General features: G+C 41.0%; 57 protein-coding genes, 1 other RNA gene and 1 pseudogene (2 of these 59 cut by a window edge). 52 read left to right on the top strand and 7 right to left on the bottom strand.

Annotation, left to right across the window (positions count from 1 at the left end; genetic code table 11):
* The 21 genes from folE to FILTAD_RS10105 form a co-directional block, all read left to right on the top strand.
* On the top strand, positions 1–561 hold the 3' portion of the coding sequence (folE, locus tag FILTAD_RS10205; RefSeq protein ID WP_124070671.1) for a GTP cyclohydrolase I FolE. Its footprint begins 9 nt before the window's first position; only the last 561 of its 570 coding nucleotides appear in the window; its start codon lies beyond the left edge, outside the window; the stop codon is at positions 559–561.
* Positions 562–630: 69 nt separating this feature from the next.
* Positions 631–852, top strand: coding sequence for a trp RNA-binding attenuation protein MtrB (mtrB, locus tag FILTAD_RS10200; RefSeq protein ID WP_124070670.1), 222 nt, complete (start codon positions 631–633; stop codon positions 850–852).
* A 48-nt stretch (positions 853–900) separates the two neighbouring features.
* Positions 901–1,635 (top strand): heptaprenyl diphosphate synthase component 1, encoded by a 735-nt coding sequence (locus FILTAD_RS10195; protein ID WP_124070669.1) that lies wholly within the window; start codon positions 901–903, stop codon positions 1,633–1,635.
* A gap of 18 nt (positions 1,636–1,653) precedes the next feature.
* Positions 1,654–2,352, top strand: a complete 699-nt coding sequence (locus FILTAD_RS10190; protein ID WP_124070668.1) for a demethylmenaquinone methyltransferase — start codon at positions 1,654–1,656, stop codon at positions 2,350–2,352.
* Between the two features lie 24 nt (positions 2,353–2,376).
* Positions 2,377–3,351: a polyprenyl synthetase family protein gene (locus FILTAD_RS10185; RefSeq protein ID WP_124070667.1), complete on the top strand. Its 975-nt coding sequence runs from the start codon at positions 2,377–2,379 to the stop codon at positions 3,349–3,351.
* A gap of 83 nt (positions 3,352–3,434) precedes the next feature.
* Positions 3,435–3,881: a nucleoside-diphosphate kinase gene (gene ndk / locus FILTAD_RS10180; protein ID WP_124070666.1), complete on the top strand. Its 447-nt coding sequence runs from the start codon at positions 3,435–3,437 to the stop codon at positions 3,879–3,881.
* Between the two features lie 108 nt (positions 3,882–3,989).
* The gene (locus tag FILTAD_RS10175; RefSeq protein ID WP_124070665.1) at positions 3,990–4,760 is read left to right on the top strand and encodes a CheR family methyltransferase; all 771 of its coding nucleotides are present in this window, start codon (positions 3,990–3,992) and stop codon (positions 4,758–4,760) included.
* Positions 4,761–4,871: 111 nt separating this feature from the next.
* Positions 4,872–6,053, top strand: a complete 1,182-nt coding sequence (gene aroC, locus FILTAD_RS10170) for a chorismate synthase (protein ID WP_124070664.1) — start codon at positions 4,872–4,874, stop codon at positions 6,051–6,053.
* A gap of 1 nt (position 6,054) precedes the next feature.
* Complete coding sequence (gene aroB, locus FILTAD_RS10165) at positions 6,055–7,155, top strand: 3-dehydroquinate synthase (protein WP_124070663.1); 1,101 nt, start codon at positions 6,055–6,057, stop codon at positions 7,153–7,155.
* Positions 7,155–7,517: a chorismate mutase gene (gene aroH / locus FILTAD_RS10160; RefSeq protein ID WP_124070662.1), complete on the top strand. Its 363-nt coding sequence runs from the start codon at positions 7,155–7,157 to the stop codon at positions 7,515–7,517. Before aroB ends, aroH begins: the two co-directional genes overlap by 1 nt.
* Before the next feature lie 27 nt (positions 7,518–7,544).
* Positions 7,545–8,645 carry a histidinol-phosphate transaminase gene (hisC, locus tag FILTAD_RS10155; RefSeq protein ID WP_124070661.1) on the top strand — a complete coding sequence of 367 codons (1,101 nt, stop codon included), beginning with the start codon at positions 7,545–7,547 and terminating at the stop codon, positions 8,643–8,645.
* The gene (locus FILTAD_RS10150) at positions 8,642–9,736 is read left to right on the top strand and encodes a prephenate dehydrogenase (RefSeq protein ID WP_124070660.1); all 1,095 of its coding nucleotides are present in this window, start codon (positions 8,642–8,644) and stop codon (positions 9,734–9,736) included. Before hisC ends, FILTAD_RS10150 begins: the two co-directional genes overlap by 4 nt.
* 16 nt (positions 9,737–9,752) lie before the next feature.
* Positions 9,753–11,051, top strand: a complete 1,299-nt coding sequence (gene aroA, locus FILTAD_RS10145; protein ID WP_124070659.1) for a 3-phosphoshikimate 1-carboxyvinyltransferase — start codon at positions 9,753–9,755, stop codon at positions 11,049–11,051.
* 46 nt (positions 11,052–11,097) lie between these two features.
* Complete coding sequence (locus tag FILTAD_RS10140; RefSeq protein ID WP_124070658.1) at positions 11,098–12,363, top strand: tetratricopeptide repeat protein; 1,266 nt, start codon at positions 11,098–11,100, stop codon at positions 12,361–12,363.
* Between the two features lies 1 nt (position 12,364).
* Entirely contained in the window at positions 12,365–12,916 is a 552-nt protein-coding gene (locus FILTAD_RS10135) for a ReoY family proteolytic degradation factor (RefSeq protein ID WP_124070657.1), read from the top strand.
* 129 nt (positions 12,917–13,045) lie between these two features.
* Positions 13,046–13,492, top strand: a complete 447-nt coding sequence (locus FILTAD_RS10130; protein ID WP_238988222.1) for a DUF2487 family protein — start codon at positions 13,046–13,048, stop codon at positions 13,490–13,492.
* A gap of 147 nt (positions 13,493–13,639) precedes the next feature.
* Positions 13,640–14,146 carry a Rieske (2Fe-2S) protein gene (locus FILTAD_RS10125; RefSeq protein ID WP_124070656.1) on the top strand — a complete coding sequence of 169 codons (507 nt, stop codon included), beginning with the start codon at positions 13,640–13,642 and terminating at the stop codon, positions 14,144–14,146.
* Between the two features lie 23 nt (positions 14,147–14,169).
* On the top strand, positions 14,170–14,844 hold the full coding sequence (gene qcrB / locus FILTAD_RS10120) for a menaquinol-cytochrome c reductase cytochrome b subunit (RefSeq protein WP_124070655.1): 675 nt from the start codon (positions 14,170–14,172) through the stop codon (positions 14,842–14,844).
* 64 nt (positions 14,845–14,908) lie between these two features.
* Entirely contained in the window at positions 14,909–15,676 is a 768-nt protein-coding gene (locus FILTAD_RS10115) for a menaquinol-cytochrome c reductase cytochrome b/c subunit (protein ID WP_124070654.1), read from the top strand.
* A 98-nt stretch (positions 15,677–15,774) separates the two neighbouring features.
* A complete protein-coding gene (gene lhaT, locus FILTAD_RS10110) occupies positions 15,775–16,356 on the top strand; it encodes a lipoprotein heptaprenylglyceryl N-acetyltransferase LhaT (protein ID WP_415579212.1) in 582 nt (193 codons plus the stop codon).
* Positions 16,357–16,427: 71 nt separating this feature from the next.
* Positions 16,428–17,099, top strand: a complete 672-nt coding sequence (locus tag FILTAD_RS10105; protein WP_124070652.1) for a zinc metallopeptidase — start codon at positions 16,428–16,430, stop codon at positions 17,097–17,099.
* Positions 17,100–17,201: 102 nt separating this feature from the next.
* On the opposite strand, the gene FILTAD_RS10100 is transcribed toward FILTAD_RS10105, so the two are convergent.
* On the bottom strand, positions 17,202–18,074 hold the full coding sequence (locus FILTAD_RS10100) for a YitT family protein (protein ID WP_124071180.1): 873 nt from the start codon (positions 18,072–18,074) through the stop codon (positions 17,202–17,204).
* Between the two features lie 107 nt (positions 18,075–18,181).
* On the opposite strand from FILTAD_RS10100, the gene FILTAD_RS10095 reads away from it, so the two are divergent.
* The 15 genes from FILTAD_RS10095 (at position 18,182) to FILTAD_RS10025 (ending at position 32,993) form a co-directional block, all read left to right on the top strand.
* Positions 18,182–18,517 (top strand): nucleotide pyrophosphohydrolase, encoded by a 336-nt coding sequence (locus FILTAD_RS10095; protein WP_124070651.1) that lies wholly within the window; start codon positions 18,182–18,184, stop codon positions 18,515–18,517.
* On the top strand, positions 18,517–19,317 hold the full coding sequence (gene dapB, locus FILTAD_RS10090; protein WP_124070650.1) for a 4-hydroxy-tetrahydrodipicolinate reductase: 801 nt from the start codon (positions 18,517–18,519) through the stop codon (positions 19,315–19,317). The genes FILTAD_RS10095 and dapB overlap by 1 nt, the downstream gene beginning before the upstream one ends.
* A gap of 39 nt (positions 19,318–19,356) precedes the next feature.
* Positions 19,357–20,499 (top strand): N-acetyl-alpha-D-glucosaminyl L-malate synthase BshA, encoded by a 1,143-nt coding sequence (bshA, locus tag FILTAD_RS10085; RefSeq protein ID WP_124070649.1) that lies wholly within the window; start codon positions 19,357–19,359, stop codon positions 20,497–20,499.
* Entirely contained in the window at positions 20,496–21,686 is a 1,191-nt protein-coding gene (locus FILTAD_RS10080; protein ID WP_124070648.1) for a CCA tRNA nucleotidyltransferase, read from the top strand. The genes bshA and FILTAD_RS10080 overlap by 4 nt, the downstream gene beginning before the upstream one ends.
* Entirely contained in the window at positions 21,664–22,647 is a 984-nt protein-coding gene (locus tag FILTAD_RS10075) for a biotin--[acetyl-CoA-carboxylase] ligase (protein ID WP_124070647.1), read from the top strand. The genes FILTAD_RS10080 and FILTAD_RS10075 overlap by 23 nt, the downstream gene beginning before the upstream one ends.
* 233 nt (positions 22,648–22,880) lie before the next feature.
* On the top strand, positions 22,881–23,726 hold the full coding sequence (gene panB, locus FILTAD_RS10070; RefSeq protein ID WP_124070646.1) for a 3-methyl-2-oxobutanoate hydroxymethyltransferase: 846 nt from the start codon (positions 22,881–22,883) through the stop codon (positions 23,724–23,726).
* A 10-nt stretch (positions 23,727–23,736) separates the two neighbouring features.
* Positions 23,737–24,573, top strand: a complete 837-nt coding sequence (panC, locus tag FILTAD_RS10065; protein ID WP_124071178.1) for a pantoate--beta-alanine ligase — start codon at positions 23,737–23,739, stop codon at positions 24,571–24,573.
* Between the two features lie 16 nt (positions 24,574–24,589).
* On the top strand, positions 24,590–24,970 hold the full coding sequence (panD, locus tag FILTAD_RS10060) for an aspartate 1-decarboxylase (RefSeq protein WP_124070645.1): 381 nt from the start codon (positions 24,590–24,592) through the stop codon (positions 24,968–24,970).
* 303 nt (positions 24,971–25,273) lie between these two features.
* Entirely contained in the window at positions 25,274–28,063 is a 2,790-nt protein-coding gene (dinG, locus tag FILTAD_RS10055) for an ATP-dependent DNA helicase DinG (protein WP_124070644.1), read from the top strand.
* 58 nt (positions 28,064–28,121) lie between these two features.
* Positions 28,122–28,604: a cell wall elongation regulator TseB-like domain-containing protein gene (locus tag FILTAD_RS10050; RefSeq protein WP_124070642.1), complete on the top strand. Its 483-nt coding sequence runs from the start codon at positions 28,122–28,124 to the stop codon at positions 28,602–28,604.
* Positions 28,605–28,618: 14 nt separating this feature from the next.
* Complete coding sequence (locus FILTAD_RS10045; RefSeq protein ID WP_238988221.1) at positions 28,619–29,812, top strand: pyridoxal phosphate-dependent aminotransferase; 1,194 nt, start codon at positions 28,619–28,621, stop codon at positions 29,810–29,812.
* Positions 29,813–29,962: 150 nt separating this feature from the next.
* A complete protein-coding gene (gene asnS / locus FILTAD_RS10040; protein WP_124070640.1) occupies positions 29,963–31,258 on the top strand; it encodes an asparagine--tRNA ligase in 1,296 nt (431 codons plus the stop codon).
* A gap of 20 nt (positions 31,259–31,278) precedes the next feature.
* Positions 31,279–31,992, top strand: a complete 714-nt coding sequence (locus tag FILTAD_RS10035) for a DnaD domain-containing protein (protein WP_124070638.1) — start codon at positions 31,279–31,281, stop codon at positions 31,990–31,992.
* A gap of 10 nt (positions 31,993–32,002) precedes the next feature.
* Entirely contained in the window at positions 32,003–32,656 is a 654-nt protein-coding gene (gene nth, locus FILTAD_RS10030) for an endonuclease III (protein ID WP_124071175.1), read from the top strand.
* Positions 32,646–32,993: a YpoC family protein gene (locus FILTAD_RS10025; RefSeq protein WP_124070636.1), complete on the top strand. Its 348-nt coding sequence runs from the start codon at positions 32,646–32,648 to the stop codon at positions 32,991–32,993. Before nth ends, FILTAD_RS10025 begins: the two co-directional genes overlap by 11 nt.
* A gap of 104 nt (positions 32,994–33,097) precedes the next feature.
* Here FILTAD_RS10025 and FILTAD_RS10020 read toward each other — a convergent pair whose 3' ends face one another.
* Together FILTAD_RS10020 and recU are read right to left on the bottom strand one after the other, a co-directional pair.
* Complete coding sequence (locus FILTAD_RS10020; protein WP_124070634.1) at positions 33,098–35,779, bottom strand: PBP1A family penicillin-binding protein; 2,682 nt, start codon at positions 35,777–35,779, stop codon at positions 33,098–33,100.
* Positions 35,780–35,782: 3 nt separating this feature from the next.
* Positions 35,783–36,412, bottom strand: a complete 630-nt coding sequence (gene recU, locus FILTAD_RS10015; RefSeq protein WP_124070632.1) for a Holliday junction resolvase RecU — start codon at positions 36,410–36,412, stop codon at positions 35,783–35,785.
* Positions 36,413–36,587: 175 nt separating this feature from the next.
* Here recU and FILTAD_RS10010 point away from each other — a divergent pair, with 175 nt between their 5' ends.
* The 7 genes from FILTAD_RS10010 to FILTAD_RS09980 all read left to right on the top strand — a co-directional run bounded on the left by FILTAD_RS10010 (position 36,588) and on the right by FILTAD_RS09980 (position 44,800).
* On the top strand, positions 36,588–36,956 hold the full coding sequence (locus tag FILTAD_RS10010; protein ID WP_124070631.1) for a YppE family protein: 369 nt from the start codon (positions 36,588–36,590) through the stop codon (positions 36,954–36,956).
* Positions 36,953–39,238: a DEAD/DEAH box helicase gene (locus FILTAD_RS10005; RefSeq protein ID WP_124070629.1), complete on the top strand. Its 2,286-nt coding sequence runs from the start codon at positions 36,953–36,955 to the stop codon at positions 39,236–39,238. Before FILTAD_RS10010 ends, FILTAD_RS10005 begins: the two co-directional genes overlap by 4 nt.
* Positions 39,228–40,493 (top strand): ribonuclease H-like domain-containing protein, encoded by a 1,266-nt coding sequence (locus FILTAD_RS10000; protein ID WP_124070627.1) that lies wholly within the window; start codon positions 39,228–39,230, stop codon positions 40,491–40,493. The genes FILTAD_RS10005 and FILTAD_RS10000 overlap by 11 nt, the downstream gene beginning before the upstream one ends.
* A gap of 89 nt (positions 40,494–40,582) precedes the next feature.
* The gene (gpsB, locus tag FILTAD_RS09995; RefSeq protein WP_124070625.1) at positions 40,583–40,879 is read left to right on the top strand and encodes a cell division regulator GpsB; all 297 of its coding nucleotides are present in this window, start codon (positions 40,583–40,585) and stop codon (positions 40,877–40,879) included.
* Positions 40,880–40,944: 65 nt separating this feature from the next.
* An RNA gene (gene rnpB / locus FILTAD_RS09990) (RNase P RNA component class B) lies at positions 40,945–41,329 on the top strand.
* A gap of 292 nt (positions 41,330–41,621) precedes the next feature.
* Positions 41,622–42,749 carry a THUMP domain-containing class I SAM-dependent RNA methyltransferase gene (locus tag FILTAD_RS09985; protein WP_124070623.1) on the top strand — a complete coding sequence of 376 codons (1,128 nt, stop codon included), beginning with the start codon at positions 41,622–41,624 and terminating at the stop codon, positions 42,747–42,749.
* Positions 42,750–42,889: 140 nt separating this feature from the next.
* Positions 42,890–44,800 carry an ATP-dependent DNA helicase gene (locus FILTAD_RS09980; protein WP_124070621.1) on the top strand — a complete coding sequence of 637 codons (1,911 nt, stop codon included), beginning with the start codon at positions 42,890–42,892 and terminating at the stop codon, positions 44,798–44,800.
* Positions 44,801–44,840: 40 nt separating this feature from the next.
* Here the strand turns inward: FILTAD_RS09980 and FILTAD_RS09975 are convergent, their stop codons facing one another.
* A complete protein-coding gene (locus tag FILTAD_RS09975) occupies positions 44,841–45,299 on the bottom strand; it encodes a chemotaxis protein CheX (protein WP_124070620.1) in 459 nt (152 codons plus the stop codon).
* A 164-nt stretch (positions 45,300–45,463) separates the two neighbouring features.
* On the opposite strand from FILTAD_RS09975, the gene FILTAD_RS09970 reads away from it, so the two are divergent.
* The 3 genes from FILTAD_RS09970 (at position 45,464) to FILTAD_RS09960 (ending at position 50,619) form a co-directional block, all read left to right on the top strand.
* Complete coding sequence (locus FILTAD_RS09970) at positions 45,464–49,081, top strand: dynamin family protein (RefSeq protein WP_124070619.1); 3,618 nt, start codon at positions 45,464–45,466, stop codon at positions 49,079–49,081.
* Positions 49,082–49,903, top strand: a complete 822-nt coding sequence (locus tag FILTAD_RS09965; RefSeq protein WP_124070618.1) for a sulfurtransferase — start codon at positions 49,082–49,084, stop codon at positions 49,901–49,903.
* Between the two features lie 122 nt (positions 49,904–50,025).
* Positions 50,026–50,619 (top strand): metallophosphoesterase family protein, encoded by a 594-nt coding sequence (locus FILTAD_RS09960; protein WP_160117601.1) that lies wholly within the window; start codon positions 50,026–50,028, stop codon positions 50,617–50,619.
* A gap of 177 nt (positions 50,620–50,796) precedes the next feature.
* On the opposite strand, the gene FILTAD_RS09955 is transcribed toward FILTAD_RS09960, so the two are convergent.
* A complete protein-coding gene (locus FILTAD_RS09955; protein WP_124070616.1) occupies positions 50,797–51,189 on the bottom strand; it encodes a reverse transcriptase-like protein in 393 nt (130 codons plus the stop codon).
* A gap of 88 nt (positions 51,190–51,277) precedes the next feature.
* On the opposite strand from FILTAD_RS09955, the gene FILTAD_RS09950 reads away from it, so the two are divergent.
* Positions 51,278–51,466, top strand: a complete 189-nt coding sequence (locus FILTAD_RS09950; RefSeq protein WP_124070615.1) for a zinc-finger domain-containing protein — start codon at positions 51,278–51,280, stop codon at positions 51,464–51,466.
* A gap of 40 nt (positions 51,467–51,506) precedes the next feature.
* Here the strand turns inward: FILTAD_RS09950 and FILTAD_RS09945 are convergent, their stop codons facing one another.
* Positions 51,507–51,716 (bottom strand): cold-shock protein, encoded by a 210-nt coding sequence (locus tag FILTAD_RS09945; protein WP_124070614.1) that lies wholly within the window; start codon positions 51,714–51,716, stop codon positions 51,507–51,509.
* 149 nt (positions 51,717–51,865) lie between these two features.
* Between FILTAD_RS09945 and FILTAD_RS09940 the strand changes: the two genes are divergently transcribed.
* The 4 genes and pseudogenes from FILTAD_RS09940 to FILTAD_RS09925 all read left to right on the top strand — a co-directional run.
* On the top strand, positions 51,866–52,501 hold the full coding sequence (locus FILTAD_RS09940; protein WP_124070613.1) for an HD domain-containing protein: 636 nt from the start codon (positions 51,866–51,868) through the stop codon (positions 52,499–52,501).
* Positions 52,502–52,611: 110 nt separating this feature from the next.
* Positions 52,612–53,670 (top strand): mechanosensitive ion channel family protein, encoded by a 1,059-nt coding sequence (locus tag FILTAD_RS09935; RefSeq protein WP_124070612.1) that lies wholly within the window; start codon positions 52,612–52,614, stop codon positions 53,668–53,670.
* 123 nt (positions 53,671–53,793) lie between these two features.
* Positions 53,794–55,221: an amidase gene (locus FILTAD_RS09930; RefSeq protein WP_124070610.1), complete on the top strand. Its 1,428-nt coding sequence runs from the start codon at positions 53,794–53,796 to the stop codon at positions 55,219–55,221.
* An 81-nt stretch (positions 55,222–55,302) separates the two neighbouring features.
* A pseudogene (locus FILTAD_RS09925) lies at positions 55,303–55,389 on the top strand (adenylyl-sulfate kinase); the annotation flags it as partial.
* A gap of 39 nt (positions 55,390–55,428) precedes the next feature.
* Here FILTAD_RS09925 and FILTAD_RS09920 read toward each other — a convergent pair.
* Complete coding sequence (locus tag FILTAD_RS09920) at positions 55,429–55,974, bottom strand: transcription repressor NadR (RefSeq protein ID WP_203229704.1); 546 nt, start codon at positions 55,972–55,974, stop codon at positions 55,429–55,431.
* Positions 55,975–56,267: 293 nt separating this feature from the next.
* Between FILTAD_RS09920 and FILTAD_RS09915 the strand changes: the two genes are divergently transcribed.
* A protein-coding gene (locus FILTAD_RS09915; protein WP_124070606.1) for a methyl-accepting chemotaxis protein crosses the window boundary here: on the top strand, positions 56,268–57,671 show its 5' portion. It continues 297 nt past the right edge of the window; only the first 1,404 of its 1,701 coding nucleotides appear in the window; its start codon is at positions 56,268–56,270; its stop codon lies beyond the right edge, outside the window.

Raw genomic sequence — 57,671 nt, 5'->3', positions numbered from 1 at the left:
ATAGATTACGAAAAAATAGAGAAGGCCGTTACAATGATTCTTGAAGCAGTTGGAGAGGATCCAGACCGTGAAGGGCTAATTGAGACCCCCAAAAGGGTCGCAAAAATGTATGCGGAAATGTTTGAAGGCATTGGCAAGGACCCAAAGGATTACTTCAAAACAGTTTTTAATGAAAATCATGATGAAGTTGTGATAGTGAAAGATATCGCATTCCATTCGATGTGCGAGCATCACCTTGTACCGTTTTTCGGTCATGCCCATGTTGCTTACATACCGCGTGATGGAGTCGTGGCCGGTTTAAGTAAATTGGCAAGAGCTGTTGAAACAACTGCCAGAAGGCCTCAACTACAAGAGCGGATTACTTCAACGGTAGCTGATTCAATTATGGAAATGCTTAATCCGCTAGGTGTATATGTTATCATCGAGGCAGAGCATATGTGTATGACTATGCGTGGTATTAAAAAACCAGGTGCAAAAACTGTAACGGCAGTTGCCAGGGGAATATATGAGCACGATGATGTGAAGCGGTCGGAAATTCTGTCTCTCATTAAGATGTCCTGAAGCCTTTGCCGGCGACTGCTTTACTATGCTATGATTAGTACGTAAACGAACAGACAGGAGAGGTACAAAATGACACAAACCGATTATATCGTCATACAAGCGAAAGAGGACGGTGTGAACGTCATCGGGCTGACGAGAGGGAATGACACAAAATTCCATCACTCGGAAAAGCTCGATTGTGGCGAAGTCATGATTGCACAGTTCACAGATCACACGTCTGCAATGAAAATTCGCGGCAAAGCCGATGTTCATACCGCATATGGTGTTGTGTCAAGCGAGGGGAAAGACTGACCCTTGTGGCACACACTTCCGTAGACGTCTTTGAATGGAGATCCGACGATGGAAACAAAACAAATGAAAATGAATATCGAAAATTATATGAATGAAGTGAAATATGCACTTCGCGAACCTATTTTGGAAAGAGATGTTGGGGAACCGCCCATTGACGCTTTAAAATCTTTTTTCCTCTTATTACCACTGTTAAACGGGGAAAAGTGGACGGAACAGTTGAATACGACTGCTGTCGCTGTAGGAGCAGTCCATGCAGCTTTTGACGCACATGACATGATTGATTTAACCAAAGTCGATAATAAGCAACAGCAGCTGACTGTGCTTTCAGGGGATCATTATAGTGGCATCCACTATCGCCTTCTTGCATCTATACCGGATTTTGATTTTATTCGAACATTATCTCAAACGATCGGGCAAATTAACGAAGTGAAGACTATTTTTCATGAAGGTGCACCAGATAGCCCCGAAAAACTGATTAAAGCAATACGCAAAATCGAAGGGGGCTGTATTACAGAATTTCTGAATGTGTTTGACTTTTCTCGTTACACATCATTAGTCAATACAGCATTACCACTTCTTTGGTTACATTCAACAACCGAACTCAATAAGACGGGGCAGGTTGACGGTTTTCGAGCTAACTTAAAAGACGTCGATGCACAACAGGCTATCAGAATACTGTCAACAGAACTACAGGAGGCGGTTGAAGAGGCGTCTTTTCTAATGCCTTTTTTACAATCGGCAATACGCCAATTGACAATACCGCTTCTCGAAAATCCGATTTGAAGAAATGGGGTATGCCTTTTGGCTTTATCAAAAGAACAAAAAGTCCATCATGTATTTGAAAAAATTTCAGTGGACTACGATAAGATGAACTCTGTAATCAGTTTTAACCAGCATAAGAAATGGCGCGATGATATTATGATTCGCATGAATGTTCGTGAAGGCGCACACGCATTAGATGTGTGTTGCGGAACTGCGGATTGGACCATCGCGTTAGCTGAGTCTGCTGGTCCAAGTGGTAAGGTGACAGGACTTGATTTTAGCGAAGGTATGCTTGAAGCAGGACGTGAAAAAGTAGCCCATATTCCTAACTTGAATCTAATTCAAGGGAATGCAATGGAATTGCCGTTCCCTGACAATACATTCGACTATGTAACAATCGGTTTCGGTTTACGTAACGTGCCTGATTATGGGACAGTCTTGAAAGAGATGAATCGGGTTCTAAAACCAGGTGGTATGATTGCTTGCCTAGAAACATCCCAACCGGAGCTTCCAGGTTATAGACAATTATTTCGTTTTTACTTCAAGTTTATTATGCCTTTGTTCGGTAAACTTTTTGCGAAAAGTTACAAGGAATATTCATGGTTGCAGGAGTCTGCAGACAATTTCCCGGGAAGAAAGCAGCTTGCTCAGTTATTTACTGAAGCAGGGTTCGCTGCAGTATCATATAAATCATATAGCGGTGGTGCGGCGGCGGGCCACGTAGGGTTTAAACAATAAAGACCGCAGGGGAAGGGTTTCATTGTGGAGAAATTGAAATTAATGTCGATATACGCCGATTTCCGGAAGGACTTGGAATACATAGAAAAAGAACTTGAGCGATCTGTCGATTCATCATCCCCGATTATCCGACAGGCAGCGCTTCACCTTCTTCGGGCCGGCGGTAAAAGGATTCGTCCGATTTTTGTTATTCTTGCTTCTAAGTTTGGCCATTACGCACTGGAAGACGTAGCGAAAGTAGCCGTCTCATTGGAACTCGTCCATATGGCGTCACTAGTACATGATGATGTCATTGATGACTCAGATATGCGTCGCGGTTTTGAAACAGTGAAAGCCAAATGGGATAATCGAATCGCAATGTATACTGGCGATTTTATCTTTTCCCGTGCGCTTTCATCAATCGGTGAAATTGAAATTCCGGCGGTTCATCAATTACTTGCAGAAACTATGCTTGAAATCTGCAAAGGTGAAATTATACAGATTGAACATCAACGAAAAACTGATCAGACGGTACGGGATTATTTGAGGCGTATCAAACGAAAAACAGCGCTTTTATTGTCTTCCAGCTGTGAATTAGGTGCTCTTGGAGCAACAGCTAATCCATCTATCGTAAGAAAGTTACGTCGTTTTGGTTATTTCGCAGGTATGTCTTTCCAAATTGTAGATGATATACTCGATATCATATCGACAGACGAGGAACTTGGAAAACCGGCAGGAAGTGATCTATTAAACGGTCATTTGACATTGCCGATTCTATTCATAAAAGATGATGCGGAGTTCCGACCGTTTATGGAACATTCGTTTGCTGGAACGTTGAGTGAATCGACCCGTGATGAAATGCTGCTCTATATAAGAAATTCCGGAGCTATTCAAAAAGCGCAGGCTGTAAGCGATCTATATTTGCGCAAAGCATTGGGTGAAATTAAGACGTTGCCGGATGGAGATGCAAAAAGGGCGCTTACCCAAATTGTCGCCTTCATCAGCAAACGTAATTATTGAACTGTTTTTAGTTGAAAGAAAATGAAACTGATGGTACGATTATACAGGGATAATCCCGATACATACATGAAGGAGTGTTAATAATGGAAAGAACTTTTTTAATGGTCAAGCCTGACGGTGTCCAACGTAATCTAATTGGGGAAATCGTCAACCGCTTCGAAAGCAAAGGGTACCAACTTGTAGGCGGTAAGCTTATGAATATTACACAAGAACTTGCTGAACAACATTACGGTGAACATAAAGAACGTCCATTCTTCGGAGAACTTGTAGAATTCATTACATCAGGTCCTGTATTTGCAATGGTATGGGAAGGTGAAAACGTTATTCCTACTGCACGCCTTATGATGGGTGCAACAAACCCGAAAGAATCTGCACCTGGAACAATTCGTGGTGACTTCGCAGTTACTGTCGGAAAAAACATTATTCACGGGTCAGATTCTCAAGAATCGGCTGTTCGTGAAATTGGGCTCTTCTTCAATGAAAACGAACTTGTCTCTTATGACAAAACAATGAACAACTGGATTAACTGATTCGGAAGAAAGGCAGCCTAGCGTTATTCGCAGGGCTGTTTTTTGCTATATATATAAACACACCCATCCGCTATAATGGAAAGAACAAGTAAACGGGGAGTGCATCTATTGTCGGATTATGTCGCTTTTATCGAAAACATAAAGAAAAAAACAGGTATTGACCTATCGCTTTATAAAGAAGCCCAGATGAAGAGAAGACTTATCTCGCTTTATGAAAAAAGAGGGTTTCGTAATTTCACTGATTATTTCAATGCAATACATAAGAATACTGAAATGCTTCAAGAGTTTCTAGACCGTATGACGATTAATGTCTCGGAATTTTACCGTAATGCACAACGATGGGCCGTTCTAGAAAAAAATATATTCCCGAAATTACTTGCTAACAATAGGAAACCGAAAATCTGGAGCGCGGCATGTTCAACGGGAGAAGAGCCTTATTCGATTACGATGGTGCTTTCTTCGCATATTCCTCTCGCTGATATTTCGGTTTTGGCGACAGATTTGGATCTTGGAGTACTAGCTCGGGCGAAAGTTGGTCTTTATCCCGAACGAGCATTGAAAGAAGTACCGCCTGCTATTGTAAAAAAGTATTTCAACAATGAAAGCCAGTTTTATCAGGTTAAAGATGAAGTGAAGCGAGCAGTAACATTCAAACAACATAATTTACTGGATAATCACTATGATTCAGGATTCGATTTGATTGTTTGTCGGAATGTAATGATCTATTTTACAGAAGAGGCAAAAGAACAAATTTATACAAACTTTTCAAAAGCTTTAAAAAAAGGAGGAATCCTTTTTGTTGGCAGTACAGAGCAAATTTTCAATCCGTCCAAATACGGTCTTGAGTCTGTAGAGACGTTCTTTTATAGGAAAATTTAAAATATCCGGATTCTTTCCGGATATTTTTGTACAAAAATATGGTCAAATGTTTGTTAGTTTGGTAAAGTGCAATGAAACAGATACTAGATTATCTGCCAAGGAGGAAATGATATGAGATATTTCACAGCTGGGGAATCCCACGGACCACAATTGACTGCAATCATTGAAGGACTGCCTGCGCAGATGGATTTGACTGCGGAAATGATTAACGGTGACCTGTTCAGACGCCAAGGCGGACATGGGCGAGGGCGTCGCATGCAAATTGAAAAGGATCAAGTTATTATTTCTTCAGGTGTACGTCATGGAAAGACAATAGGATCTCCTGTTACATTGACGGTTGTAAATGATGACTGGAAACATTGGACAGCTATTATGGGTGTTGAACCGTTAGCGGAAGGTGTGAATCCGGAAGACGTAAAGCGGCAAATTTCCCGTCCACGACCGGGTCATGCCGATCTGGTTGGAGGGATGAAATATGGACATCGTGACCTTCGTAACGTTCTAGAACGATCCTCTGCACGTGAAACGACAATGCGGGTTGCTATTGGTGCTGTAGCAAAACAGTTTCTCAGTGAACTTGATATTCATACGGTTTCCCACGTAACGGAAATCGGTGGTGTTGAAACGGACCCCTCTACGTACGCCGGACTAGGAGTAGCGGAATTACGGGCGTGTATCGAACAGGATCCCGTGTATTGTGCGGATTCTGAAGCGTCCAAACAAATGGTACAAGCCATTGACGATATTAAAAAGAAAGGAGATACCCTAGGTGGTGTAGTAGAAGTCATTATTGAAGGTTGTCCTCCCGGTATCGGTAGTTATGTACAATTTGACCGGAAAATGGACGGCAAACTCGCTGGAGCTATGATGAGCATCAACGCATTCAAAGGTGTCGAAATCGGACTTGGATTTGAAATGGCGAAAATATCAGGTAGTGAAGTGCACGACGAAATAATGTGGGATGAAGAACAAGGCTACTACCGGAAATCGAATCGTCTTGGTGGTTTGGAAGGTGGAATGACAACGGGAATGCCGATTGTTATACGTGGTGTTATGAAGCCAATCCCAACGCTCTACAAGCCACTTGAAAGTGTTGATATTAATACAAAAGAAGTTTTTGCGGCTACAATTGAACGTTCCGATCCATGTGCTGTACCAGCCGCGTCTGTGGTTGCGGAACATGTTATTGCTACAGAAATGGCGAAAGCGATTATGGATGAATTCCGTTCGGATAATATGGTAGACCTTAAAAGGGATATAGATACATATCGGCGTTCTGTAAAGGAGTTTTAATATGGCGAAACTGTCTGTTAATATATTCAATCACCAGTATGACGTTCATATCGGAACTGACACATTTGGGCTATTCGCTACAGAGTATGCGGGGCTACTTGAAAGCGCAGATCGTATTGCAATTATTGCAGACGAATACGTTGCTGAACTTTACCTTCCGCTCTTACAGGAAGCACTCAAAGTGTTAAACCGCGATATTAGCATCAAAAGGGTACCTGCTGGAGAAAAGTGTAAAACAATGGCTGTTTTTACGGATTGCCAGTCGTTCTTACTCGGTGAGAAGTTTACAAGGGATTCCCTACTTATCGCTTTTGGAGGCGGTGCATGTGGGGACCTTACAGGATTTGTCGCAGCTACATACATGCGAGGGATACGCTACATTCAGTGCCCGACAACTATTTTAGCCCACGACAGTGCCGTCGGCGGGAAAACAGCCATTAACATGCCCGAGGGGAAAAATATGGTCGGTGCATTTCATCAACCATCATCAGTAATTTTCAATACAAGATTATTAAACACACTCCCTCCAAGGGAAATTCGCTCCGGAATGGCAGAGTTGGTAAAGCATGCATTCATTTCAAATGAGGATTGGGCAAATGAGCTGCTTGCGAATCCGGCATTTACTCAACCGTCGATACCATGGTTATCTACTGAGCTTTTGCGGGGAATCAAAGTCAAAGCGGACATTGTCATAGAGGATGAATTTGAACATTCAACAAGGAAGTACCTCAATTTTGGTCATACATTCGGTCATGCAGTTGAGGCGGTATGCGGATTTGGTGAGTTAAGTCACGGTGAATCGGTTATGATTGGGATGGCCTACGCTCTTCTTTTAAGTGAAACGTACGGTTCAATCAATGAAGAGAAAACGAATGAGTTCATTGCCTTTGCGATGAAGCATGGCTATTCATTCAGACCTATTCATGACTATCCATTCAGTTCATTTATCACCTATATGGAAAAGGATAAAAAAGCTTCTTTTGGCAAATTACAATTCGTTTTGTTAAACGGAATCGGAAGACCGTTCAGTAAAGAGCTCACAAGTTTGCAATGTGAAAAGGCATTTGACCAATTGAAGCAGAGATTGGAGGGGACCGTATGATGGTGAGGGGATTGAGAGGGGCTACAACAGTCCAGGTAGATGAAAATCAGGCTGTTCTCGAAGCGACTGAAGCACTTGTGATAGAAATGGCTAACGCCAATAAAGTGGCACCGAAGGATATTATTTCGATACTGATTTCTACTACAACAGATATCAAATCCGCCTTTCCTGCAAAAGCAGTTCGATCGATTGACGGTTGGAAATACGTTCCTGTCATGTGTACGCATGAGATGGAAGTGCCCGGTGCGATGACTTTTTGTATTCGTGTACTTATGCATGCGAATACGGACGTACCGCAACGTTATATACAACATATTTATCAAAATGAAGCAATAAATTTACGTCCGGATTTACAAAAGTAAGGATTTGTGAGTAATGGAGGAATGATTATGAATTGGAAAACTGGACTTACAGGAATGAAACCTTATACGCCTGGTAGATCAATTGAAGATGTACAAACATTATATGGGCTAAAAGAAGTTGTAAAACTAGCTTCAAACGAGAACCCGTACGGCTGTTCACCTGCTGTCAAAGCATTTTTGGAGTCGAATACGATTCAACATGAAATTTATCCAGATGGGAATGCCGGAAATCTGCGTAACAAACTGTCGAAAAAACACAATGTTCCAAAGGAGATGCTTTTATTCGGCAACGGGTCAGATGAAATCATCATGATTATTTCAAGAGCTCTACTTGGTGAAGGGTCAAATACAGTTATGCCATCGCCCTCATTTCCACAATATGCACATAATGCTAAAATTGAAGGAGCCGAAATCAGAGAAGTTCCTTTGGTAAATGGGCAACATGATTTAAATGGTTTCATGGACGCAATGGATTCTAATACTGCTGTAATTTGGCTCTGCAGTCCGAACAATCCGACAGGGAATATAATTCCGGCGAATGAATTGAAAACATTCCTTAAAAAAATTCCCGATGATATACTCGTTGTCCTTGATGAGGCTTATTATGAATATGTAACAGCATCAGATCACATCGATAGCGTGACGTTATTAAACGACTTCGCAAATGTAATTGTGCTTCGTACTTTTTCGAAAGCATATGGACTTGCGGCATTCCGAGTGGGTTACGCAATAGGAAATCCCGCAATTATTTCGTACCTCAACACAGTGCGTAGTCCTTTTAATAATAATTCTTTCGGTGTGGCGGTGGCTGAGCGTGCCCTTGATGATGAAGCGTTTATTGAAAAGTGTAGGGAATTGAACAGCGAACAAAGAAATCGTTTTAAAAACTATGCTATCGAAAATGGCATTCACATGTTCGACTCGCAAACGAATTTTGTTCTTATTGAAGTACCCGACGATGCTGACGATGCAGCCGAAAGTTTACTGCGACATGGCTTTATCGTTCGAAGCGGAAACGTCCTAGGTACACCGGGATATGTACGAGTGACCATTGGAACAGAAGCTCAAAATAGTAATTTTTTCAAAGCGTTTGATTTGTTATTGAATTCGCAGGAAATAAGGATATGAATATTGCAATCATAGGGCTTGGGCTTATCGGAGGATCCGTGGGTCTTGCGCTTAAAAGAGATGCTGCTAACCGAATAACCGGATTTGACCATTCATCTACAACAGCCGAGGAAGCTTATCGTAGGGGAATTATCGATTCTGTCGCATTATCCTTGGAAGATGCTTGCTACAATACGGATGTTATCATATTTGCAACACCTGTTAATACAACAGTTGACATGTTAGAAGAAATCAGGTCAATGAAGTTAAAAGATGGTGTTATCATTACTGACACTGGAAGTACGAAAGTGCCAATCATGGATGCTGCGTCAATACTAATCGATCAAGGCTTAACGTTCATTGGCGGACATCCTATGGCAGGGTCCCATAAAAGTGGTGTTTCCGCCGCAAAGGAGCATTTATTCGAAAATGCTTATTACATATTGACACCGGATCCACGAACGGACCAAAAGCATGTGGAACAACTTCGTCAATTGCTCCGACCGACCAAAGGAAAGGTCAGAATAGTAGAGGCTACCGAGCATGACAGGATGACAGCAGTTGTGAGTCATTTCCCTCATCTAGTCGCTTCTTCTTTAGTTGGTAGGCTAGCGGATCAACAAGAACATCAGCCATTCATAAAAAAACTGGCAGCCGGAGGATTCCGGGATTTAACGCGTATCGCATCCGCAGACCCTGTCATGTGGCGAGATATTACAATTCAGAATAGAGATGAGTTACTGAAACAATTGGATGGCTGGTTTGAAGAAATGTCCGCTGTTCGTGAAATGATAACAGCAAATGACCCGGTCAGAATATATAATTATTTTGCTGAAGCTAAAAAATTCAGAGATGAGCTGCCACTTACATCACAAGGTGCATTATATATGACATATGATTTGCATGTGGATATTCCTGACCATCCTGGTATTATTTCGGAAATCACCAAAATTCTAGCGGATGAAAGAATTAGTATAACGAACATAAGAATCGTTGAAACGCGAACGGATGTCTATGGTATTCTTGTTATCAGCTTCCAAAGTGCTGATGACCGAGAACATGCGAAATTTGCACTAACAAGTACAACAAATTTTAGTATGCACATAGTTTGATTGGAGGAGATATTCCATGGTGTCGACAAAAACGATTCATTATAGTAAATCAATGCTGCATGGAGAGTTATCAGTACCGGGAGATAAATCGATTTCCCACCGCGCGGTAATGATTGGTTCAATTGCTGAAGGAACGACTTCGATAGCGGGATTTTTAGACGGCGACGACTGTTTGCGGACAATTGATATCTTTAAACGGCTTGGTGTTTCAATTGAACGCAATGGTACGGAAGTGACAGTCATAAGTCCCGGAATGCGGCAGTGGCAAGAGCCATCAGCTGATCTATACGCAGGGAATTCAGGGACAACGGCTCGCTTAATGCTTGGTATACTGGCCGGCTCAAACATCAAGTCTGTATTGACAGGGGACGAGTCATTGTCTAAACGTCCTATGGATAGAGTGACACTTCCGTTGTTGAAGATGGGAGCCGAGATTAAGGGTGAGCAAGAGTCAAATCTTTTACCTTTATCTATTACTGGGAAATCGCTCACTGCAATTGATTATGCTATGCCAATAGCAAGTGCACAAGTGAAATCGGCAATTCTTTTTGCGGGCTTAAATGCTGAAGGAACGACATCTGTTAGTGAAAAGACAGTTTCGAGGGATCATACGGAACGGATGCTTGAACAATTCGGGGCTACAATCGGGAAGGAAGACAATACTGTCTTTGTAAAAGGAGGCAGTCAACTTCATGGAACGACTGTCCAAGTACCAGGCGATATTTCTTCGGCTGCATTCTTTATGGCTGCAACTGCAATGATAAAGGGTAGCTCTGTAACATTTAAAGGGGTTGGACTGAATCCGACTCGGACAGGAATTCTCGATATTTTACAGTCGATGGGAGCTAGAGTTGAAATTAAAGATGAAACAAAAGGAATTGGCGAACCTTCTGGAACTGTGACGATTACGTATGGGACGCTGCAAGGGATGGAAATCAAGGGAGAAGTCATTCCAAGACTAATCGACGAGCTGCCAATCATTGCTCTTCTTGCCACGCAAGCAAGTGGAAAGACCGTAATAAAAGATGCAGGAGAACTGCGGGTGAAAGAGACGGACAGGATTGAAGCCGTAACAAATGAGCTTATTAAAATAGGCGCCGATGTACAAGCAACGGCGGATGGGATGATCATTCATGGGCCAACTGTGTTAACAGGAGGACAGATGGCTTCCTACGGAGATCATCGAATCGGGATGATGGCTGCAATTGCGTCACTCGTATCTTTGCAACCTATTACGATTGAAGATCCTGCTTGTATAAGCATCTCTTACCCACAGTTTTTCGAAGACCTTGAGATTCTTGCGGTAAATAAATAAAAGGATAGCTTGATGATGTATACAATGGGAAAGAACAGGTGAAAATATGGGACAGTTACAAGAACTTGAAAAAAGTATGATGGAAGGGGATGTTGAAACCCTTACCCATATCGTTGATCAATTGAATGACTCAATCGATTTCGATATGTTATATGAGGCGGCAAACCTCCTTGCAAGTTATGGATTCATGTCAGAAGCCGATCGTCTATATGGAACATTGCTTCTTCATAATCCTGATGAGGCACAATTGAAAATTGATCGTGCCGGAACCTTGCTTGAACTTGGGGAGGAAGACGAAGCTCTTCTACTTCTTACGGATGTACGACCGGATGAAGAGGAGTATGTCCAAGCTCTTTTAGCGCTTGCGGATTATTATCAAATGTCTGGAATGGCAGAAGCTGCACTTGAAAAGATTAAAGAGGCTTTTGCAATTGTTCCTCATGAGCCGATTATTCGCTTTGCTTATGCAGAATTACTATTGGACGCAGGGAAATATGGCGAAGCGGTTCGTCTGTATCTAGATTTACATGATGAGACAGACGAAATTGGAGGTGTGAGTATAACTTCAAGGCTTGCTGAAACTTACAGTGCCGGGGCAGCATACGAAGAAGCACTTCCCTATTATGAAGAAATGTTGGAGGAGAGTGCTTCGCCAGATACATTATTTGGAGCGGCATTTGCCTATTTTCAAAGCGGAAACCCTGAGAGGTCGACTGTGCTGCTTGAAAACCTGATAGAAATGGATCCCGATTACTTCTCCGCCTATATGCTCTTGGGGCAATCGTTTTCTTCAACGAATAATGATCGCAAAGCTTATGAAGTATTCAAAAATGGCATGGCCCGTGATGAGTTCGATAAAGAACTCCGTCTAGCTGCAGGTAAATCCGCTTTGAAATTAGGACTGCCCGATGATGCGGAAGCGCATTTGAAAGATGCCCTAACGCTGGATCCCGAGTACATGGACGCGGTCATTACACTCGCCTCGTTGTACAATGAACGGACACAAGACAGCGACCTACTGGATTTACTTTCCTATACGAAAGAAGACAGCGGGGATATCCCTCTGTTGAATGCATTCGAAGCCTATGCATATGAACGGGAAGAACGATATGATGATGCATACGAATCCTATAGCAAAGCATATGATGGAATGCAGGAAGATTACAGGTTTCTTGAGAACTTCACAAAATTCCTACTCGAAGAAGGTAAACACGGCGAGGCAATTGCAATAGCCAAGGAGCTAGTTAAGCTAGTACCTGATAATGACCAGTGGAATGCGTTTTTGGAGGCACAAAACGAAGAGGAGGTGTGACATGACGGCCATGATACCTGTTGCTGCCAAAAAGGATTTTGTTAGATGGTTCTTAAAGCGGCACAAATTAAAGCGCCGTGAATGTGTGTGGATTTTAAACTATCTTCTTAGCCATGAACATCTTCTACAAAATGTCCATTTTACGGACGAAGCCCATTATTGTCCCAGGGCGATGGTTATGTCAACAACAGGAACGGAGAGTATTCCTTTTCGCTTTTACAAGGGGAATATAATGACAGCTGATGCGGAAAAGTCTTTTCATGACCTTAGATTACATCCGGATGATAGAATGTATATCCAACTTAACTTTCATAACAGCCATTCTTGCCCGGAATATGCAAGCGTCAGGGAGGAGAATCCGTTTTTACCGTCTTATCTACAAGTAAGTGAAAGCGACAAAAGAATCGCTGAAAAGCTGCTTGAAGAAAGCGTGGCAACGATGACAGTGGATATGCTTTTGAAAAATGTGGATGAGGCATTGGATGCAAATGATGAAGAACGATTCATCACTTTATCCAACATGCTGAAAGAGTTGGAAGTTACAAAAAAGTAATGACTCTTTATCACCAATGACTAACAGATTATGAAGATGTTCAAAAGTGCCGTTGTATATGGGACGAAGCATCTAAAAGTATGCCTCGTTCCTTTTTTTTGGATTTATTGAACTCGGGGGGAAATCAAATTGAATTGGACTACAAAAGATATGGATACATATTTGCAGCAGAAAGAATATATCGATACACTAATTGTTCCACTTCTTAAAGTGGAAACTAAACCGGAGTTATTGAAAAATAGTTCCTCTTCCTCGGAATTTCTTATGTACCTTACAACGTTTCTGGAAACACAGTTCAAAGGACGTATGATGCTGATGCCACCATTTATTTATACGCAATCCACGAATTTATCAACGTTCTCAGAAACGTTGACGGTAGACCTTGCGGACATGCCTTTTAAACATATCTTTTTTATCACAACAGATGCGCAGTGGTTGTCTGTTGAAATAAAAGGACAAGTCATCTGGTTACCTTCGATTCCACTTGAGAGTATGGATGAAAAATTGAGACAAACTATAATAGAAGATCAACTTAGACAAGTTCTGCCGAGATTCACGGAAGTATGGTCTACATAGTAAAATTCGCAATTTGTTCACAAACTTGTCGTTCTATAAAATGCATGATTGAATTTCATCTTGTATTGATATATCATAGATATGTCCTAGTATTACAATTAGTAAAAATATGTCCGTTGGACTGACCTTTAAGTAAGAGGAGGGAAAATGATGAGTAACAAAGTGTCAAGACGCCAGTTTATGAGCTATACACTAATGGGAACAGGTGGATTCATGGCATCTGCAATGTTGATGCCAATGATTCGCTTCGCAATTGATCCTGTATTGCAGTCATCCGATGGAGGAGACTTCATCCCGACTCCCCAAAAAGTGGACGAGCTAACGGAAACGCCAGTTCGTGTAGACTTCACTATCAAGGATCGGAAAGATGCTTGGTATAAATCAGACGTTGCTAACACGGCTTGGGTTTATAAAGATGGCGATACGGTCATCGCACTTTCTCCTGTATGTAAGCACCTTGGTTGTACGGTGAACTGGAGTGGGGATGAATCGCATCCGAATGAATACTTCTGTCCATGTCACGGTGGTCGTTATAAGAAAAATGGTGAAAACGTTCCAGGAACACCACCAACAGGGCCACTTGATGAGTACGAAGTAAAAGTTGAAGGTGGACTCGTTTATCTTGGAAAAACAATACCTAACACACTCGTTTAAAATTGTAAGGGGGTACGACCGAAGTGCTAAATAAAATTTATGATTGGGTTGACGAACGGTTGGATATCACCCCGATTTGGCGCGATATCGCTGACCATGAAGTACCTGAGCACGTAAACCCTGCACATCACTTTTCTGCATTCATTTATTGTTTCGGAGGCTTGACGTTTTTCGTCACTGTCATCCAAATTTTATCCGGTATGTTCCTTACAATGTATTACACGCCGGACATTGAAAATGCATGGAAATCTGTATACTATCTTCAAAATGAAGTAGCATTCGGTGAAATTGTGCGGGGAATGCATCACTGGGGAGCTTCACTTGTTATCGTAATGATGTTCCTTCATACGTTACGTGTGTTCTTCACAGGCTCTTATAAAAAGCCACGTGAATTGAACTGGGTTGTAGGCGTTCTTATTTTTGTAACGATGCTTGGACTTGGTTTCACAGGCTATTTACTACCATGGGATATGAAAGCTGTATTCGCTACGAAAGTAGGAATTGAAATTGCAGCGTCTGTTCCATTTATAGGCGAATGGATTAAGATTCTCCTTGCGGGGGATTCAACAATCCTTGGCGCGCAAACATTGACGCGTTTCTTCGCGATTCATGTATTCTTCCTACCAGCTGCTTTGCTTGGGTTGCTTGCAGCACACTTTATCATGATTAGAAGACAAGGTATTTCAGGTCCACTATAAGATTTGATATACTTCCGTTCATAATTTTTAATACGTCCAAAGATATTATTAAGGAGGGGACAATATGCATCGCGGTAAAGGGATGAAATTTGTCGGAGATTCGCGCATTAAGGCAGAGAACAAAATGCCGAACGTCCCAAAAGACTACTCAGAGTATCCAGGTAAAACGGAAGCATTCTGGCCAAATTTCCTGTTAAAGGAATGGATGGTCGGTGCCGTTTTCCTTGTCGGTTACTTAATTTTAACAGTCGCTCATCCGTCACCGCTTGAACGTCAGGCGGACCCGACGGATACGACATATGTTCCACTGCCAGACTGGTACTTCTTATCTATGTATCAGTTGCTGAAGTATGAATTTGCTTCCGGACCATTTAATATTGTCGGGGCACTTGTTATGCCAGGAATTGCGATTGGTGCTTTGATGCTCGTTCCATTTATGGACACGACTAAAGAGCGACGACCTTTCAAAAGACCACTTCCAACCGCATTCATGCTACTTGCATTCGCTGCAATGTTCTACTTGACTTGGGAATCAGTTGCGAATCATGACTGGGAAAAAGCGAAAGCACAAGGTGAAATCAGAGAAGAAGTATCATTCGATCCTGAATCTGAAGGATATAAGATTTATGCAGGAGCTTCTTGTATTGGTTGTCATGGTGATGCTTTTGAAGGCGGACTTGGTATGCCACTAGCAGACACAGGTTTGACAGCTGAAGAGATTACGGAAATCGCTAAAAACGGTAGAGGCGAAATGCCTGGTGGAACTTTTAAAGGTACAGAGGAAGAGTTACATACTCTCTCTGAATTCATTTCAGGTTTGTCTACTGAGTAATAACAAAAGGAGAGTCAGGAAACTGACTCTCCTTTTGTATACATAACATGAACACATTTTAATCCTCTGGAGAGATGTCTGTGAGTTCATTGATAAATATGGCATGGTTTGTTCTGTCACATAAATCTTTTCTTATGCTATTACTTTTTGTGAATTTAATGGGTACTGTATATGGTTACGATTGGTATATGTGGCAACTTGAAATAACAGAGCCAAAGTTTTGGATCTTTGTTCCGGATAGCCCGACGGCAAGCTTGTTTTTTACAATAGCTATATTCGGGTGGATTATAGGTCGGAATTTTAAACTGATTGAAGCACTTGCACTAATAACACTCGTTAAATATGGCCTCTGGGCAGTGGTTATGAATTTGTTGACACTGTTTGAAACTGGTTCAATCGGGTGGATGGGCTGGATGCTTATCGGATCGCATTTTGCAATGGCTTTGCAAGGTATTCTTTATATTAGGATGTATCGATTCACTTACATACACATTGCGATTGCCGCCATATGGACATTGCATAATGATGTAATTGACTATGTCTTCGGCCAAATGCCAATCTATAATGACCTGATGAAACATATGAATCAAATTGGTTATTTTACGTTTTGGTTATCAATTGCCTGTATTGCTTTGGCCTGTTGGAGTTTGAAGAATAGGTCGGCTAGCATGAGCGTATAAGTATATTAGTTGCGATGAGAGGGCACTACGTTATAAAATGTGGCTGTAGTAAGAAAAAGGAGAGGGAATATATGTCGTTCTGGATTTACTTAGCAGCTATCATCTTATTACCATTGTATGCTCAATTTAAAGTGAAAAAAACGTATAAAAAGTATTCAAGAGTTTGTTCAACATCCGGCATGACGGGTGCGGAAGTTGCTAGACTCATTCTTGATCAGAATGGATTGCATGATGTGCAAGTTGTAGAGGGCAAAGGATTTTTGAGTGATCATTATAATCCACTTTCAAAAGTCGTTGCACTTTCACCAACTAATTATCGTGAAGCATCTGTCGCGGGAACTGCAATAGCGGCCCATGAAGTCGGTCACGCTATACAAGATAAAGAAGCCTACGCATTCCTTCGCTTCCGTCACCGTCTTGCGCCTGTAGCGAGTATTACTTCCAACGCATCCTGGGTATTTATCATGATCGGGATTATTTTTTCAAGTATGAATTCATTGCTTGGTATAGGTATCGCACTTTTAGCTGTTGGCGTACTTTTCCAAGTCGTGACACTTCCTGTTGAATTCAATGCGTCAAGTCGTGCAATGGATCAGATTGTGTCACTTGGCATCATTCGAAATGAGGAAGAGAAGTCCGCGAAAAAGGTATTGAGTGCAGCGGCAATGACCTATGTAGCCGCAACAGCAGTAGCTGTAATGGAACTTGTTCGCTTACTTTTAATATTTACAAACAGAGATTGATGTATATACAAAAGAGCCGTCCCTTAAAGTGCGGGACGGCTCTTTTCATATTCAAATACAACAATGGTAGTACTTGGATGACTTACTAAATATGAATAAAAATCATCGGTCAAAAGGATTCTTTTGGTCATCCAATGTGAAGCCTTCACCCATGACATCATACACATCCGTCAAGGAAACAAAAGCATGTGGATCAATAGAGGTAATTGTATTTTTCAGACGCATAATTTCATTCCGACCTACAACGCAATACAAGATTTCACGGTCGGCTTTTGTGAAATGTCCATAACCCCTAAATACAGTAACGCCGCGATCCATATCCGCCGTTATCTTAGTGGCGATGGCATCTTGGTGATCAGAGATGATAAACGCGCCTCTCGCAGCATATGCACCCTCCTGAACGAAGTCGATGACCCGAGCACCGACATAAAGGGCTACAAGCGTATACATCACTGACCGATGATCCAGATAAACGATCCATGATACCGCAATGACAACTGCATCGAACATGAACATCGTTTTGCCCATGCTCCAACCAAGGTATTTATTGGCCAAACGTGCGATAATGTCCACACCGCCCGTTGTTCCTCCAAATCTAAAGATGATGCCCAACCCGATTCCGATAAAGACTCCTGCAAATAAGGCAACGAGGAACATATCATCTTTTAAATGTATATCAATTTCATAAAACATGAATACTTTGAGGAAAACGGACACGGACACGGTTCCGATAACAGTATAAATGAAAACCTTTCTACCAAGCAGTTTCCAACCGATTAAGAACATAGGGATATTCAGTAACAAGTTCATGAGAGCGGGATCCCACTTGAAAGCGAATAACAGAATAAGCGTGATACCTGTAAACCCACCTTCTGCAAGTTCATTTTGGATGTTGAAGTGAACGAGACCGAAACTGAATATAGCTGAACCTAACATGATGAAAAATATATTTTTTAATTTGATTCCTTGGAACATCTGAAGCACACCTTTCATTTTAAAACAGTACCGCTATTATCATCTATTTTTATATTTTTGACAACACTGACAGTGATTATTACGATATATTAAAGGAGTTGGCGATAATGAGTGAAGAAAATTCAATGGAAAATTTACAACATGAAGTTGATGCATACATAAGTGGTTTTGAAGAGGGTTATTTTCCACCAATGGAATTGATGGCTAGACTGACTGAAGAGCTGGGGGAACTATCGAGGGAAGTTCAGCATGTCTATGGCATGAAAAAGAAAAAAACCGAGGAAGCAATCCGTTCACTTGAGGAGGAAACGGGAGACCTGCTGTTTGTACTTATTTGTTTCGCCAATTCGCAAGGTATCGATTTGAACAAGGCGCTTCTCTCAGTTTTAACTAAATTTAAAGAACGTGATGCTAACCGTTGGACGAAAAAGGAGGAACTGTAATGTCTATAAGAGTAGCGATTGCAGGTGCGCGTGGCCGTATGGGCAGTGCAGCTGTTAAGGTGATGATGGAAGCGCAAGATATAGAAGTTGTTGCTGTACTGGATTATAAATACGATGGAATGTTTTTACATAGCACGGGTGTAGATGCCGAACGAGGGGGTATACCCATATACACAATGCTTGAAAAACTTGCTGATGAACAAAAGCCAGATGTTCTTTTAGAATTAACAGATCCCGATGCAGTTTTTAACAATGCGAAATCTGCCTTGGCACTTGGCATTCGACCAGTTGTCGGCACATCAGGTCTATCTCCGGAAAGCATCTCTATATTAACGGAACTGTCAGCCGCCCAACGAGTCGGTGGAATCATTGCACCCAATTTCTCAATTGGGGCCGTTTTGATGATGAAATTTTCAGCGATGGCTTCACGTTATCTCGGAGACGTGGAAATTTTGGAGATGCATCACGACAAAAAAGTGGATTCACCATCCGGAACAGCTGTTAAAACGGCAGAAATGATCATGCAGGAAAGACAGTCTCATGTACAGGGGCATCCGGATGAAAAAGAACATAGAAGTGGTGCGCGTGGGGCGGACTTTGATGGGATGAAGATACATAGTATCCGACTTCCAGGTCTTCTCGCACATCAAGAAGTACTTCTTAGTGGCGCTGGAGAACTTCTTAGCATTCGCCATGATTCATTCGATCGTAAATGTTTCATGCCAGGTGTTCTGATGGCAATCCGTTACGTTATGGATAGCAGGGACTTTGTCTATGGTCTTGAAAATATTATTGAGTAACAACACGGCTTGTAAACTGAACATGTTCTGCGGAAAGGGATGAAATCGTTGAAAAAACTAAAAGTCGGGATCATTTGCTATCCATCGCTCGGAGGGTCGGGTGTTGTAGCAACTGAACTTGGAATCATGATGGCTGATAAAGGCCATGAAATGCATTATATTACATCCGGTAAACCATTCCGCTTTCATAATGCATATCCGAATATTCATTTCCATGAAGTTAAAATTGATGGTTATGCTGTCTTTAAATATCCGCCGTATGACATTGCGCTTGCGAATCGAATTGCTCAAGTCATCGAATCGGAACAATTGGATTTGCTCCATGTCCATTATGCAGTTCCACATGCAATCTCCGCAGCGCTCGGTAAAGACATGGCTAATTCCACGATTGGTGTGATTACCACATTACACGGAACGGATGTCACCATATTAGGGCGTGATCCCGGTCTAAGAAATACAGTGCGCTACGGGATTAATAAGTCAGCTATTACTACTGCGGTCTCTGAATCGCTTAGGCTGGAAACGATGAAATTAATTGACCCTGAAACAGAAATTAAAACAGTATATAACTTTATAGATGAAAAGAGATATCGCCCTGTGGATCCGGGTAGCTTAAAAACTGAGATGGGCATTAAGCCACATGAAAAAGTGATTATTCATATTTCAAATTTAAGAAAAGTTAAAAGGATTCCTGATATCATTATGAGCTTTAAAGAAATTATCAAATCTGTTGATGCAAAAATGCTTATTGTTGGTGAAGGACCCGAGAAGCTAAAAATGGAGGCACTTGTTAAAAAAGAAGGCCTTCAAAATAACGTCATATTTACCGGTAAAAGGGACGATTTACCTGAACTTCTTGCAATGAGTGACGTGATGTTCCATCTTTCTGAAAAAGAGGCATTCGGACTTGTACTTCTGGAAGCTCTCGCTTGTGGACTGCCATCAGTCGCTACAAATGTCGGGGGGATTCCAGAAGTCATTGAAGATGGTGTCAATGGATTTCTCGTATCGCTGGGAGATGTGAAAACCGCAGCGGAAAAGGTAATCATGCTACTGACTGATGATAAATTACATAAAACGTTTAAAGAAAATGGATTCATGACGGCTAGCGGGAAGTTTCAATCAGCAGGAATCGTGGAGCAATATGAAAAACTCTATTATGAAGTTGCTGATGAAATATGACGGGACTTTTCGGAAGCGGTCCAAGTCGTGAAGTGATACGTATTCTTGAAGGGGTTGGCTTTGAAGCAGTATTTGTGGGTGGTGCGGTACGTGATCATGTTTTGCAAAGGGAAGCAACGGATATTGATATTGCAACTTCCGCTGAGCCTCTGGAGGTAAAAGAATTATTTCCAATAACAGTTGATTTGGGTACAGAACACGGTACGGTACTTGTTTTGAAGGATGGCGAACCAATCGAAGTGACAACATTCCGGACTGAAGGAACTTATTCAGACCATAGACGACCGGATAGCGTACAATTCGTCAAATCACTTAAGGAAGATTTGATACGTCGTGATTTCACCATGAATGCGCTTGCGATGACAAGGGATGGTAAACTTATCGATTTATTCGATGGGGTAGAAGATATGAATCGTCAGTTGATTCGGGCAGTCGGAAATGCTTCGGATCGTTTCAAAGAGGATGCCTTACGTATGATTCGTGCCATTCGTTTTACGTCTGTATTGGGTTACGATATAGAGGATGCAACTTGTAAAGCGATTACAGACAATGCCCAACAAATTCGATTGGTTTCTGTCGAACGGCTAAAAGCTGAAATGGACAAGTTATTTTCTGGTGTTCACCCGGAGAAAGCTATCCGTTACCTACATGAATCCGGATTAGCCACACATTTACCCTTGTTCCCAGATGATAAAGAGAAACTGGGTCGTTTAGCGCCATTTTCTACGTCATCGGAGGGGTGGGCGTGCATGATGATAGCCGGTGATTTTCCGGCTTCATCGATGGCGAATTCTTACAAGCTGTCAAATGCCGAAAAAAGTTTTTTAACATCCATACATGATGCATTTGAAAATCGACTGAAACATTCTTTTTCTGCAGATGATTATTACAAATATGATTTAGACGTACTTGTTACAACGGAGAAAATATTTCGTTCACTTTGTTTAAGTGAACAGACGCTTACAGCTGAACAAATTAAAAAAAATAAACTGGCGTTACCAATTCACTCAAAATCGGATTTACATGTTAGTGGTAGCGATTTAATAAAGTGGATGAATATCAAGGGCGGAAAATGGATAGGTGAATGGATCGGGAAAATTGAGCATGCTGTTCTTCATGGACAATGTGAAAATGATCCAAGAAAAATAAAGGAATGGTTTTTACATGAATTCAACCGTGAAAAATGAATTATTGAAAAGGCTTTTTGAGGCGAAAGGTGAACCAGTTTCGGGGCAAGAAATTGCAGATCATTTTGGATTGTCGCGGACGGCGATATGGAAATATGTCAAAGACCTCGAAAAAGATGGCTTTGAAATTGGGACGATACGAAAAAAAGGCTATTACTTGATTGCATCACCTGATCGTGTAAATGAAGCGAATGTCCAAAAGCATTTGACAACAAAAAGATATGGACGCCGTATTCATTATTTCGATACATGCGGTTCTACACAAGTTATCGGGCATGACGAGGCGCAAAATGGGGCTCCTGACGGTACAGTTATCCTTTCCGAGGAACAAACTTCCGGAAAGGGTCGCATGTCACGTCCTTGGAGCTCTGTTGGCGGTAAAGGTATATGGATGAGTATTGTCTTGCGTCCATCGCTTACGCCGCAACAGGCACCGCAAATGACCCTTGTAGCAGCGGTCTCTGTCACACGTGCCATTCAGGAAGTCACGGGGATTGAACCGGATATTAAATGGCCGAATGATATTTTAGTGGGCGGCAAAAAAGTGACAGGCATTTTAACAGAACTACAAGCAGACCCTGACCGTGTAAAAGCAATTATTATCGGCATCGGCATTAACGTCAATCAAGTAGAAACAGATTTTCCGGAAGAACTGAATCCTATTGCAACTTCACTAAGACAAGTACTTGGCAAACCAGTTGACCGTGCAGAATTAATCGCGAAAATTCTTAGTTTTCTTGAACTGTTTACGGGTTTATATGAAAAACATGGATTTGGACCGATTAAACTACTCTGGGAAAGTTATTCGAATACGACAGGCAAACAAGTACGTGCCGTCATGCTGAACGAAACAATCGTAGGCACCGCAATGGGCATCTCTGATGAGGGTGTACTTGAATTGAAGCTTGCAGATGGCTCAATACGGGGTATCTATTCGGCAGATATTGAATTGCCAAAATGATTAGTATACAAGTATTTGTGGATTTGATATAGTAACAGGGAAGGGCGATATCCATTTAGAATCGCACCTATTTTAGAACGACACCAATTGCATACTGCTACATGATCTGCCTTGATCTTAAAAAAAGACAGGGACGGAGGAAACCATCAAATGACGATGACGCAACCCTTCTGTCCAAATTCGGACACGAAGGGTTTTTATTTTTGGTTTTCCCTCCCGAGAGGAGCGAAAAGATGAACAGTACTTCTGATTTTACAAAGATGAAAAGAGAAGGAAAAAAGATTGCCATGCTAACGGCATATGATCATCCATCCGCAAAATTAGCAGAAGAAGCGGGTATCGACATCATTCTTGTCGGAGATTCACTCGGTATGGTCGTACTCGGTTATGAATCAACGGTTGCTGTAACTGTCGATGACATGATCCACCACGGAAAAGCAGTAAGAAGAGGGGCCAATGATACACATGTTGTTGTTGACATGCCTTTTGGATCCTACCATGGTTCTGAGGACCGCACACTTAAAGAAGCGATTCGCATTATTCAACAGACAGGAGCCAATTCCTTGAAAGTCGAAGGTTCGGGGAAAGTTATCGACTGCATTCAACTACTCACTTCAACAGGGATACCAGTCGTGGCGCATCTTGGTCTCCTTCCACAATCCGCTTCAGTTCTTGGCGGTTATAAAGTGCAGGGGAAAACTGCGGCCGCTGCACAGAAACTTATCGAAGATGCGAAAGCTTGTGAAGCTGCGGGTGCTTTCATGATTGTACTTGAATGTATCCCTTACCAACTTGCAGAACAAGTAACGGCGGCTGTTTCAGTACCGGTTATCGGTATTGGGGCGGGAGCCGGCACAGACGGCCAAGTTCTTGTCTTTCATGATACTGTAAAATACGGAAACCATCATGTGCCGAAATTTGTGGAAGTATACGCTGATGCAGGTGCGGTTATCCGGAATGGTCTAACAGATTATGTTGCGTCTGTGAAAGATGGCTCATTCCCTGCGGAGCATCACCGTTTTACGATGAAAGAAGAAGAGTTGAACACGTTGTACGGAGGGGAAAAAAGTGCAAACTGAAACAAAGGTAATGAGGATTGTCCATACAATCATTGAATTGCAAGGTCTTCTTAATCGAAATGAGCGAGACGGTCGCACGGTGGGATTTGTCCCAACAATGGGTTTTCTGCATGAAGGTCATTTATCGCTTGTGGAACACGCTAGACTGCAAAATGATCTTGTTGTAATGAGTATTTTTGTGAATCCGGCGCAATTCGGTCCAGAAGAAGATTTTGAAGCATACCCGCGTGACACAGAACGGGACACGCATCTTGCGGCAAATGCGGGCGTAGATATCCTATTCATTCCTAATACAGCTGAGATGTACCCTCAAGATGGCGGCATTCGTATCTTACCGGGCCCGCAAGCTGCAATGCTTTGTGGTGCGTCCCGGCCAGGGCACTTTGATGGTGTATTGAAAGTTGTACTAAAACTTTTCAACATCGTCGACCCAGACCGTTCTTATTTTGGGATGAAAGATGCTCAACAGTTAGCAATAATTGAGACCTTTGTACGTGATTTCAATCTAAGGACAGTTATTGTGCGGATTCCTATTATCCGTGAAGAGGATGGACTTGCAAAAAGTTCTCGAAATGTTAACTTGACTCCAACTGAACGAGCACAAGCACCTGTCATCCAACAGGCCTTGAAAAGAGGTGCCCAGCTTTTTAAAGAAGGACATTCTATAAAAGAAATTAAGAGGTTTGTAGCCGATTACATCTCACAGAACTCTACAGGAGTCATCGATTACGTCTCGTTGCTGGCTTATCCGTCATTGACGGATGAAATTTACGATCAAGCGGAGGTCATTTTGGCCTGTGCGGTGAAATTTGAAAAGGTTAGATTAATAGATAATATTATTATGTAAACAAAGGATGATTCTTATGTTCAGAATGATGATGAACAGTAAAATACACCGTGCAACGGTCACAGAAGCCGATTTAAGTTATGTTGGAAGTATAACAATTGATAGTGATATTCTTGATGCTGCTGGAATGCTAGCCAATGAGAAAGTTCATATCGTTAATAATAATAATGGGGCACGTTTTGAAACGTACATTATCGCTGGAGAACGTGGAAGTGGCGTCATTTGTGTGAATGGTGCGGCGGCACGTCTCGTTCAACGGGGTGATATTGTTATCATTATGTCATATGCATACATGACTAACGAGGAAGTAGCGACACATGAGCCAACAGTTCTGATTATGGATGAAAAAAACAGCATAAAAGAAATGATTCACGAAAAACAGGGAATGACGTTATAATTTTTTGCAAAGGCTTATCTGGGACTGGTTAACTCCATTTCAGATGAGCCTTTTCAGTTCGGTTTTCACACCCAGTGCAGTTACTGACACGGAATTCAATGTTATAATCATTTGTTCGTACTATTTATGTTGGAAAAATGATTCTATGTAACCTCCAGTGAAAGGCATCCCCAAGCGCCGAGCGTTGTTGAGAGGATTCTTTATGTCAACATACATATATAATGTTATAAGCAATTCATGCCTCCATAAGACAGAATGTGATACAATTTGTAATAGCATGTTAAACAGGAAGTTGATGATTATATGGATACGAAAACGTATGCGGTTGTCGATTTGGAAACGACGGGTCATTCACCTGTAAAAGGTGACCGGATCATCCAAATTGCGATTGTATTTATAAAAAACGGTCTTATTGGTGAAAAGTACGTTCGCTTTGTCAATCCTGGACAAAGAATTCCTGCGTTCATACGCCAATTAACGTCTATTTCAGATGAAGAAGTAAAGGATGCTCCTTTTTTTGAAGAAATCGCCGACAAAGTATCAAACTTGTTGGAGGACACTGTTTTCATTGCACATAATACAGATTTCGATTTGCCGTTTCTGCAAAGCGAATTTGCTAGGTGCGGGATTAGTAAGTGGACCGGCAAAAAAATTGATACCGTAGAATTTTCGAAAATAATGTTTCCCACTTCTGCTAGTTATCGTTTACAAGATATTACTGAAGAATTAGGAATACCTCTAAACGCAGCCCACCGTGCAGACGATGATGCAGAAGCAACAGCTGCCCTTTTTCTTGCGTGTTTGAGAAAAATGCATACATTATCTGAAGATACACTTAACTTACTGCACCGCAGATCATTTCGTTTGAAGACAGATTTAGCAATGCTGTTCTACGAATGTCTTAAAGAGAAGCGAAAAAAAACTGTAGCATCGGGTCTTTCGACTTTCAGAGGCATTCCATATCAACAGGTCGGTACAGTCACTAGCAATCAGGGAATGCATTTGCCCTATCCGTCTAGTGAATCTTTAAAAACAACTGTACTCAAACGTGGGTACCCCGATTTTGAACGTAGAGAATCCCAGTATGGCTTCATGGATACGGTTTGGGAGGCGTTAACTACGAAAACTGAAGCTGTTGCAGAAGTACCAACTGGAATCGGTAAGACAATCGCCTACTTATTACCCGCCGCAATCCATTCGACAACTAAGGGCAAACCAGTTGTCATTAGTACATATACAAATCATTTAGCAGATAAAATCATAGATGAAGAACTTGCCAAATTGCGCGTAATGCTTGGTCAAGAAATAACGGCTACTGTCATCAAAGGGAAAGATCGGTATATTTCTCTAGGTAAATTTGAAGAATTACTTCGTATTGTGGATGAATCCTATGATGAATCCTTTACTATCATGCAAGTACTTGTCTGGCTAACACAGACAACAACAGGTGATTTAGATGAATTGAATGTTTCGGGTGGTGGCCAACTGTTTATAGAGCGCATCCGAAAACGCTCAAGTAAGCTTGCTCCTGATGAACAAATCGCGGATTATCATAACCGGTTACTTGATACATCCAAGAATTCGAACTTGATTATTACGAACCATTCAATGCTACTTTCCGATATGAACCGGGAAAAAATGATTTTCACATCGTTGGCGGGTCTTATTATCGATGAGGCTCATCAATTTGTGCAAACCGCCTCACGAATGAATGAAACCGTATTTTCCTATACAAATTGGAAATACGTTATGGGGCAGCTAGGATCAGATGCAGACGGTCAATTACTCCAGCAAATTTTTGCGATTGCAAACCGCCTTGGTACGTCTACAGTGTATGACCGTGACAGACTGATAGCTGCCTATACAAAATTTGTGGAATTATTCGATTGGTCAATCAATCAACTGACATCATTTCATCCGAAAATAGGTACTAAACAGCAGGGGAATCGATCTGTCTTCCCTCTTTCAGAATTGAATTATGAACGCAATTACTTTGCCGATGTAGCAACAGCAATGTTCGATTATATCGATAAAGCTGAAATTGTTACAATGGGAACTACAGTTCACTTAAGCAATATGACATTAAAGGAACAAGCGCTTCTTTCGGAATGGGCTTTCTGGGTTAAAGAAATTAAAATAAAAGCTGGGGAATGGGTGGAACTTTTCCTCGATGATAACAAAGAGGACTTCACTGTTTGGATTGAAAGAGATAAACGCAGTATTCCAGGGAGCCTCACCGTTATTAAATACCCTTTGGACGCTTCTATCGCTATCCGCAAATTTATTGATCGACTAAAAGAAGAACAGACGGGTATTATTTGGACTTCTGGAACGCTTTCGATTCCAAATAATGAGCGATTCATACCTCAAATGCTTGGAATTGATGAATCAGTTCCACTATTAACGTTCCATGCACCTGCACATTTTTACTCAGGTGCAGAAATATTTATAGTTGAAAACATGCCTGATATCCAACAAGTTCCGCAATCGGATTATATTGAAGCAGTCGCACATGCAGTCATTCAGGCTGCAATGGCAACGGGAGGGCGGATGTTCGTTTTATTTACCTCCCAAGATATGCTTAGAAAAACATATGACCTAATTGTTGAAAGTGAGCAATTAGAGGAATATGCACTTTTCGCACAAGGAATTAGCTCTGGTAGCCGCATCAAACTGTTGAAGTCCTTCCGACAATTCAATAATGCAGTTCTATTTGGAACAAACAGTTTCTGGGAAGGGGTGGATGTACCTGGCGAAACACTTACAACTGTTATCGTCGTGAGATTACCATTCTCATCCCCCGAAGAACCTGTGTTCAAAGCAAAAGCCGCTAAAATGACTGGAAAAGGTGTGAATCCTTTTACGGAATATGCATTACCTGAAGCTGTCATGCGTCTACGACAAGGATTTGGAAGGCTCATTCGCTCTTCAGCGGATAAAGGTTTTTTCATCATATTGGATAGACGGATTGAAACAAAATCATATGGTAGCTCATTTCTTGAATCTCTACCGAATGTACCTATAAAAAAAGTCTCGCTCGAACATATGGTGAATGAACTCGAAAATTGCTATAATAGACACGAGTTACTGTAAAGGCAGGTATAAGGATGTATCAGCGAAAATTAGTTAGACAGTGTACTGTGTGTGATTCATGGTGTTAAATTGGGTTAAATTTATCGTTGTTTTTCTAGTTTCTTTAACTTCGGTCATCACCATCATCGTTTTATACAGTGCAGACAAACCCGTTTCCAACGCAAAAGAAAAGGCAATTGAGGCCGTTATTCAATCAGGACAGCTTGTCTCCGTTAACACAGCACAGCCTTACAATGGTAAAGTGTCATCTGTGACTGTATTCGGATTGGATGAAAAGGGAGTAGCAAAAGCTGTTTTTGTCGATGAAAATCAAAAAAGTGATTTTAAAGAAGTGAAGCTCAAAAATGGAATTAAAGCAGATGAAGCAGTTACTATTGTTAAACAGGAGATAGCTGTTCATGACTTACTTCATGTAACGCTTGGAATGGAAGAAGACGGACCCGTTTGGGAAGTCGCGTTCAATAATGAAAAGGGTAAGTTGAATTACGTCTATGTTCTTTTTGAAGGTGGACAGTGGTGGAAACGAATTTTGAATCTATAAGGGGAGCGATTCAGTTGACAAGACAATTAGCATCCAGAGTGAACACACTCTCACCATCGACAACGCTAGCGATTACAGCGAAAGCGAAGGAAATGAAGGCTTCAGGTATAGACGTTATCGGACTTGGTGCAGGTGAGCCGGACTATAATACACCTGACAATATTATCGAGGCGGCCTATACATCCATGAAAGAAGGCAAGACGAAGTATACGCCATCAGGTGGATTGCCTACACTGAAGGACGCAGTGATTGCAAAGCTGGAAAATGACCAAGGATTACATTATTTACGCAACGAGATCATGATTGGAATTGGGGCAAAACACGTCCTGTATACATTATTTCAAGTAATGATTAATCCCGGTGATGAAGTAATTATTCCTTCTCCCTACTGGGTGAGTTATCCTGAACAAGTGAAACTGGCGGGAGGCGTTCCTGTACATATTGAAGGAAAGCCTGAAGCACATTTTAAAGTGACTGCCGAGCAGATACATGATGCAGTAACAGAGAAAACTAAGGCAATTATCATTAACTCCCCCGGTAATCCGACTGGTATGATTTATTCGGAAGATGAATTGAATCAGATTGCCAACGTTTGTAAAGAGAAAGATCTGTGGATTATTTCGGATGAAATATACGAGAAGCTTATATATGGTGATGAAAAGCACGTTTCTATTGCGCAACTTTCAGAGGATGCGAAAAAACGTACACTCATTATCAATGGTGTCTCTAAATCCCATTCGATGACCGGATGGCGTATCGGCTATATTGCAGGTGATGCAACAGTGGTTGGCGCAATGACCAACCTTGCAAGTCATTCCACATCAAATCCAACAACTACATCTCAATATGCCGCAATTGAGGCATATAATGGGCCGCAAGACGCTGTTGAGACAATGCGAAAAGATTTCGAATCACGTTTGGACCGCGTATATCCACAGTTGGCTGCAATACCTGGATTTAAGGTCATTAAACCTCAAGGTGCATTCTACTTGCTTCCCGAAGTGACAGAAGCAATGGAGAAAACAGGTTTTGCAAATGTCGACGATTTCGCCGAAGCACTATTAACAAAAGCAAACGTTGCAGTCATTCCAGGCTCCGGATTCGGCTCACCAAACACTATAAGATTGTCGTACGCGACATCTATTGAATTAATCGAAGAAGCAATCCGCCGCATCCACTCCTTCGTAAAAGAAAAATGGCGTATATAGCAAGACAATAAAAAAACGAACCTATATAAGTTGAACAAATGATTCTATATAATCTCCGCGGGAGGCATCCCCAAACGCCGTGCGGTGTTAAAAGGATTCTTTATGTCAGCATATCTAGTAAAAAGATGAAATCAAAATTTGGAGGATACTATGAAAACAATTATGATACATGAAATGCCAGATCATTCAGGCGAAACTGTCCGAATTGGAGCTTGGCTTTCCAATAAACGATCAAGTGGTAAAATTGCATTCTTGCAACTCCGTGATGGTTCAGGATTTGTTCAAGCGGTTGTTGTAAAAGAGGTAGTAGGTGAAGAAATTTTTGCGAAAGCAAAATCAATTACACAGGAAAGCTCTCTTTACATTACAGCTGAAGTTACCGTTGATGAGCGTTCAACTTTCGGATATGAGCTACAAGTAAAAGAAATTGAAATCATTCACGAAGCAGTCGATTATCCAATTACACCAAAAGAACACGGAACCGAATTCTTGATGGATCACCGTCATTTATGGCTTCGTTCACGTAAACAACACGCGGTCATGAAAATTCGGGATGAAATCATTCGCGCGACTTATGAATTTTTCCATATGAATGGTTTTGTCAAAGTAGACCCTCCAATTCTAACCGGGTCTTCACCTGAAGGAACATCAGAACTGTTTCAAACGAAGTATTTTGAAGAAGATGCTTATCTTTCACAATCCGGCCAACTTTATATGGAAGCAGCCGCAATGGCGCTTGGAAAAGTATTTTCATTCGGTCCGACATTCCGTGCAGAAAAATCAAAAACACGTCGTCATCTTATTGAGTTTTGGATGATTGAACCAGAAATGTCATTTGTAGAACATGCTGAAAGTTTGGAAGTTCAAGAACAGTATGTAACACATGTCGTACAATCTGTTTTGCAAAATTGTAAATTGGAACTTGAAAGACTTGATCGAGATGTGTCGAAACTCGAAAAAATTCAAGCACCATTCCCACGTATCACGTATGATGAGGCCATTAAATTCTTAAATGACAATGGATTCGATGATATAAAATGGGGCGAAGATTTTGGTTCTCCACACGAAACTGCTATTGCAGAAAGTTATGACATGCCAGTATTCATTACGCATTATCCAATAGGCATTAAGCCGTTCTATATGCAACCACATCCAGACCGTGACGATGTCGTCCTATGTGCAGATTTGATAGCACCAGAAGGATACGGAGAAATCATTGGTGGCTCTGAACGTGTCCATGATTACGAATTAATGAAACAACGCATTAAAGAACATGGACTGGACGAAGCTGCATATGAATGGTATTTAGACTTAAGTAAATATGGGGCTGTTCCGCATTCTGGATTTGGTTTAGGTCTTGAACGTACAGTGGCTTGGATTTCTGGAGTAGAACATGTGCGCGAAACTATTCCATTCCCTCGTTTGTTGAACAGATTATATCCTTAATAATAGAAAGGAGTTCGGACATGCAACACGAAGATCGGCTCCGAATTTGGATTGAGCAGGGAAACGTAAACATTTCCCAGCTCTTTTTTATCAATTATAAACGTCTTGGCATTGAAGATGTAGATGCCATGCTAATTATGCATATGAGCGCATTTAATTCGTCTGGTAATGCTTTTCCTACACCCGCTGAATTTTCAAGTCGTATGAATCTAAATGTAAACGAGGTATCAGAAGTGTTGCAGCGACTCATGCAACATGGTTTTCTTAAAATAGTTCAGAGTGAAGACACTAGCGGTATACTCCATGAAAAATTCTCTTTACAACCGCTATGGAATAGAATAACGGATATAATTACTGTGGCTGAAATTAAGGAAGAGGAAGATGGGAAAAAAATTTCCGAAGGTGAACTATTCAAATTGTTTGAACAAGAATTCGGACGTTTTTTATCGCCTATGGAATGTGAATCTATTTCGATGTGGCTTGATGATGATGAACATTCTGTGGAAGTCATCCGGGCGGCATTAAAAGAAGCGGTCATTGCCCAAAAACTGAGCCTTCGGTATATAGATCGCATCCTTTTCGAATGGAAAAAGAAAAATGTTAAGACATTGAAAGACGTAGAGCGTCAAACAAAGTCGTTTAGAACGATTGGTGGACGCGCTGTACAAAAGCAAACAAAATCCAATGCTGTAAAGCGCGTACCCTTTTATAACTGGTTGGAGGAACGGGAATAGGTGATAAATGATGATGACAAAAAAGCAATGGGAATTCTGTCTTGACCAATTTGCAGAAATGTTTCCGGATGCGCATTGCGAACTAGTTCATGCAAATCCTTTTGAATTACTTATCGCAACACTCCTTTCCGCCCAGTGCACAGATGTCCTAGTTAACCGCGTGACTTCGGTCCTGTTTAAAAAATACAAAACACCCGAAGATTATTTATCAGTTGATTGTGAAGAATTACAAAACGATATTAGATCGATTGGACTATTTCGCAATAAAGCAAAAAACATTCAGGCGCTTAGCCGTCTACTCATCGAAGTTTATAGCGGTGAAGTTCCACCGAATCGTGATCTGTTAATGACATTACCAGGCGTTGGAAGAAAAACGGCGAATGTTGTCGTTTCAAATGCTTTTGGAATTCCCGCACTTGCTGTCGATACCCATGTAGAACGAGTGGCGAAACGACTCGCTATGAACCGATGGAAGGACTCTCCATTAGCGGTGGAGGAAAAAATCATGCGATGGACGCCGATGAATAAATGGACGGATACGCATCATCAAATTATTTTCTTTGGTAGATATCATTGTAAAGCGCAAAATCCAGGATGCGCAGTTTGTCCTCTGCTACCGATATGTAGAGAAGGAAAGAAAAGGATGAAAACCAATGCCAACTGAGGAAAACTCTTTAGAGAATCGCCCATTAACGCCTTATTTTGACCAATGGGAATCAATACGTGAAAAGATTGAACGCTTATATGATGAAAAAGATTATCAAGCCGTTGAACTAATGAAGGTATCAATCGAAAAATACGGCGAATTACTTGAACTTGGTGGAACAGGGTTGGATGAGCGCACAGGAAAATTAGTCTATAAACTTATTCCTTTAAATGGTGTAGAACGGTTTGAATTTGTGAAATCGAAAGTGGATAGCCATTATGCATATATCCAACTCGATGCACTGTTTACAGAGACCAAGAAAAAAGCAGCAAGACTAGCGGTTATGAAAAAGTAAGAAAAGCTCAAGGCGCCATCTGGCGCCTTGAGCTGGACAGTAAAAGAAGAAGGCCTACGCTAGTTTGCGTTGGTCTTCTTCTTTTTTTGTTAATTTTATTCGATTTAAGGGTTTCCGTCTCCGTCGTTTTCATTTTCACCAGGAACGGTTCCTGGAATGGTCCCCGGGACGGTTCCATCACCATCGGAAGAACCGTCGCCTGAATTATTACCATTACCACCGTTATTAGCGTTATTACCGTTATTAGCGTTATTACCGTTATTACCGTTATTACCATTATTACCATTATTACCGTTATTACCGTTATTCCCGTTGTTACCATTATTGCCATTGTTCCCGCTGTTACCGTTATTCCCGTTGTTTTGGTCGTCTTCCTCGTTCTCCCCATCCTGATTCTCATCATTAAAACCGGGGTCTTCTTCTATGACTTCCTCAATCTGAACTGTAACTGAAGCAGGATCACTTACTAGGTCATCAAATTTTGCAATGACAGCAAATGTATAGGACCTGCCTGGTTCTGCACCTGAGAATGTGACAGATGTCTCTTTTGTTGTTGTCATTTCTTGCATTTCACTTCCATCGGCACTTACTTGCACTGTGAATTCAACATCACCGTCGATGGAATCGGAATCTGGAGCATTATGCGACCAATTTAATACAACTGAATTTGTTTCGGCAACATAATTTGCGGTAAGACCATTTGGTGTATCAAGTTCAAGTGTTTCTTCTTCTATTACTTCTGCCATTTTTGTAGGCACACTTCCACGAACGAATAATTCAGTTCGTATCATAGAAGCTGGAGTAGAAGAACTTGCAAGAAGGAGCGGATCGGACAAATACACGATTGACTCTTCTTTAACAGATGCCGGCTTTTTGAACCGAGCGGTCTCTTTTCCTGCCGAAATAGTTGACATGACTTGCTTGAATAACTGTTGTGGAACAAGTCGTTCACCTGGATACACAGTCATCGCAGAACGATCTTGATACCCACCCCAGACGGCGATTGTATAGTTTTTAGTATAACCAGTAAACCACACGTCTTTCGCTCCTTCTTTATCGACGAAGTCTGTTGTACCTGTTTTCCCTGCGACATCTAGGCCGCTAACAGCAGCCGTTTTACCTGTTCCTAGAGTAAGAACGTCTCGTAACATATCCGTTATCATATATGCTGTTGAATCTTTCATGACGACGGTCGGGTCGGGTGCTAAACTCCGCTCCGTTTTACCATCGCGGAAAATAATTTTCTTAATGGAATGCGGTTTTGTATAGATACCATCATTTCCGAATGAGGCATATGCACCTGCCATTTCTACGGTTGAAAATTCATCACTACCGCCCAATGCATTCGATGGATATTCATTTTTAAAGTTTAAGCCAAGTTTTTTAGCAAAACCAACAGCTTTTCCCCGTCCGACCTTTTCATATGTCTTCACCGCCGGGACGTTTCTTGAGTTATAAAGTGCTTCACGCATCGTCATGGGCCCGTCATAATCCAAATCTATGTTTCTAACGGGTTTTGCTGGATTGTATCCCTCGTAATTATATTTCTCGTCGTATACTGTTTTACCCGTAGACCAATTCAAATATTCAATTGCTGGTCCGTAATCGATTATTGGTTTAATTGCCGATCCCGGTTGTCGTTTTTCATCAGTTGCGAAGTTCAAGTTGCCAGTTACATAATTACGGCCCCCACCGACGGCAACAATCGCTCCTGTCTTTGTATCCAGTACAGTTAGTGCGGCTTGCATTTTATCATTCAAATAGATATCTGACTTAAGTGCATTCTCAACAGACAATTGCGCTTCAGGATCAAGTGTCGTCTGAATTTTGACGCCTTCTGCCAAGAGACTTAACATGTCTGCTTCATCTAATTCATCAAGGACGACATCGACAAATGCCTGGTATTTTGTATTTTCGCTAACCTGTCTGTTCTCTTCAGGAACAAGCGTAGAAGTAACTGGAATTGCCTTAGCTGCTTCCATTTCCTCATCTGTAATTTTTTTGTGCTGTTTCATAAGTCCTAGAACAATATTCCGCCGTTTTTCAGCTCGTTTCGGATTTTTGAAAGGGTTATAGCCATTCGGACTTTGTGGAAGACCGGCAAGCATTGCCACTTCATGTAATTCTAACTCATCTGGGTTTTTTCCGTAAAAATAGGTGGATGCAGTTCCAAATCCGAATCTATTTCCAGACATAAGAATTTTGTTGAAATACATTTCAAAGATTTCTTCTTTTTCATACTCTTTTTCAAGTTGGAAGGCAAGCCAAGCTTCTTGCGCTTTACGTTTCAATGTCTTTTCATCTTTTAGGAAAGAGTTTTTAATGACTTGTTGTGTTATAGTACTTGCGCCTTGAGAACCAAAGCCATTTCTAAAGTTTGCTAGGACTGCCCCACCGAGTCTGTATAAATCTATACCGTGATGTGAGTAAAAACGAACGTCCTCTGTTGCAAGAATGGCCTCTTCCAATGCTTTTGGTATTTCGTCATAAGGGATATATTCACGCTTTTCAATGCCGGATTTATAAAATGATTTACCATTTACATCGAGAAATTCTGATGAAAGTGGATCTTTCAAAAGATCTTCATCAAGTTCAGGTGCAGAGCTCGCATAGAAAGCGAACAATCCAGCACCACCCAATAAACCAGCAAAACCGATAAGGACGATTGCAAGAAATACTTTTTTAATTATGGATTTCTTGTTTTTTGGTTTCTTGCTGTTCTTTTTTTGTTTCTCCGTTTCCTGACTTTTTCTTCTAGCTGTTCTTGAATTTATCGTTTCACTCATGCTTTATTCCTGCCTTTCGTTGTTTACATCAGCTATCTCATAAAAGTTTGACACTATTTTTAAATAATCAAGTCTCGGCATGAAACCTGGTTTAATCTCGATTGATGTTGTTTCAAATTCCGAAAGTGTAATCGATTTTCTGCCACCTTTAGTCATTCTATCCCAATAGTCTTTAAAAATATCATATGGACTAAGGAAATAGCGGTCTAGCGAAATGAACTTGATGATTAAAAAAGCTATTCCTCCCTGGGCGGAAACACTCTTCATGTGCTCAACTTGATGTGCATGGATATTTTGCAAAGGGAATGATGTCGTACTTTTTGTTTCTTTTGCTTCAAAGTCGATATATTTACCATTCCATACCCCATTGAAGTCAGTTGTAGACGGTGTTCGAAAATAAGCTTCCGTAATCTTTGCGGCACTTCTAGATGGATAGTTTACATTGACAACTTGGATAGGTACAGGTTTTTTATGGATAACAGCGATACTGCGACTTAAATAGAACTCATTAGACTCATTTAACTCATCTTCTAATGACTTACCTCTATTACTAAATGAGGGATTTATTTTTTTCGAGTGTTTTACTTCTTGAACGGGTTCATATTTCTTACCATTCGGATATCGGATTTTCATACCTATCACCTCGCATCACACTATCATATCATAAGCATTGGACGGATATGGACAAGGAAAGTTCCGTAAATAAAATTATTATATGAAAAGGAAGAATATACGTTCTGACAGAAGTGGTGAATCGCCATCATTTCTGATAAAATAGAAGAAACGTCCGGAAAGGGTGTAATGTGTAATGAATTTAAAAGAGAAAACGGAAAGACTTCTGGCTGTATGCAAAGAATGCCTCAATCGCCACACTCAAATGAGGGAACTCGATAGAGAACCTGACTTTTTCATAGAAGTTAAACCGTATGCAGATCAATACCATGAACTATTGGATGAATGGACTGCGGAAGTATCCGAATTTATAAAAGTGGCTAAGCCCAAATATGTCCATCCTATACAAATTGAATCTCTCAATGATTCAATGAAACAATTTATTATCCAATCATTTTATAAGAAGACGGGGAAGAAGCGTTTCATTCTTTCCATTAATTCTGCGGAATATACATTTAAAACTATTTTAGATGCATTGGCTATCGAAAAGGATAAAGAAAGATGATTAAGGATAGGTATGCCATTCATGAAGTTATCAAAATGCTACGTACAGATCCTGCTTTTGCAGATAATATTGCCCATTATAGGGTTATTGATGGGAAAGGCGCAGTATATGCAACGTTCCCGGAAAAACTGCACCCGTCTATTATTAAAGCGCTCGAAGTAAAAGGAATTCAGAAATTATATACTCACCAAAGGGAAGCCTTTGAACTTGCAACAGCCAATAAGTCATTTACCGCTGTTACACCAACCGCTTCCGGAAAATCATTGTGCTACCATCTTCCTGTTTTACAAAGCATACTTGGAAATAATGCAGCACGTGCTCTCTACCTTTTTCCAACTAAGGCGCTTGCCCAGGACCAACTTGCGGATCTTCATGAATTGATTGAAGCAAGTGGGGAATCGATTCTTAGTTATACTTTCGACGGAGATACAGCACCTGGAATCCGTACCAAAGTACGGAAATCGGGCCATATTGTCCTTACAAATCCCGATATGCTTCATTCCGGAATTTTGCCGCATCATACGAAATGGGTTTCGCTATTTGAAAATTTGAAGTACATCGTGGTTGATGAGCTGCATACGTATAAAGGTGTTTTTGGTAGTCATGTTGCACATGTACTACGCAGATTGAAACGGATTTGCAACTATTATGGAAGCGACCCTATTTTCATCTGCACGTCTGCTACGATTGCCAATCCAAAAGAATTGGCGGAGTCGTTAACAAATACGCAGATGCATCTTATTTCAACAAACGGAGCACCAGCGGGGAAGAAGCATTTTATTTTCTATAATCCACCTGTCGTTCATCCGACATTTGGAATTCGAAGAAGTACGATACTTGAAGTGAAAGATGTAGCGGCCTTATTATATCGCGAAGGCGTACAAACTATCGTTTTTGCAAAGAGTCGTGTGAAGGTGGAAATGCTAGTTTCATATATGAAAGAACTAACGAAGAAAAAACTGTCCGACGCGACGATTATGGGATATCGAGGTGGGTACTTACCGTCGGAGAGGCGTAAAATTGAAAAAGGGTTGCGTGACGGGGCTATTCGTACGGTTGTCAGTACGAATGCACTTGAGCTTGGTATTGATATCGGGCAACTACAAGCCTGTATCATGACAGGTTACCCGGGAAATATCGCAAGTGCATTTCAACAAGCGGGACGTGCCGGAAGAAGGCAGGAGGAAGCACTGATTATTTACGTTGCCCAATCTGTCGCTCTGGATCAATACATTATTGCTCATCCTGACTACCTACTAGGCCAGTCACCTGAAGAAGCACGGATTCATCCAGACAATATGTTCATCCTCATGGATCATTTGAAATGCGCTTCATTTGAATTACCATTTTCATTGTCCGAAACTTATGGTGAGTTCGAGGTACAAGAACTGCTTGCGTTTTTGGAGAGCGAAGGCGTGCTCGTTCAAACAACCGAAAAATGGCACTGGATGACAGACCGATTCCCGGCAAGTGAAGTGAGTCTCCGTTCCGCCGCGCAGGAAAATGTGGTGATCATCGATAAGACACGACCTAAAGACACGACTGTCATCGGTGAGATGGACCGTTTTAGTGCCATGACATTACTGCATAAAGAAGCGATTTATATGCACCAAGGTACGCAGTTTCAAGTGGAACAGCTAGACTGGGATGAAAAGAAAGCGTACGTCTCTGAAGTGGATGTCGATTATTTTACCGATGCGAATCTCGCTGTGGAGTTAAAGGTGATGAATGAAGATAGTGTAGGACAATATGGAGAAAACGAAGCGGCATATGGAGATATTGCAGTTCTTGCGATTCCTACGATTTTTAAAAAAATCCGATTTGATACACATGACAATATTGGATCAGGTCCGATATCTTTACCAGCGGAAGAGTTGCATACATCATCGACTTGGTATGTGTTTAACGTGCCAAGTGGATGGACGAATGCAGGCCTAACAGAAGCCATGGTGGGTGCTGCATATGCAATACAATCGTTCATCCCTCTTTTTGTCCGCTGCGATTGTACGGATATCCACGTTATCCCCCAGGTGAAATCCGTTCATACAGGTAAGCCCACGTTTTTCATCTATGATAGTTATCCAGGGGGCATCGGTTTGAGTGAAAAAATTTTCAAACGGTGGGATACACTTTTCATGGAGGCATCCGATCATGTTCATTCATGTTCCTGCGAATCGGGTTGTCCGGTATGCATCGGGGCTCAGGATGGTGGCGTGAACATGAAACAGGATGTTCGGTCCTTGCTGCGTAAACTATCAGGAGGGGAAGACAGTGTCATATGAACAAAAGCTAATGCAAATGAAAAAATTATTGAAAAAAACGGATGCTAAATCGACTCCCAAACAGAAGACGTCTATTGCTCCACCTCCAGCTTACGAAAAACAATGGCTGGCTGCGGGTCTTACAAAAGAAGAAAATAAGTACGGCATTGTCTACAAACGGATTGTAGATTATGACGTACACCATCTACATGGAGAAATCATTTTATCAGGATTGAAGAAAACGATTGATGATTGGAAAGAGGCGGCGGAGACACATCCTTTGTCACCGGATTTTTCCCAGACCCTTCTTTTTTTTGATACAGAAACGACGGGACTAAAAGGCGCGGGCACCGTTATTTTTCTCATGGGCTTTATCGAACAGACGGGGGATTCTTTCAAATTGACACAGTATGTGCTTCCTGGTCCTGATCACGAGGCGGCTTTCCTCTTTGCGTCGGGATTATGGGAGAAGCCGGCGACCTTGGTGACCTATAATGGGAAAAGTTTTGACGTGCCCCAACTTGAATCACGTTGGACGATGCATCGTGCACAACTTCCACCACTCTTAAAGCATGCTCAAATTGATTTGCTACACAGTGCAAGGCGTATTTGGAAAGAGGAACTGGAAACATTTAAATTACCAGTGATTGAAGAAGAAAAACTAGGCTTTTTCCGTGATGGTGATATACCGGGTTTTATGGCGCCGATTATCTATCAGGATGCTGTTAAGTCGGGAAACCCGGAACTGTTGATGAAAATACTGGACCATAATGAGTGGGATATCCTTTCGCTTGTTGCACTTTATATAAAGTCAACCGATATTCTATTGAAAATGGATGTGAAAGAATCAGCCATTATTCAAACGAATATCGGTAAATGGTATGCTGATTTGAAGTCGTACGATCGCAGCAAAATTGTCTTTGAAAATACAATCGCACAATTCGGGACGAATCATCCAGCTGCCCATTTCCATCTAGCTTTCATTTTAAAGAGAAACCGATATGATAATGAGGCTGTCACGTCATTTAAGATTGCATCGGAAGGACTGATAGGTCGTGAAAGGATTATTGCGCTAGAGGAATTAGCCAAGCTTTATGAGCATAAACTGAAAGACTTCAAACTGGCATTAACGTATACAAAAGCTGCGAAACGTTTTTTGAAGTATGATTTCGATTTGTCAGAGCGGTTCCGGTTACGAATGGGAAATCATTTCGCAATGAGGGAAATAAGGCTTCAAAAAAAACTATTTCCCGGGCAAGCGCATAAAGTGACATAAGACAATCCATAGTCCGATTAATTAAGACAAGCGCAGACAAGATGTGGTATAATTATGGTATGTAAACACAGACGGAAGGGCGTTTTTTCATGGATACTAAATTGGAAACGAAAACAATTCTTGAAAAGGAATTCAAGACAGGACTTCGTGGTTATAATCAGGAGGAAGTCGATCTTTTTCTAGATGATGTAATTCAAGACTATGAAACCTTTAAAAAGACAATCACAGATTTACGAAATGAAAATGAACGTATGAAGGCAGAGTTAGCATCAGAACGAAAACGACCTGCGGCAAGTAGTGCAGGTACAACAAATTTCGATTTGTTAAAACGTATTTCGAATCTTGAAAAGCATGTGTTCGGAAGTAAACTTTTCGATCAAGAATAATACGGCTAAAAACATTTGACTTGTAAGTGGGATACAATTGCTGTATACTAAGAAAACCATAGCGTTAATTTAGGTAATCGCTGCAAAACTTGTTTTTGCAGAGGAAAGTCCATGCTCACACGGATCTGAGATGACCGTAGTGTTCGTGCTCGGCGAAAAAATAAGCCGGGGATATGTGCACCGCACATAGACGGCGGGAATAAATCCTAAGTCTTCGGATATGGATGAGGTTCCCTGAACAGTGCCACAGTGACGTAGCTGATGCGGAAACGAATCAGATGGAACGCGGTAAACCCCACGAGTGAGAAACCCAAACTATGGTAGGGGCACTCTTCTGAAGGAATTGAACTGAAGAGGGGACGGGCTAATCGCCTGTAGATAGATGATTACCACCCAATGTACGAGGCGTTAGCCGTTTGAGTACGCGGGAACAAAACATGGCTTATCGAATTACCTATGGTTTTATGATTACAACAAATGCTCTCCTCTATATTGTGGAGGGCTTTTCTTTTGTACATATACGTGAGCGAACTAAATATGGAAATTGAAAACGTATTTTTAATAATAATGAAGACAAAATAAAGAACTATAAAGGTTGAAGAAATGAATGTCTGCATAAACTGAGCGAAGGCTCCTTAAAAGAGGTTGCCTCTAGCGGTTTCGAATAGAAACTTTCGTTTAACCTATATAATATGATGACATAATCAGGATACCTGCAACAAAGGATTGGAGATGGAAGTGCATGGGTGATTTTAAATTAGTAGCCACTTCAGCAATGGGGCTTGAATCGATTGTTAATGATGAAGTGAAAGCACTTGGATTTGAAACAACATCGGAAAATGGCAAGATCTATTTCCGAGGAGATGAATCGGCGATTGTAAAAGCGAATATGTGGCTACGTGTAGCAGACAGAGTACGTATCATTGCAGGAGAGTTTCAAGCAACAACATTTGATGAGTTGTTCGAACAGACAAAAGCAATTCCCTGGGAACGCTATTTATCTGTCGATGCTGCTTTTCCTGTCGCTGGAAAATCGGTAAAATCGATACTATATAGCGTCCCGGATTGTCAGGCTATCGTTAAAAAAGCAATTGTTGAGCGGTTGAAAATTGCATACAATCGAGTCGGGTTTCTTGATGAGACAGGCCCATTGTATAAATTGGAAGTATCCATCTTAAAAGACAAAGTAACACTTACAATCGATTCCAGTGGGACAGGACTACACAAACGCGGCTATCGGGTTGGACAAGGTGATGCACCACTAAAAGAGACCCTAGCTGCAGCACTCGTTAAATTGACGCGCTGGAACCCTGATCGCCCTTTTGTGGATCCATTTTGCGGATCAGGTACAATTGCAATTGAAGCGGCAATGATTGGACAAAATATCGCACCCGGCTACAATCGGGAATTCTTAAGTGAACAATGGCCATGGATTGACAGGGCTATTTGGGAACAAGTACGTGAAGAAGCAGAAGATTTAGCGAAATACGATTTGCCACTTGACATTACAGGTTCGGATTATGACCCGCAAATGATAAAAGTAGCTAAAGAAAATGCCGCGGGTGCCGGTTTTCTAGACTTGATCAATTGGCGGACGCAAGATGTCAGGGATTTGACGCTTAATGGGTTGAATGGTGTTGTGGTGGGTAATCCGCCATACGGTGAACGTCTTGGAGAAATCGAAGAAGCAGAAGAAATTACACGCGAACTGGGTAGAGTGATGAAACAGCATCCTTCTTGGTCCGTCTATATGCTTTCTTCTCTTGAAAACTTCGAAAAGTTATATGGTAAAAAAACAACAAAGAAGAGAAAGCTATTCAACGGGTTTATCCGGACAGATTTATATCAATTCTGGGGCCAACGTAAATAAAGTGCGTATTGGAGTTTGAACAGCGTACATTTGCATACAATGTAAATAGTGTGGCTATCAAACGTTACAATCTGCTATTCAAAAAAATGCGGAAGAGGGCAGCCTCTTCCTTTTGCATGTTATTTTGGAAGGGGTACATGATGAATAATAAGATGCCATTCCCTTTATCTAAGGAAAAATCGTTCTATGAATCTTTGAACGATTGGATTGGGGATACGTTATACGATGATTTAACTGAAAAAGGCTTCGAGTGCCGCGACGAACAGATTTACATGGCATTCCAAATTGAAAAAGCCTTGAAAGAAAAGAAAGTTCTTTTTGCGGAAGCGGGAGTCGGGACAGGAAAAACAATTGCTTATCTTCTTCCAGCCATCGCCTATGCAAGATACACGGGCAAACCCGCACTTATTTCATGTGCTGATGAGACACTTATCGACCAGCTTGTAAAAGAAGACGGAGATATTCGCAAGATTAGTGAAGCGCTTGGATTGGATATAGATGTGAGATTGGCTAAAGCAAGAGATCAGTATCTTTGTTTAAAAAGACTAGACGAAGCTGGAGATACGATTAATGAGGATTATATAGACGACATTGAAGACAGTATACCTGAATTTGTTAAAGGTAATGCCTCATTACAATCGATTTATCCTTTTGGTGAACGTTCGGATTATCCTGATTTAAGCGACGAGCAATGGAAAACTGTTAACTTTCATCCAATCCAGCAATGTGCTGCATGCGATATTCGAAATCGCTGTGGGCAAACGATTCACCGTAACCACTATCGAGAGTCCTTGGAAATTATTATTTGTTCGCATGACTTCTATATGGAGCATATTTGGACTAAAGAATCTCGTAAACGACAAGGACAAATGGCGCTTTTGCCTGAAGTATCCATGATTGTGTTCGATGAAGGGCATCTTCTTGAATATTCCGCTCAACGCGCATTGACCTATGAAGTGCAAAATAGTACGTTAGTGAATCTGCTCGAACGTGTTTTAGTTGACGGTGTACGGGAAAAGACCCTACAACTTATCGAACGGCTTATCGAAACGCATGATGCTTTTTTCATGATGTTGAATGTATATGCGGATTTCACGGAAAATGATCGGAAAGCAATTGAAAAAGCGCCCGAACTCATTTCTTTAGGAAAAGAAGCAATTGAAATTTCGACCAATCTTCTTGAAGAATTTGTGTTTGAAGGAGAGTTATTCGTTATTCCGGAATACGACTTGAAAATTGTCGAGGAATATATGGATCAATATATTTATTCAATGTCGCTTTTCACTTCGGAAAATGATGCAGTGGATTGGCTTGAAGACCGACAAGGTGAAACGACTTTAGTCATTATGCCAAGGTTAGTCACAGATATTTTAAGGGAGAATCTGTTCTCATCGGACACACCGATTGTCTTTTCTTCAGCTACTTTATCGGTCGGGGAAAGCTTTGAATACCTAGCAGGCGGGCTTGGTATTCAGGATTATTTATCATTTTCTGTTGATTCGCCATTTGACTATGACGAAGTGATGGAAGTGTTTGCAACGAATGTTGAAACAGATGAAAAAGCCGCGCGCACGCTTGAACTACTAGAAGAGCCTGAGCAAACACTTCTCCTCTTTAAATCAGAACATGCCATGAATGTCTTTAAGGAACAAGTTCCATCCGCATGGAAAAACCGCATTTCTTTTGAAGGAGATCGAGAACTGTCTTCGCTAGTTCGCAATTTTCAGCAAAAACGCATTGAGGTACTATGTTCCTATCATTTATGGGAAGGACTCGATATACCGCAAGATGCGTTAACACGTGTCATCATTTACGATTTACCATTTCCTCCATCGGATCCATTGTTTGATGCAAGACGAAACCATGCAATTGATGCATTCCGTGAGGTTGACTTGCCCTTCATGCTTCTTAGGCTACGTCAAGGTGCCGGCCGACTGATTAGAACGTCTGCCGATACGGGGACAGTACATCTTTTGTTAGATGATGAAGAACAAAAAATGCATAAAGAAATCAAGGGCATTTTTCCTGTTGCCATTAAAATGAATGTGTAATTATACAAAAAGCGCTCCGACAGGGGGCGCTTTTTGTTTTTCATTCAACTTCATCTATGGTGAGCAATACTGTGATCATTCCAGCGCTACTAACACGCACTGGTAATTTAAATGCTTTTTTAAAGCCAAATAGTTTTGTTTGACCTGTCATTACTGTCGGGGGAGAAATATCCAAGAGTAGCCCTTCTTTCTCCATCACTGTGCATAGATTACCTGCAACCATATTGCCCAGTTCCCCTGTAAAAGACTCAATCATTTCACCTTCGACTGCCATACCGAACATCGCTTGGCCTACTGTATTAATTACTTCTGTAGAAGTATCGATGATTAGTCTTCCTTTAATACCCCCTACGATGCCTATCAGAACACTTATCTCTTTTTGTTCATAAGGCTGTACGGTAAGGGTTGGGGCAAGTACTTCCAACTTCACGGGAATGACAGTTGTCAGTGATGCAATGGTACCATTTAAAATCATTTGTACATTTTTAGATATGCTCATTTTGGTTACAACCTTTCACGTGCATATGGTAGGTCGATTATACCATGGCAAAGAGTATAATAACGCAAAATTCGACAAATCTTAATATGCAAAATTAGGTAAGGTTCAAGGTAGGAAAAATGGTATGATGGAGTGAGTAATTGATGAAGGGAAGAAAATGATATATGCGGGAATTTGAAGCACGATTAAAAGCATTAATTGAACAAGCTGCAACATATGCTCAACTTTATAAAATCAATGAAGATGAGGAACGATCCGTAAAAATGGAATCGTTTGCAGAGAAGTTGGTTGAAAAGGAATATATAATCGGATTTGCCGGTCACTTTTCGGCTGGGAAGTCTTCGATGATCAATGCGCTCACAGGTGATGATTTATTACCTTCTAGCCCTATACCGACCAGCGCAAATATCGTGAAAGTAAGAAAAACCGATAGTGATTACGCTATAATCCATTCAACGGATGGGGACGTTGTGAAATATGGGGGTCATGGATTTACTGAAGCTGTAAAGTCATTCAGTAAAGATGGGGGCGCAGTGTCGCTCGTAGAAATCGGCCATCAACACTCAAAATTACCTGAGGGTATAACCGTAATGGATACACCTGGCGTCGATTCTACAGATGATGCTCACAGACTGTCAACTGAATCCGCGTTGCACCTTGCGGATCTTGTTTTCTATACGATGGATTACAACCATGTCCAATCCGAAGTGAATTTTCGTTTTACAAAAGAATTAATGCGCTACAACGAAAATGTATATTTAATTGTAAATCAGATTGATAAGCATCGAGACAGTGAATTATCGTTTCAAGAATTCAAAAAAACTGTAGAAGAATCGTTTGCTGTATGGGGAGTCGTTCCAAAAGGGGTTTTTTACACATCGTTGAAAGATTCGGCACATCCACATAATGATTTCCAGACTGTGAAGACAATCATCGATAATGCGATGAGCTCGTGGAAAGACCAATTTCTCATGAACGCAGATAAAATGATTGTGAAACTGAAAGAAGAACATAGCCAATATCTTACAGAAGAAATTGAAGATCGTAAACATACATATTCGGACATTTTGTTACCAGAAGAATGGGATGGAATTGAAGAGTTAGAAGAAAAAATGAGCGGTTTAAAGAGAATGCATACACTTCAAACAGGTGACACGTTTTCCATAGCGTTTGAAAAAGAACGGAAAGCGCTGCTGGAAGGTGCAGCAATCACGCCTTATGAAACACGGGAGCTGTTAAAATCTTACCTGGAATCCTTATCACCCGCATTCAAAGTTGGCCTTCTATTTAGTGCTAAGAAAACAATGGAAGAACGGACAAAACGAAAAAAGGCACTTGCATCCAATATGGGTGATTTAGTACATGCACAAATTGAAGTGCATGTAAAAACACTTATGAAAAAATTGCTTCGAGAAGCCGGTGTCATGACAGATGAGCGATCGCTTGCAATAGATGGTATTGATATGACCATTCCCTTTGCTGATATAGAAAGAGAATTTAACGTCGGGGATGTCATTACAGGTGATACAGTGCTCAATTATGCAGAACGCATGAAGACAGCCACCCAATCTGTTTTTCGACGTCTTACAGAAGAATGGAAAAATGGGATGGCGGGAGTCATTCATTCAACAGGAAATAATCATGTTGTCCAACTGGAGCAGAAAATTAGTCAACTCGAACACAAGGTAGGGGCTATTCGCCAGGTGAATGCTTTAACAGCTAAATTAATGGCGGTTGAAACGGAAATAGAGAATCACGCTGCTGACTTTGAAGTAGGTCGACAAAATTTCATTCATAAATGGCAGTCGAAGGAAAACCTTCAGATTACGCAATTTGATGAAACTGAGAGTATAATCAATGAAACGTTGGAACCCAAAGAACAACAGGAAGAAAACCATCAACTAGACGGTCCAGCCGAAATGGTAAATCCACAGTTTGTCATTGAACAAGCCAAACATGTTGCGAATGCAATGGTTTCGATTCCTGGATTTATTGAAACAGCGGATTATTTACGTAGAAAAGCAAGTCGACTTGAAGGGCAGGAATTTACAGTCGCATTATTTGGTGCGTTCAGTGCAGGGAAGTCTTCATTTTCCAATGCGTTGATAGGTGAACAGGTCTTGCCTGTATCACCGAATCCGACGACAGCTGCTATTAACAAAATACGACCTGTTTCAGATGATAAAGAAGACGGAACGGCGGATGTTATGCTGAAAACCGTAGAAAGAATGACAGAGGATGTCGTTCGCTCATTCGATATACTTGGTGTGACAGTTGCGTCACTAGAGGAAGCATTTAGTAAAGTTGATGTGGCACTCAATCTGGAACGGGTTGATGAAAACGTCCATAGTCATAAAGCTTTTATCACAGCTTTCAAAAAAGGTTATCCTGTGTACAAAGACGTACTCGGTACAATTGTTAAGGCGGAACGTACCGAATTTGTCAAATTTGTAGCGCAAGAAGAACGAAGCTGTTTTGTTGAATCAATCGATTTCTTTTACGACTGTGAATTGACACGAAAAGGAATTACACTAGTCGATACACCAGGGGCGGACTCTGTAAATGCTCGTCATACAGACGTTGCTTTCGAATATATCCGAAATGCGGATGCGATATTGTTTGTCACTTATTATAATCATGCATTTGCAAGAGCGGATCGAGAATTTCTCATCCAGCTAGGTCGGGTGAAAGATGCATTTGAACTGGATAAGATGTTCTTCATTGTAAATGCAATCGATCTAGCTTCAAATGATGAAGAGGCGGAACAAGTAAAAGCATTTGTTTCCGATGAACTACAGAAGTTTGGTATACGGAATCCGAGAGTTCACGGTATCTCGAGTTTACAAGCACTTCAAGCCAAATTTGAAAATCGTAATGATACACATATGACACCCTTTGAAAAAGATTTCCATCATTTTTTGGAAAACGATTTAAAAGGACTCGCCGTGCAAGTGCTTTTAGAGGAGACGGAAAAAGTAATCGACCGTTTGGCATCCCTAATTTCACGCACTGAAACGAACTTGTTACGAAAAAAAGAACGTTTCGATGAATTAAATCGGCTTGAGGGAGAAGTACGTCAATACTTCACTAACAGCTTTGCAACAGTTCTAAACAAAGCAGCTAATAATGAATTAAGTGAACTAGTCTATTATATTTTACAACGTGTATTTTTGCGTTTTGGAGACTTCTTCAAAGAGGCATATAATCCATCCGTGTTTGTGAATAATTCTGCTGATCGTGCTCTATCTGGCGCATTGGAAGAGACCATTCAAATGCTTGGATTCGATTTGACGCAAGAATTGAAAGTGACAAATTTACGAATGTCGAACTTTATGAAGAGGCAGTTGAATGACCGACAAAGAGTAGAAGTATCTTCTCTACGTGAATTGGATGAATCCCTTACACCGTCGCCATACGAGACAAATGATGCTGATATGTTAAACTTCCGCTTCCCTTACCCAACTGTGAATCCATACAGCAGTGTCAACAAGTTGTTTAAAAATCAAAAGGCATTCTTTGAAAGAGGCGAACGGGAAGTATTGAGAAGTCGCCTAGAAGAACAGTTGAAAAATGATGCCGCCATCTATCTCGGGAAAGAAAGAGAGTTACTGGAGAAGTGGTCTGAACGTTGGATTGAAGACGAATCGGAAGGCCTTCGACAACATTTATTAAAAGAAAGCCTTGATCAGATTGAGTCCGAACGAAACTTACTTCAAGGAACAGAAAAACTTGCTGAATGGCGCGATGTGTACGAAACACTACGACTAGAGGAGCCGATGTAAATGACAACTGTTTTTATATCCGTAAATGAGATTGACATGAATGATTATAAATGGATTGATACACGCTTTTCATTACAGAATCCACATGAAGGCCGACGACACTATGAGACAAGTCATATGGCGGGTGCTGTATATTGGGATTTGGAACACGATTTATCCGATATGACCAAACAGTACGGTAGACATCCTATGCCCGAAAAGGATGCGCTAAAAATGCTGTTCAGCACGAGTGGATTGGAATTAGAAGATTGCATCGTCATTTATGATGACGGCGGTAGTCCGTTTGCAGCCCGTGCATGGTGGCTGTTACAGTATGCTGGATTTACCAATGCTGTTATCGCATTGGAGGGTTACCAAGAGATAAAAGAAATGGGATTCCCAGTTGAAACGGATATACCTGTTCCAACTAGCACATCCGTTTCACCAAATTGGAATGAAACACTTTACGCGACTAGGGAATTCGTAGAAGACACAGTCGAGGGAAAAACAGCAAGTCTTTTACTTGATGCCCGCTCTGCAGAACGGCATCGCGGTGATTATGAACCCATCGACCCTATAGCAGGTAGAATTCCAGGTGCGTTGAACTTCGACTGGGAGCAGCTGAAAGTGAACGGACAGTACAGAATGGATGAATCTGTTAAACATGAATTGAACACGATTGTAAACCCGACAGAGGAAGTAACAGTCTATTGCGGTAGTGGTGTAACGGCTGCTCCACTCTATGCAATGCTCGTTCATAACGGGTATGACAACGTTCATTTATATGTGGGCAGTTATAGTGATTGGATTTCAAAAGAAGGAGCCGAAGTTGAAAAGGGATAAGTGAAGACTAGAATTATGCATGAAGGGTATATCCCAATATAGCGAACTATTGGAGGGGAACCTATGATGTATCCGGATGGTTTTTATATACGAATCTATTAAAGAATGCAGAGGTGGATAAATTGCATTACGCATTATTAGGGGACATTCACTCATCGAAAACAGATTTGGAAAGAGTCCTTGCCGATATAACAGATAAAGCACCCAATGCAGTAAAAGTCGGGACGGGTGACTTGTTTGAATGTACAATCAGCAAAAAAAACATCGCTGAAGCGAAATTCACACGGTTAGAAGACGTTATGCTTATACCTGAAGGGTTTCAGGAACTATTAACATTCCTATCTGTAAAAGGCAATCAGGAAGAACGTATTTTACTAATTACTGAAACAGCAGATCCACTCCGTGAAAAACTCTCTGCAATGCCTACTACATTTGAAATTGGCAATGCAGAAATAATCCACGGCCATCAGTGGGAATGGGGCGGTGAGCCTTGGTCACCTGTACATCTGGAAGTCGAAGTTTCTACGGTTTTTTACGGCCATAGTCATAGGTCTGCACTTTCAAAAAACGGCAAAAACCAAATTGTAGAGTTTGGGATTCCATATGAAATAGGGGGAGAACATGTTCTCGTGAATGTGGGGGCGGTTGTTGGTGATAGGGAATGGGTGTTATATGACCAATCAGCAAATACTGTTACATTTATGAAAGCAGAATAATTTCAAACCTAAAAAAACACCGCTAATTGCGGTGTTTTGTATTTTCTATTGATTCTTTAAAAAAAAAGGAGCGGTTGTGTGAAATAAAATAAGTTATGGGCGTATATACTAATGACTATGAAGCAATTGTTTGTACCGCAACGAAGTAGATGTTTTTATCCTAATTAAAGCTAGTGGCTAGTGAAGATTTTTATGAATTGCTTCCCGCGCCAAGGCATCCGCAGCTCGGTTTTCTGCATCAGGAATCCATTTGATGAAAAAAAATTCGAATGTCTTGGTGATTTCTAGAATCTGCGCTAAATACTCTTTATGAAGCTCATTTTTAACAAACTCTTTCTCCACAGCCATCACAACAATCTGGGAATCCGATCGTGCAGAAACAATACCTTTTGTCAGTTTAGCCACTTCTTCCAACCCTCTCAAAAGTGCTTGGAATTCTGCAGTATGATTATTTGTCGGACCAATGGGCTCTGAAATTTTCACTTGATGGCCTTCGCCTTTTATGAATATCCCTATACCGCTTTTTCCTGGATTTCCGGCACTTGCACCGTCAACATATAATTCAATCATTTTATCATCACCTCAACATGAAATTGATAAGTTGCAACACCAACGAAACCGTATTAAAATAGAGGAATCGTTTCATTCGGAGGTTGCTATGGAAAAAACAAATATAATGAATGATATTAATGAGGTACTTGACACCTATTGTGAGGGCTGTTTCTTAAAAACGCAACTTGCACGGGATAACGGAAAAACAATTGCGCACAATTTTTGTATCCGGACCTGTACGGTTGGTGAACAGCTGAAATTTTTAGGCAATGAAATGAATAAAATGACAAAATAATATCCCGCGGCACGTCACGCCGACGGGATTTTGTTATGAATCATTCAACTTCAGATTTCAGGACATTCGCCGCCTGAGGACCGCGATTTCCTTCAATAATTTCGAAAGATACGGCTTGCCCTTCATCAAGCGTTTTAAAGCCTTCTGATACAATACCGGTAAAGTGGACGAACACATCTTCCCCGTCATCCGCTTCGATGAAACCATAGCCTTTGTCACTACTGAACCATTTCACTGTTCCCTGGTACATGTAAACTCCTCCTCGGCGCTTCGATGTCCCACCCATTACTATGCATGGATGAACTGATTATACATGTATTGACAGGATACGTCAATGATATGCCTCAATTTTCAGAATGAATAAATAGAAATTAATAATGAAATAAGGAGTGATTACACATGCAAGCTATTCTTGCTAAATGTCAGTATATCGTGAAAGGTATCTACGAGACTTTCGATGCGAGCCACGACTTTGCGCATATTGAGCGAGTACGAAAAAACGCAGAAGAAATCTTAAAAACGGAGCCTTCCGCAAACGCGGGGAAAGTTATGCTCGCCGTGCTGCTACATGATATTGACGATGCAAAATACAAATCCGATGCCAATCCGTCAGCAAAAGAAATCCTTCAGTCACTTGGCGTTGAAGCGGAATTGACGAATCAGGTACTCGCTTGTATTGAAAGCGTTTCGTTCAGTGGAGGTAACGCAAAGAATATCACGTCCATCGAAGGGTCAATCGTCCGTGATGCAGATCGACTGGATGCAATCGGGGCAATCGGTATTGCGCGCACATTTGCATTTGGTGGAGCAAGAGGTAGGAAGTTATATGATGCAGATGAACATACAAGAGAAAACATGTCTGAAGAAGAGTACCGTTCAAAAAATACAGCATCCGTCACTCATTTTTATGAAAAACTTCTTTTGTTAAAAGATCTCATGGTAACAAATGAAGGGAAACGGATCGCTGAAGAAAGACATACGTTTATGTGCGCATTTTTGGAACAGCTCGATAGGGAAATTGGTATGAATTGCTAACTACCCTTACCTTCTATTTTAAGATCGTAACTCTGCAATAGTCCTCGCTTTTTTCATAGAGATATTTTTGTTATGATGGGGACTAGATAGTTATGGAAGGATGAACGTTAATGTCTTGGAACGAAGTACTTACATTTGAAAACTCGAAAGACTTACTGATTTCAATTGGAATCATGTTGGTTTTTCTACTATTCAGGAAGTTATTCGCAAAATATATATTTTCACTAATCCTGAAATTAGGCAATAAAGCAAAAACTGCGTTTTTCTCCAACATATTCATTGCTGTTGAGAAACCGATACAGTGGTTATTCATCATTATAGGAACTTTTATAGCGATGGATTACTTTCCTTATCTTGATAGATCCAACCCACTGTTTAAGCATTTGTTTAGATCCTCGATTATTATACTTGTTACTTGGTGCCTATATAATCTTACAAGTTCAACATCTTTGGTCTTTTCTCGTATTAACGATCGTTTTAACATTCGAATCGATGACATTTTAGTTCCGTTTTTTTCGAAAGCAATCCGATTGATCATCATTGCAATTAGTATAAGTGTGATTGCACAAGAATTCGGATACAATGTGAACGGATTTGTTGCTGGTTTGGGTATAGGTGGGCTTGCATTTGCTTTTGCAGCAAAAGAGGCGTTGGCTAATCTTTTTGGCGGTATTGTTATCATTACCGAAAAACCATTTACATTAGGAGATTGGATTTTGACACCTAACGTTGAAGGAACAGTAGAGGATATTTCATTTAGAAGTACAAAGATTCGAAATTTCGAAGATGCCCTTGTAACTGTACCTAATGCAATGTTATCAAACAGTACCATTACAAATTGGAGTAAGATGGGAAAAAGACGTGTTTATTTCAATCTGATTGTTTCTCATGATACACCAAAAAGTAACTTGGACAATAGCGTTAGACAAATTAGATACTTGTTAAAGAATCATCAAGGTATTCATCCAGACACCATAATTGTCTCTTTCGATGAATATAAAGAAAATGGACTTGGACTATTGTTTTACTTTTTTACCAAAACAACTGTTTGGGTAGAACATTTGGAAGTCAAGGAAGATATTAACTTCGAGATTATGGATATACTCGAAAATGAACAAGTAACTTATGCAATACCTAGTAATAGGGTCTTATTCGACGTTGATGAATAAGGTGTTTTTTATAAAGTATCTGGAAAAAAAACGCGTATATCCGTTTTGTCACCAGGTACTTTTTTTTATGAGTTTCTTGTACAATTAGAATAGTAAAACTATTCGGGGTGAGGGGTGTTTTTCATGCTTGTGTCGGAACAAAAAAGACTGAACGTACTTGATAGGGATGCAACTGACTTGGCTGAAATGATTGCAAATAAGGAAATTTCCTCTCGTGAAGTTACTGAAACATTCATCGGACAGATTAGAAAAATGAATCCAACAATCAACTTCTTAGTCGAGGATCGATTCGCATTGGCACTGGAGGAAGCGGATTATGCAGATCAGCGAATTGCGGAAAACAAAGCTAAGGGAAAGCTGCTAGGCGTCCCAATCAGCATGAAAGAGTCTTTTCACGTAAGTGGTATGCAGACTACGGGCGGCCTGCTACATCGAAAAGGGTATTTACAGGAGGGGGATGCTGAAGTTGTTCAAAAGCTAAAAGCGGAAGGGGCAATTATTTTAGGCAAAACAAATACTCCCGAGCTTTGCTTTTGCCAAGAGACGGATAACAAATTGTATGGACGGACGAATAATCCAAGAGATTTGACTAAGACTGTAGGTGGTTCAAGTGGTGGTGAAGCTGCAATGATTGCAGTGAGCGGAGCAGCGGTAGGTCTAGGATCGGATATTGGCGGATCTATTCGCTTTCCAAGCCATTTTACTGGAGTAATCGGTTTCAAATCGGGAAGGGGCCAAGTTTCAGCTAGTGGAAGTTTCCCCGTTGAGGATCATGAACTTCAAAAACGCATGTTAGGCATCGGTCCACTAACAAAATCAGTAAAGGATGCAAGGTTGATATATAATATTGTTGCCAAAGAGCAGGCTCAAGAGAAAGAAATTACGGGTTTTACAGTAAATATATTACCTGAAACAGATTATCCTTTATCCTCAGCGACGGCTGCATTAATGGATTCAATCTATTCAAGTAGTAACGAGGACTTTAAGACTGAGCGAAAAGCGCCTCCTTACTTTGAGGAGTCCGCCCTTTTGTGGCAAGAAATTATGTCAATTGATGGGGCGGTGGGGGCTGGTAAAGAAGCGTTTGGCGAGAAGCCCGTCCGTCCGTTGCGTGCATATTTGAAGGAATTATTCAACGGCAAGTCTGAAATCCATCGGTACCTATCTTGGGCACTTATCGGTGCATCCCTGTTTAAACCTTCTGATAAACGCGTAAGGGAAATACATGAGCTTGTTGAACGGGTAGATGAAGAGCTGGATAAAGACCTAAACGAACGAATTTTGATATTTCCAGTCTACCACACGGCCGCACCGCATCATGGTGTTGTTTACAAGGAGATATTCTCCATTAAAAAAACATTTAAGACGTATATGCCATTTGTGGCTTATGCAAACGTCTGGGGCTTGCCATCTTTGACAATTCCAGTCGGTATGGATGAAACAGGTATGCCGATAAGCATTCAGTTAATAAGTAAAAATGGTAATGAAGATGCGTTGTTTAAGCTAGGGTGTTGGATCGAGAAAAACTATCAGGGGTATGTGAGAGCTTAAAGAGGACAGTCTAATGTGCTGAAATGGTATGTAACGGAAAAGTATATTAAACTTTCCACTACCGGATTCGGATTGAGTATTATCATTATTTGGATTAACGGCACATTCGGATCCGGTAAAACAACAGCAGCATATGAATTGCAAAAAAGATTGAAAGACTCATTTGTATAGTGGGTAAAAATAGATAATAAAAAAAGCGGATAACCGTCAATCGACGAGTATATCCGCTTTTCGTAGTGCGTCTTCTGCATTTTGGATTTGTTGTTCATTATCCGCTATGACCGTATGTAGATGAATTCCGCCATCGGTTAGTTTCAATAGAAACACACCATTCACTTCACTCACTTTATGGATGAATTCCTTTACGTCGCTTCGATTGGAAACCATGATAGATGCGCTCAGATCACCGTAAACGGGATGCTCGATTCTAACATCTTTCACAGTTACGCCATTATCAACGAAAATATTTAGTTCTTCTTCCGCCTGTCCAGGCGTGTGGCGGCAAACGATTGTCTTTTCATAGCGTTCCGGCACTGCTTGTGGGTGCATGTATACATACCCTTGACTTGTCGCGATTATCGGTTCATTTCTTGCCTTTAACAGGGTAATGTCACTAACTATGACTTGACGGCTAACATTTGTCAATTCTCCAAGTTCCCGTCCCGGCAATGCTTTAGTTGCCTTTTTTAAAGTCGCAATAAGCAGTTGCCGACGCTCTTCCCCAAGTACTTTTTCATTCTCAGTCATCAGTATCACCTCATACCATCAGTTTACCACAATTCCTGATTGCATATATTTCACAACGTGGATTATAAAACCCATTAACGAATACCGATTTCTACTTATACAAATAGTATAGTTGTTTGGTTTGAATACTGTAAAAAAAAAATTAAGGTTTTCTAAATTATCCAAAGATAGTACAAGGATTTTATTAATTTCTTCATAAATATATACTTTTAAAGACTTGTTTTCATAGAATTATAAAGTATGATAGATACGTAGCGGGAACTTTGTACCTAGCCGCGGATAGAACGGAGGAAGAAAGTATGAAAAAAACATTAACCGTACAACTGGGAACGATTATTGTAGCAATTATGATAGCTATGTTAACAATTACTTCTGTCGCAACCTACAAAACGGCATACGATAAATTATATGATGCCGCCGGTATTGAAGCCTATGGATGTGCAGCTATTACAACCGGCTTAATCAGACCTGATGATGTTGACAAAATGCTCCATGGAGACAAGGATGCGATGGATACTGTCAGCGAACAATTAAATTGGACAGTTAACCACAAAGATATTTTCGAGACGCAGTATATTCTTGACTTAGATGGAAATATTCTTGCACTTGACGACAATTTACGCGATAAAGGGTTTAAACCGGGTGACGCATTCCCGATGGACAAAAAAGCAGTGGCTATGCTTCTTGAGATGAAGCATTCAACATACTCGGAGCTTTATGAATTCGCAGGTATCGAGCGGTTGTCCGGTTATGCGCCTATCTATGAAAATCATGATGCAAACGGAAAAATTGTTGCATTAAGCGTTATTGACTTCGACGGGTCAATTGTAGGTGAGCGTACATGGGCTGTTGTCAGTAGTGGAATTTTAATAAGCCTTATTCCGATGATTATTGCTTCATTTATTACAATCCTTCTAATTCGTAAGAAAACAAAATTGATTTCTACATTAATCCAGTATGCAAAGGAAATTGCAAATGGAAATCTTGGAGTCAAGGACATAAGTGTTCAAGGTCATGACGAAGTAAGTGATCTCGGTCAAACGTTAAATACGATGAGAGCCAATTTACGAATGATGATTGGTACTATGCAATCGACTTCTGTTCAGCTTACAAAAAATGCGGTTGATACTGCCGCATCGTTGGATGAAATGAAATTAGCTATCCATCAAGTAGCGGAGACAATGAGTGATACCGCCGCGTCCGTATCGGATGGAACGAATAACGCCGAATATGCTTCTACTATTCTAATCGCGCTAGCTGAAGATTTGCGCCATTCAAAAGAAAAAGCGGATGAAAGTGTTACAAGTTCCAAACTCACTATGCAAATAGCTGAAGGTGGACAACTTCAAGCACGTGAGACAAGCCAAGATATGGAGAAAATTAGAGTATCATCTGTAGAGACAAGCGGCACAATTCAAGATTTAATAGATTCTACAAAAGAAATACAAACAATTACAGTTTCTATTTCAGCTATTGCTGCGCAAACTAATCTACTTGCATTAAATGCCTCCATTGAAGCCGCTCGTGCTGGTGAACATGGAAAAGGATTCGCAGTCGTTGCTGAGGAAGTTAGAAAGCTTGCGGAACAATCTAACGATGAAGTTCTGAAGGTTGAGAAATTAGTGAAGGATATAACGAACCGAATCCAACAAGTTGTCGTGTCAACTACCGAGAGTACTGGGCTCATTGAAACGGGCACAGAA

Origin of the sequence: Filibacter tadaridae (genome assembly GCF_900609045.1) — a bacterium.
In the GTDB taxonomy this organism is placed as follows: Bacteria; Bacillota; Bacilli; order Bacillales_A; family Planococcaceae; genus Sporosarcina; species Sporosarcina tadaridae.
The sequence above is the reverse complement of the archived record's forward strand: the minus strand, read 5'-3'. Positions and strand labels throughout refer to the sequence as shown.

Coding starts and splice junctions, on each gene's coding strand:
- FILTAD_RS10005 (WP_124070629.1), top strand. CDS start 36,953: ATGATTAAGGATAGGTATGCCATTCATGAAGTTATCAAAATGCTACGT.
- aroA (WP_124070659.1), top strand. CDS start 9,753: ATGGTGTCGACAAAAACGATTCATTATAGTAAATCAATGCTGCATGGA.
- FILTAD_RS09930 (WP_124070610.1), top strand. CDS start 53,794: ATGCTTGTGTCGGAACAAAAAAGACTGAACGTACTTGATAGGGATGCA.
- mtrB (WP_124070670.1), top strand. CDS start 631: ATGACACAAACCGATTATATCGTCATACAAGCGAAAGAGGACGGTGTG.
- panC (WP_124071178.1), top strand. CDS start 23,737: ATGAGGATTGTCCATACAATCATTGAATTGCAAGGTCTTCTTAATCGA.
- FILTAD_RS10135 (WP_124070657.1), top strand. CDS start 12,365: ATGACGGCCATGATACCTGTTGCTGCCAAAAAGGATTTTGTTAGATGG.
- FILTAD_RS10150 (WP_124070660.1), top strand. CDS start 8,642: ATGAATATTGCAATCATAGGGCTTGGGCTTATCGGAGGATCCGTGGGT.
- gpsB (WP_124070625.1), top strand. CDS start 40,583: ATGGATACTAAATTGGAAACGAAAACAATTCTTGAAAAGGAATTCAAG.
- dinG (WP_124070644.1), top strand. CDS start 25,274: ATGGATACGAAAACGTATGCGGTTGTCGATTTGGAAACGACGGGTCAT.
- panD (WP_124070645.1), top strand. CDS start 24,590: ATGTTCAGAATGATGATGAACAGTAAAATACACCGTGCAACGGTCACA.
- FILTAD_RS10125 (WP_124070656.1), top strand. CDS start 13,640: ATGATGAGTAACAAAGTGTCAAGACGCCAGTTTATGAGCTATACACTA.
- FILTAD_RS10095 (WP_124070651.1), top strand. CDS start 18,182: ATGAGTGAAGAAAATTCAATGGAAAATTTACAACATGAAGTTGATGCA.
- panB (WP_124070646.1), top strand. CDS start 22,881: ATGAACAGTACTTCTGATTTTACAAAGATGAAAAGAGAAGGAAAAAAG.
- lhaT (WP_415579212.1), top strand. CDS start 15,775: ATGGCATGGTTTGTTCTGTCACATAAATCTTTTCTTATGCTATTACTT.
- FILTAD_RS10010 (WP_124070631.1), top strand. CDS start 36,588: ATGAATTTAAAAGAGAAAACGGAAAGACTTCTGGCTGTATGCAAAGAA.
- FILTAD_RS09975 (WP_124070620.1), bottom strand. CDS start 45,299: ATGAGCATATCTAAAAATGTACAAATGATTTTAAATGGTACCATTGCA.
- asnS (WP_124070640.1), top strand. CDS start 29,963: ATGAAAACAATTATGATACATGAAATGCCAGATCATTCAGGCGAAACT.
- FILTAD_RS09980 (WP_124070621.1), top strand. CDS start 42,890: ATGAATAATAAGATGCCATTCCCTTTATCTAAGGAAAAATCGTTCTAT.
- FILTAD_RS10100 (WP_124071180.1), bottom strand. CDS start 18,074: ATGTTCCAAGGAATCAAATTAAAAAATATATTTTTCATCATGTTAGGT.
- FILTAD_RS10195 (WP_124070669.1), top strand. CDS start 901: ATGGAAACAAAACAAATGAAAATGAATATCGAAAATTATATGAATGAA.
- FILTAD_RS09955 (WP_124070616.1), bottom strand. CDS start 51,189: ATGATTGAATTATATGTTGACGGTGCAAGTGCCGGAAATCCAGGAAAA.
- FILTAD_RS09935 (WP_124070612.1), top strand. CDS start 52,612: ATGTCTTGGAACGAAGTACTTACATTTGAAAACTCGAAAGACTTACTG.
- aroB (WP_124070663.1), top strand. CDS start 6,055: ATGGCGAAACTGTCTGTTAATATATTCAATCACCAGTATGACGTTCAT.
- FILTAD_RS10080 (WP_124070648.1), top strand. CDS start 20,496: ATGACGGGACTTTTCGGAAGCGGTCCAAGTCGTGAAGTGATACGTATT.
- bshA (WP_124070649.1), top strand. CDS start 19,357: ATGAAATCGTTGAAAAAACTAAAAGTCGGGATCATTTGCTATCCATCG.
- aroH (WP_124070662.1), top strand. CDS start 7,155: ATGGTGAGGGGATTGAGAGGGGCTACAACAGTCCAGGTAGATGAAAAT.
- aroC (WP_124070664.1), top strand. CDS start 4,872: ATGAGATATTTCACAGCTGGGGAATCCCACGGACCACAATTGACTGCA.
- FILTAD_RS10020 (WP_124070634.1), bottom strand. CDS start 35,779: ATGAGTGAAACGATAAATTCAAGAACAGCTAGAAGAAAAAGTCAGGAA.
- nth (WP_124071175.1), top strand. CDS start 32,003: ATGATGACAAAAAAGCAATGGGAATTCTGTCTTGACCAATTTGCAGAA.
- FILTAD_RS09945 (WP_124070614.1), bottom strand. CDS start 51,716: ATGTACCAGGGAACAGTGAAATGGTTCAGTAGTGACAAAGGCTATGGT.
- recU (WP_124070632.1), bottom strand. CDS start 36,412: ATGAAAATCCGATATCCGAATGGTAAGAAATATGAACCCGTTCAAGAA.
- FILTAD_RS10075 (WP_124070647.1), top strand. CDS start 21,664: ATGAATTCAACCGTGAAAAATGAATTATTGAAAAGGCTTTTTGAGGCG.
- FILTAD_RS09985 (WP_124070623.1), top strand. CDS start 41,622: ATGGGTGATTTTAAATTAGTAGCCACTTCAGCAATGGGGCTTGAATCG.
- FILTAD_RS10050 (WP_124070642.1), top strand. CDS start 28,122: ATGGTGTTAAATTGGGTTAAATTTATCGTTGTTTTTCTAGTTTCTTTA.
- FILTAD_RS10105 (WP_124070652.1), top strand. CDS start 16,428: ATGTCGTTCTGGATTTACTTAGCAGCTATCATCTTATTACCATTGTAT.
- ndk (WP_124070666.1), top strand. CDS start 3,435: ATGGAAAGAACTTTTTTAATGGTCAAGCCTGACGGTGTCCAACGTAAT.
- FILTAD_RS09950 (WP_124070615.1), top strand. CDS start 51,278: ATGGAAAAAACAAATATAATGAATGATATTAATGAGGTACTTGACACC.
- FILTAD_RS10140 (WP_124070658.1), top strand. CDS start 11,098: ATGGGACAGTTACAAGAACTTGAAAAAAGTATGATGGAAGGGGATGTT.
- FILTAD_RS10035 (WP_124070638.1), top strand. CDS start 31,279: ATGCAACACGAAGATCGGCTCCGAATTTGGATTGAGCAGGGAAACGTA.
- FILTAD_RS09940 (WP_124070613.1), top strand. CDS start 51,866: ATGCAAGCTATTCTTGCTAAATGTCAGTATATCGTGAAAGGTATCTAC.
- dapB (WP_124070650.1), top strand. CDS start 18,517: ATGTCTATAAGAGTAGCGATTGCAGGTGCGCGTGGCCGTATGGGCAGT.
- FILTAD_RS09970 (WP_124070619.1), top strand. CDS start 45,464: ATGCGGGAATTTGAAGCACGATTAAAAGCATTAATTGAACAAGCTGCA.
- FILTAD_RS10025 (WP_124070636.1), top strand. CDS start 32,646: ATGCCAACTGAGGAAAACTCTTTAGAGAATCGCCCATTAACGCCTTAT.
- hisC (WP_124070661.1), top strand. CDS start 7,545: ATGAATTGGAAAACTGGACTTACAGGAATGAAACCTTATACGCCTGGT.
- FILTAD_RS09965 (WP_124070618.1), top strand. CDS start 49,082: ATGACAACTGTTTTTATATCCGTAAATGAGATTGACATGAATGATTAT.
- FILTAD_RS10115 (WP_124070654.1), top strand. CDS start 14,909: ATGCATCGCGGTAAAGGGATGAAATTTGTCGGAGATTCGCGCATTAAG.